This is a genomic window from Rhodanobacter sp. MP1X3, assembly GCF_014207165.1.
Lineage (GTDB): Bacteria > Pseudomonadota > Gammaproteobacteria > Xanthomonadales > Rhodanobacteraceae > Rhodanobacter.
On record NZ_JACHCO010000010.1, the window covers coordinates 56209 to 113879 of the forward strand.

Sequence of the window (57671 nt, forward strand, 5' to 3'; positions counted from 1 at the left end):
GATAGCGCCAGACCGCCGAGCCGGGCGACCTGCGCAAGTCGGGCCGAACGCCCGCGCACTGCGATGCGCGCGCGCGAGGGCGAAGGGAGTACGAGCGGTTTCATGAGGAAATTCCCTTGCTGGCGCTGACCGGCGCATGGTTGCGCTGATCGCTGAGAATGCGGCCATCTTCCATCGCGAGCACGCGATCGGCGTGGACGACGAGACGGGGATCGTGACTGACGCACAGCACGGTAGTGCCGTGCGTGCGGGCGATGCGGTGCAGGATATCGATGATCATCTGGCCGTTGGCGGCATCGAGCGCGCTGGTCGGCTCATCGGCGAACAGCAGCTCCGGTTCCTTGGCCAGCGCGCGGGCAATCGCCACACGCTGCTTTTCACCGCCAGAGAGTTCCGATGGCCGCAGCTTCATCCGGTGCGAGAGGCCGACTTCTTCCAGCGAGCTGCGCGCTCGCTCACGTGCCTCCTGACGCGATAGGCCCATATGATTCAGCGGTAGTTCGACCTGCTCGAAAGCGCTGAGCGCGGGAAACAGGTTGAAGCCCTGGAACACGAAACCGGTATGTTGCAGGCGGAAGCGCTCCAGCGCGTGCAGATCCAGCTGGCCCAGCTCGCTGCCCAGTGCCAGCACGCGGCCGCCGTCGATTTTTTGCAAGCCACTGAGTACCGCAAGCAAGGTACTTTTGCCGCAGCCGGAGGGGCCGGAAATCAAGGTCAGCTCGCCGCTGTCGATATGCAGCGAAAGACCGTCCAGCACCTGCGTGCGCTGCTTGCCGGAGACGAAAGCCTTGCTGATGTTTTCGGCCTGCAGGGCAATCATGGGTGCTGCAGCGGTCGACGGAGTAACGAGGTTGGCGGGATGCATCGCGGCTACCTCAACAATGTGGCTGGGTCGGCAGCGCGCAGACTGCGCATCGCGGCCAGGCCGGAAACCGCCGCCAGCCCCATCACCAGCACGATGCAGCCCAGGGCGGCCGGCAAGGTTAGTACCACGGGTACATTCTGGCTGCGTGCCAGCAATAGCAGCACGACGCCCAGCACGCTGGCGCCGAGCAGGCCAAGTGCGCCGACCCAGAAGGCCTGCTCCAGCACCACACGCCGTAACGCACCGACGCCCACGCCCAACGCGTTCAGCGTCGCGTACTCGCGCACCGAGCCGTTGACCGCAGCGATCAGGGTCTGACTGGTGATCACCGCACCGACCAGGAATACGATGCCGGCCAGAAACAGCACGCCAGCGCCGGCACCGGTATCGAACATCCAGTAACGCACCGAGAGGCGGGCGAAATGGTGGGCACTCCATGTGGTGTATGGACCGAATGCCGTATCACCACGCAGGCGTATGGCGACGGCGTCAGCCTGGGTCGGGTCGCGCAGTTTGGCAACCAGATAGGTGGGACCAATGTCTTCCGCATCGCTATCCAGACGGCGCGCGGTATCCAGCGAGCACAGCACATTGACGCCGCCCAGCGCCCGCAGCCCGCTGCTGATGCCGACCACGCGTACTTCATGACCGTTGATGGTGGCGGTTTGGCCGATACCAACGCCTAGCTGATCGAGATCGGAACGATCCACGACCACGGCATCGGGCTGGGCCAGGCGCGCGCGCAGGTCAGGCGGCAGCGCTTTCGAAAACATCAGGCCGTCAGCACGTGGATCGATGCCGGAAACGAATACCGAAACACCGCCGGTTTCGGTGGTGCCACGCCAGTCGCCATCGACCCAGATGTAGGGCTCGACGCGTTGCACGGCGGGGTCCATCAGGATGCGGGATTCCACATCGCCATCGATCGATCGACCCTGGCCCACGCTCTGCGTACCGGGATAGCCAATCCAGACGTCAGCAGACGAGCCGGTGATATAGAGGCTGGTGCTGCCGAAGATGCCCAGCACCAACGCGAGCTGCAGCAATTGCAGCAGCCCGGCAAAACCCACGGCCAGGATCGCCGGCAGGAAGCGTCGCCATTCGTAGACCAGTGTCTTGCGAGCCAGCGCCACCATTAGCGGAGCGCCCCGTCAGTGGTAGCGGGTGTGGCTGGGTTTTTCGGCGCAGCTGAGCCCAGTACGGCGGCCGACGGCAGTGGCGCGCCACCAAGCGCCTTGAATAGCGCGACATAGGCAAGACTGTGTTCGGCGCGGGCATCGACCAATTGTGCGTCGGCCTGGTCGGCAGCGATCTGACTTTCTATCTGATCGAGTGGACTGTTCAGATGCAGCTGGACGCGACTTTGCACGGCATGATCGGCGCGTTGTAACGCCTGCCAGGCGATCGTGCTTCGCTGTTCACGGAGCTGCTGTTGCTGCAGCGTGCCGAGTGCGGTTTCCACTTCGGTAATGCCTTGCAGGACCGCCTGCCGATAGGCCAATACGCTGGCCTGCAGTTCGTGTCCCTTGGCGTGTGTCGCCGCGATGCGAATGCCCCAGTCGAACAGGGGGATGTTCAACAACGGGCCGAGCGAAAAGATGCCGCCGGGCGTTTTCGAACGAGGCGAGGTGTCGTTGATGGTAGCCGCCCACACCAGCGAGGTACCCAGGCCAATGCTGGGATACATGTCGGCATGGGTGAGCGCCAGTTCACCGGCCGTGCGCAGAACATCGGCTTGCGCGCGAGCAATTTCGGGCCGCGTGCGTAGCAGATCGACGGGCGCAGCATTGAGCTGGAATTCCCCCAAATCAGGTTGAGTGCCCGGCTCGAGCCAAGCCGAATCAGGCTGGTTTTGTCCTAGCAACATGGCCAACTGCTGCGCGCTGGCATTGATCGCCTGGCGTGGCTCGGCTAGTGCGGCCTCGGATTGTGCGGACAGGGCCTGCGCCTGGTCCACTTCCGCTGGCGCCACCAGTTGCAGGCGCTGACGCACTTTCAGCAGTTGCCAGTGGTGCAGGTGTGCCTGGTTGATCTGCAGCAGCAGCCGCTCCTGCTGCTGCGCAGTGCGCAGCTCGATCCAGTCGCGCACCACCTCGGCGACCAGCGATACCTGTGCGATGCGCAAATCCGCCACACTGGCGTCGAGTGCGCCCTGCGCCTCGCGACGCGTACCTTCGCTACGGCCAAATAATCCGAACTCCCAGTTGGCGTCGAAACCCGCAACGAAATATGAAGCATGGGCATCCGGATCGATCGCATCGTCAGTGCGTCCCACCAGCGATGGCAGATACTTGGCACCGGCTCGACGGTGGATGGCTCGTGTGGCGAGCATACGTTCGACCGCTTGCGCCACATCGAGGTTGTTGGCCAGCGCCCGATCGACCAGTGCGTTGAGCTGTGGATCGTTGAAGGCATGCCACCAACCCTGCAGATCGCTGGGTTTGGTTGGATCAGCCGCCATCGCATGCTGCCATTGGGCGGGCAGCGGCGTTGCCACCTTGGGTACCGGCGCGGCGCAGCCGAGCAGCCCACTGAGCAGACAGCCGCACACAAGATTGCGCAGGGCAGCGCGATTCAGCATGCGGAACGGCATGATGCGTTGTGTCGCGTGGCAGTGGCCCGACGATGGTGCATGGAAGTATCCGGGGTAGTCATTGCCGCGATTGTCGCGGCAGCATCGGCGTATTGTGACGGCAAGGCGGCTTGCGCGATACCTGAATGGGCAGGGCGTACAGGTCGCATGCAGCCACCACTATGATGCTGAACGCTTTAATCTCGCTTAACGGCCGGCGGGAAACGCACCTCGACGGTAAGGCCACGTTTTTCGCCGAGCTGATACACCACTTCGGCGTGATGTCGTTCCGCAATGCGCTGAACAATCGCCAATCCCAGCCCGCTGCCCTCCTCGTTGCTGCCGGGCGCCCGGAAAAAACGCTCGCTCAGGCGCGGCAGCAGCTCCGGTGGAACGCCGGGACCGTCGTCTTCCACGCTTAATCTGGCGCCACCGTCCGGCGAGGGTTGCAGATTGACGGTGACGGTACTGCCGCGGCCGGCGTAGCGAATACTGTTGTCGATCAGATTGTCGAGCAGATCCTGCAAGCTGGCGACATCGCCGAGAATATACAGTGGCTGTCGTGAACCAGGCCCCTGATAACCCAGATCGACTCCAGCGCCGAGCGCCTCGTGCACTCGCAGCGACACGGCTTCGGGAATCAGTCGGGTCAGATCGAGCAGGGCGCGATCGACGGTGTCCACTGGCGATGCCTGCGCGCGGGTCAGTGCCAGCAATTGTGACGATGTGCGCGCAGCGCGCTGAGTCAGGCGACGGATGTGCGAAAGCGCATCGGCCATCGTCTCGGGCCGTGAATCGGCCAGCGCGCGATCGACGTGCAGGCTTAGTCCAGCCAGCGGCGTGCGCAACTGATGCGCGGCATCGGCGATAAAGCGATCGTGCAAGGCCAGCATGCTGCGCAGGCGTGCGAACAGCGCGTCGATCGTGCGGGTCAGCGGCAGAATTTCCTGCGGCACGTCGGCACCACCGATCGGCGTCAGCTCATGCGAGCGTCGGGCCAGACGTTCGGTCAGCGGGTTGAGCACACGCAGCCCGTGGTTGACACCGAACCAGACCAGCGACAGCAGGCTGAGGATCAGCAGCGTCTGCATCACGGTGGCCAACACCAGAATTTCGCGCGCCTGTTGATGGCGATCACGAAAAGTCTCGGCAACCGTGATGGTCAGCGTGTCACTGGGATCGTTTTGCGATGTCCTCTGGACCGTTGCCGCGCGTACGTCGTGGTTGTCCAGTCGTGTGTTGTACAGCATCGGGCTGGCATCCGGTGCCATGGTCTGGTCGGGCGGTTCCAGTCGTCCGCTACCGGCAAGCATGCCGCGCTTCGCGCTGCGGACGCTGAAATAATCACGGTTCTCAGGGTCGTATTCGAGCAGAAATTTCGCCTGCGGCGAAAGCTCGCTGCCAAGCGCATCGTTGCTGAGCATCGTTGCCAGGGTCAGCGCATCATCGCTGAGATCACGGTCGTGTACGCGATTGGCATACGACAACGCTACGCCGTAAGTCAGCATCGCATCGAGCAGCAACAGCGCCGCCATCGGGATCAGCAGAAAGATCAGCAGTCGACGGCGCAGGCTGGGCCGCAGCCGAACAATGCGCGGTGGGCTCATTCGGGATCGCCGTTGAATTCTTCAGCCTCTTCCAGCAGATAACCCAGCCCGCGGATCGTGCGCACGCCGGTGCCGCTGCCCTGCAGTTTGCGACGCAGGCGATGGATCGCGATGTCCAGGCCGTTATCGGTCAGCTCCTGATCCCAGTCGCAGAGCGCTTCGATCAGCTGTGCGCGGCTGGTGACTCGATCGGGGCGCAGTGCCAGCGCTTCGAGCAGGCCGAATTCACGAGCGGTAAGTTCCAATGCGGTGTCGTCGATCCATGCGCGATGTCCGGGCAGGTCCAGTCGCAAGCGGCCCAGCTGTAGCTCGGGTACGCCACGGCTGCTGGCCCGTCGCAGCAGGGCGCGAACGCGCGCTTCGAACTCGGACAGTGCGAAGGGCTTCACTAGATAATCGTCAGCGCCCAGATCGAGTACGCGAATGCGCTCTGGTAAACCATCGCGTGCGGTGACCACCAATACCGGCATGCCAGCGCCGCGACTACGCAGGCGCTTCAGCACCTCGGTGCCATCCAGCGCGGGCAGCCCAAGATCCAGCACCAGCAGGTCGTACTCGTGATCGCGCAGCGCGACATCGGCGAGACTGCCGCTGGCAACGTGATCTACCGCATGGCCGCCATGCCGCAGCGAGCCGCAGATGCCTTCGGCGATGGACGGATCATCCTCGGCGAGCAGGATGCGCATGATGAGTCCTTACGTTCGACAAGATGTGCAGAGCGGTTTCTTCACATCGAAGGCCGTTCGAGCATCCTGACTTTTCCATGGAGGGAAGAACAACGAATTCCCATTTTATCCCCCGTGAGATGAAGCGTATATGCGGCGGTCCGGCGTGCGATTTCGGGAGTCAGCTAAGGTGCGGTTTGATCCGTCACGCATCAGAGCATTGTTGATGCCGGGGTCGTTGCTGCCTTTCTGACCGTATTTGGTGTGATTTTCTTCGGATCACAACTTGCGGAGCTGACACAACGCCGCTGGCTGGAGGCTTGTCGTTCAACGGATTCAGCAACTCGTAACGCTCAGGCGGAAGCGCGGCTCAATGCAGCGCGCGGCGGGTAGTACGCGAAGACGTGGTTGTGACTGCCGTAGAAATCCATGTCGTCGATGTGTTCGCCGCCAAGACGTTCGGCGACACGATCGGATGCTTCGTTGCCGATACGAACCAGACTGATGACGCGCGGCACATGCAGTTGGCGCCAGGCGAAATCGAGTACGGCGTTGCCGGCTTCCGTGGCGTATCCGTGGTGGCGATGTCCGGGCTTCAGCATCCAGCCCAACTCCAGATCGGGCCAGCCTTCGGGATACATCAAGCCGGCGCGGCCGATGAATTCACCTGTAGCTTTGAGTTCCAGCGCCCACATGCCGCAGTCGCGCAGCTGCCAATGGCCGAGCAGCATGGCCAGCGAGCGCCAGGCATTGGTGCGGTCCAGTGGTTGACCGTCGCCGATCCAGCGCGTGCTTTCGGCATCGCCCAGCATCGTGGCGTAATCGTTGAAGTGCTGTTCCGTCAGCGCTGTCAGGCGCAGACGCGCCGTTTCTAGGATGGGGATATCAGACATCACGATCGGCGTTGGTGGTATCCAGCAATTCGGCCAACGCTCGCGTACTGCTGGCGAGGCTATCGGACCAGGACAAGCCGGTGATTATCTCACCTGTCAGCGAATCTGCAAAATCCTCGCTTTCGCCAGGTGGCAGCAAGTGCCGGTAGTCCACCGTTATTTCGGTGCCGGGCGGCAGATCGGCCAGCGCAAATACAAAGCCCAGATGCCACAACCCGTTGGGTGCGAAGCTGTGGTTGATATAGCACTCGTCCGGCCAGTCAGGCGAGAGGGTATAGCGGTCCTCAAACCACCGGGCGCTGGCGTGAAACTGGGCCTTGAGCTCCGGCGAAGTACTGATTTCGGCGTGCCGGAAGGTGCGGTCGATACCATCCGGCGCCGTGATGATGCGGCCCGCAGCCACGGTTTCATCGAGAAACAGCCCTTTGCCGGCGCCTTTGATGGCGGAGTCGGCAATGTGATAACGGGGAAGGATCATGGCGACGTGGCGGGACGAGTATGGCGGCGCGCGAGTGTACCTCAGGCGGGCGCGACCATAAGGTTGATGACAAGGTCGATCGCGCCCGCCTGGCCCCCACAGCATTGCTACGGAAGAAGGCTTCCGGATAATTATTCTTCGACGGCAGCCGCGGCCGCTTTTTTGCTCGCACGCCTGACTTTTTTGGCGGGTGCATCGGTCCTGGCGACGGCGGCGGCAGCTGTTCCGGGAGCCGCGTCGGTAAGCAGGATGGATGCGCGATTGCGTTCCAACGTGGCCTTGCCGATGCCTTTGACCTGGGCCAGATCGTCGGCGCTCTTGAACGGCCCGTTGGCATCACGCCAAGCCACGATGGCGTCCGCCTTCGATTGACCGATGCCATCGAGTGACTTGGCGATGGTGGAGGCGTCTGCCTTGTTGATATTGACCGGGCTGGCAGCGAAGGACAGCGCGGGAACGGCCAGAGCCAGCGCAAGGGCGATCCGTGCAGCGAGTTTGTGGAACATGGGTTTTCCTCCTGATCTTGATTTGAATGAGATGGCGGCGTCTGCAGGCCGCAATGAAAATGTGTCATGTGGCCATCGGCCGCGCAGTCGGTGTTGTCGCGGAGCCAGTGTGCGCAACGCGCGCCGATACGCGTGGGTACCGGCTGATGGCATGTCAGCGCAGGCGGTAGTAGGGGGTAAACGGCGCGTTACAATGTAAGAACCGATTTTCGCCGGAAGCTTGAAGATGGACATTGCACGCAAGATGGACACCGAACGCCTTTTCGATTTTGTCAGCGGTCTCTGGGACGCCGAAATCGTGCCGCAGCTGGTCGAGTACATTCGTATTCCCAACAAGTCGCCGATGTTCGACGCGAAATGGGCGGAGCACGGCTACATGGATGCGGCGGTCAAGCTGATGGAAGACTGGGCACGTTCCAAACTGAGCCAGTTGCCCGGTGCTACGCTCGAAGTGATCCGGCTTGAGGGCCGCACGCCGCTTATCTATATCGAAGTGCCGGGTGCCAGCGATGACACCGTCATGCTTTACGGCCACCTGGACAAGCAGCCGGAGATGACCGGTTGGGCCGACGATCTCGGCCCATGGAAGCCGGTGATCAAGGGCGACAAGCTTTACGGCCGCGGCGGTGCCGACGACGGTTACGCGATTTTCGGTTCACTGGCCGCATTGCTGGCGCTGCACGAGCAGGGCGTGCCGCACGCGCGCTGCGTCGTGATGATCGAGGCCTGTGAGGAATCAGGCAGCTACGATCTGCCTTACTACGTCGATCATCTGGCTCCGCGTATTGGTAACCCCTCACTCGTGGTCTGTCTCGACTCGGGTTGCGCCAACTACGACCAGCTATGGCTGACCACCTCGCTACGCGGCATGACCGGCGGCAACCTCACCGTGCAGGTGCTGGAAGAGGGCGTGCATTCGGGCGATGCCTCCGGCGTGGTGCCATCGAGTTTCCGGATTCTGCGCGAGCTGCTGTCGCGGCTGGAAGATCCGGTAACCGGCCAGATCAAGCCGAAGGAGCTTTACGTCGAGATTCCAGCGCAGCGGGTGGAGCAGGCCCGCGTATCGGCCGAGGTACTTGGCACGGATATCTACGATAAGTTCCCGTGGGTCGACGGCATGCAGCCGGTCACCAAGGATCTGGCCGAACTGGTACTCAACCGCACCTGGCGTCCGCAGCTTTCAGTGACTGGTGTGGGCGGCATGCCGCCGCTGGACAGCGCTGGCAACGTGCTGCGGCCGGAGACATCGGTAAAGCTGAGCGTGCGCGTGCCACCCACACTCAGCGGCGCCAAAGCCGGTGAGTTCATCAAGCAGCTGCTGGAGGCGGATCCACCCTACGGTGCCAAGGTCACTTTCAAGCTGGAGAAGGACGGCAGTGGCTGGAACGCACCGCAGCTGTCGCCGTGGTTGGAACAGGCGGTTGCCGACGCCTCACAGCATTATTTCGGTATGCCGGCGGCCTATATGGGCGAGGGCGGCAGCATCCCGTTCATGGGCATGCTGGGCGAGAAGTTCCCCAAGGCGCAGTTCCTGATTACGGGCGTGCTGGGTCCGCATTCCAACGCGCACGGCCCGAACGAGTTTTTGCATATTCCCACCGGCAAGAAGGTCACGATGGTGGTGGCCGAGGTCGTGGCCAGGCACTTCCAGGAAGGCAGCAAGGCGTGAGCTTCAGATTCCCGGCATGAGCATCGACACCGCTTATCTGGCCGCCAATTGGTTGCAAGTCCGTAGTCGTGTCGATCAGGCCTGCAGGGAAGCCGGGCGCGATCCCGCATCGGTAAATATTCTGCCGGTCAGCAAGACCTTCAGCCCCGAGCTGATCCGCGCAGCGGTGGGGCTGGGCTTGCACCGCTTTGGCGAAAACAAGGCGCAGGAAGTGCGTGAAAAATCTCCAGCCCTGGCCGACTGCGGCATCGACTGGGTGATGATCGGCCATTTGCAGACCAACAAGGCCAAGGATGTCGCCCGGCTGGCCAGCGAAGTGCAATCGCTGGACCGGCTCGAACTGGCCGAGGCGCTGCATCGGCGGCTTCAGCACGAAGGTCGGATCATCGACGTGCTGGTGCAGGTCAAGACCTCCGATGAGCCCAGCAAATACGGTCTGGCGCCCGACCAGCTGCCAGCGTTCCTCGAGACCCTGCGCGGCCTCGATACGCTGCGTGTGCGCGGTCTGATGACGCTGGCTGTGCAGTCCGACCAGGTGGATGAGGTGCGTCGCTGTTTCCGGGCGCTGCGCGAGCTGCGCGACCAGGCCACGGCACGGGGGCACGATTTGCCGAGGCTGTCGATGGGCATGAGCGGTGATTTCGCACTGGCTATTGCCGAAGGAGCGACCGAGGTACGAATCGGCTCGGCAATCTTTGGCGTGAGGCCCTATCCGGCGACCGTTTGACGTAATTAATGCGTAAAAGCTTTTCACCGGCGCCGGATCAGATGGCGTGTTCTTTCTTTTAAATAAGATAAAAATCAGTAATTTATCGAATATTTTGCCGTTTTTGTGCATTTCTGGAACGACAGAGTTTAGTTAACCCCAATCGAACATATGGCCGGCCGCTTCTTGCTAACTTCACACATCGATCACGTCGCCGACTACGAAAGCGATGGATTTTGTGTATCAAAGGGGGATAACCCGAATGCCGACCAAACGATTGACCCTAGCTGCTGCGCTCGTTTCCGTACTGCTCATGTCCGGTCCACTGCAAGCCAGCCCCAGCGCAGCCAACGACACTTCGGTCATCGCTTCAGTCACTCCCCAGCTCCTCAATCAGATGTCGGCTTTCAGCCCCGCCGCCATGCTCGCCCAGTCGGCAGCTCCGTCCTACGCCGACATCGCTGGTAGCAACGATAAGTCCGCTGCCGTCATTGCCAAGAACAGCGGCGCAGCTGACGAAGGCAACTCGGGTAAACAGAATTCGGCTATTGCCAATCTCCAGAATATTTCCGACGTGCGCAAGGCGCTGATCGGTCTGGCGATGAATCTGCGTGATATCCGCTACGTTCGCGGCGGCCGTGATCCTTCAACCGGTTTCGATTGCAGTGGTTTTGTGCGTTACGTGTTCGCCCATGCGATCGGCATGCAGTTGCCGACCAATTCCGCCTCGCAGTTTCTGTCCGGCCTCAAAGTAGCTCGTGCGGACATGAAGCCAGGTGACCTGGTGTTTTTCCGCACGCACGGCAAGCGCAATATCTCGCACGTCGGTATCTATATCTCGAACGGCCAGTTCATCCATTCGCCGACTACCGGTCAGAGCGTGCAGGTTTCCAGTCTCGATGAGGCTTACTGGGCCAAGCACTTCGCCGGTGCCAAGCGTCCGGAAGCGATTGCGATGGTGGATCGCCACGGCTGAGGCGGTTGCGCGCATCCAGCCATACAGAGAGCCGCCGCAAGGCGGCTTTTATATGGGCAACCCAGGCTTGGCGCCAGCGCTGGATGAACGAAAAAGCCTAGTAGTAGTCTGATCGCTGCCCTTGTTTCAGCGACAGTTGAGTACAACTACTGACAACGAGAACGCAGCGTCATGGCTGGGTTCGCCACATTCTTCGGAACACCTGCATGCCTACCGATGTACCTGTCGTCACGCGCAACCTGCTGATCGCCAATATTGTCGTGTTTGCATTGCAGTACCTGCTGCACGATTCGACCACCTTTGCGCTCACCGAGCACTTTGCGCTCTGGCCATGGGGGCCGGACGTCAGCGGGGCGCTGGGTGATGGTCAGAGCGTGACAGTGGGGTTCCAGCTCTGGCAGGTGGTGACCTACGCTTTCATGCATGGCGGATTCCAGCACATCTTTTTCAACATGTTTGCGCTGTACATGTTTGGCGGCACGATCGAACGTACGTTTGGCACGCGCAATTTCATCATTTACTACTTTGTGTGTGCGATCGTCGCTGCGCTGGCGCAGTTGATCGTGGTGCAGTGGTTCACCCATGGCTTCTATCCTACGGTAGGCGCCTCCGGTGCGATCTTTGGAGTCCTGCTTGCCTTCGGCATGTTGTATCCGCACGAAAAAATGATGCTGATGTTTTTGCCTATACCCATGCCGGCCTGGTTGTTCGTCACCGGCTATGCGGTGATCGAGCTGGTCATGGGCGTGACTGGCACGCAGGCAGGCGTCGCCCACTTCGCGCATCTGGGCGGCATGGTGGGCGGTTACGCACTGATCCAGTACTGGCGCGGCAAATTGCCGATCAAGCCGAAGCGTTTGCTGCTGCGCTAATCTTTAGAGCCTGTTCACGATCTCAACGTGGCCCGCGTTGTGCTGTAGCGCCCGTTCGGTGGTGGTGCGTGGCGCAGCGCCTGACTGGCTGTCAGGTCAAGCCGCGCGCCGCTGCCGGGCGGGCGCTACAGCTCAACCCTTCGGGCCGGGTCGGTTTGCCCCCATGCCAGCGTCATCACTCGGTCGTGTACCGACGTACACTCCCTCCCTCTTCCTTGGCCTGCGCGCGAACCGCTCCCGGCGCGGGCTACGTTGAGATCGTGAACAGGCTCTTAGCGCAACACCAGAAAGTCCGCGCTGACGACAAAGCGCACGGCATCCAGCCGCAACCGTGACAACGGTAGCGCGGCAAGCAGGGCGGTGCGCTCGTCGGCGACGGCGCTGATCTCCGCTTCGCTGATCGACGGATTCACCGCATGCAGGGCGAGCAGACGGGAGAGTTCGGCGTCCAGTGTGCTCGTAGCGAGCGCCAGCGCCTCGCCGATGCTGGTTTGCCCATAGGCTGCGGCCAGCGTCTCGGCGCGGCTCAGCATCGGTGGCACCAGCTTGTTGAGAAATTTGCGGTAGCGGGCTACTTCGATCGTGCGTGATGCTGCCCGCCGCAACGAGGCTTCGCTGGGCTGGAAATCGACCCGCTCGGCCAGCTTGGTATCCACCGTCACCACAATCGGCAGCGTGGGCAGGAAGCGCTCGGCATCCAGCTTGCGGTCCGCCACGCATTCGAGCACGTAGACCGCTTGCAGCAGCGCTGAGCGGGGCGACAGTTCGTCGTCGACCATGAAAGCCGCGTTGCCCTGTTCGCCGGACAACGCCAGATCCATCGCGCCGGCCACCAGCGGGTGGTCGAGCCGCAGCAACGGCAGGTCCTCGCGCGCCAGTGCGACTTCGCGCGCGAAGGTCACCGACTGCGGGCCTTCGGCAAAGCCGGGCAGGGCATCAGTGGACAGATATTGCGGATCGAGCAGCAGCACTTGGCTGCTCAGTTCCTCGGCGTGGATGCCAAAGGCCTCCAGCAGGCGTTGGATAAAACCGTCACGGCCCGGGTCGCGATCCTCGCGGGAAAACGCCTGCTGTAATTCGTCGGCGTGCAGGTCGCGGCTCGCGGCCAGTTCCAGCAGGTGATCGCGACCGGCGCGGATCAGTTCGGCCATTTGCTCGTGGCTGCTGCGCGTTTCGGCGAGCAGCACGTCAAGCTCCTGGTCGCGGTTGTCGTCGCCACGGGCATGTTCGTCCGCTAGCTGGGCTAGCGGCTCGCCATAGCGGCGAAGCAGCTCGCGGCCGTCGGCTGGGCTGATCCGGAACGCATCCACGCCTTCGTCGTACCAGCGCGCCAGCACATGCTGGGCGCTGTCGGCGACCACCAGAATATGGATCTGAATATCGTGTTGCTGGCCAATGCGGTCGAGTCGGCCGATGCGCTGTTCGAGCAGGTCGGGATCGAGCGGCAGATCCCACAAGATCAGATGATGCGCGAACTGGAAGTTTCGCCCTTCCGAACCGATTTCCGAACAAAGCAGCAATCGCGCGCCGTCGGGCTGCGCAAAGTACGCCGCATTGCGGTCGCGCTGGATGATGCCCAGGCCTTCGTGGAAACGGGCGACGCCGACGCCACTTTTGGTGCGTAGTGCTTCTTCCAGCGCCAGCACCTTCGCCTGGGTGCGACAGATCAGCAGGAACTTGTCCTGCGGATGTTTTTCCAGCAACGTGATCAGCGCATCAATGCGCGGATCGTTCGCGTAGTTCACCTCGATCAACACCGGCGGCTGCTGGATGTCCGCATGGAACTCGGCCAGCAGCGATTGGCGCGTGCTTTCCTCGACTGTGTCGGCATCGAGTACATGCCACTCGGGTACGCGGTTGGGGAAACCGCCGATGCCGGCGCGGCGATTGCGAAACATCGCGCGACCGGTGCCATGACGGTCGATCAGTGCGGCGAGCAGCTCGCGCGCGTGGGTCGGTTTGGTGGAGTCGTCCAGATAGGCAGTGAGCGTCTCGTCGCCGTGAAAGGCCTTGATCAAGGTATCGCGTTGCGCATCGTCCAATGCTTCAGCATCCAGCAATCGATCGGCAATGGCCGACAGCGCCTGATAGTCGTCCGCTTCCGCCAGATAGCCGTCCAGATCGTGATAGCGCTGCGGATCGAGCAGACGCAAGCGGGCGAAGTGACCGCTGCGGCCAAGCTGCTCCGGCGTCGCCGTGAGCAGAATCACGCCGGGAATGGCCGCAGCCAGTTTCTCGACCATCGCATAGCGAGGACTGGTTGCTTCCGGCGACCACGCCAGATGATGCGCCTCGTCGACCACCAGCAAATCCCATGGCGCGGCCAGCAACTGCGCCGCGTATTTCGGCGAATTTTCCAGAAAGCCAAAATCGGCGATGACCAGCTGCTCGTCTTCGAACGGATTGCCTTCGTCGCCGGCAGCATCCTCAGCGGAGGATTGCAGCGCTTCGCAGCGCTCCTCGTCGTAGATCGCAAAGCTGAGATTGAAGCGGCGCAGCAGTTCGACAAACCACTGGTACACCAGCGTGTCGGGTAACAGCAGCAACACGCGAGAGGCGCGACCGGTCGCAAGCTGGCGGGCGATGATCATGCCCGCTTCGATCGTCTTGCCCAGCCCCACTTCATCGGCCAGCAGCACGCGCGGTGGCCGGCGCGCGGCGGCGATACCAGCAACGCGAAGCTGATGCGGTACCAGCCCGATACGCGCTGCGCCCAGACCCCACGCCGGCGATCGTCGCGCTTCGGCTCGGCGCTGCAAACCTTCCAGCCTCAACTCGAACTGGGCAACGGAATCCGTGCGTCCACCGATCAGCCGATCATCGGCCTGGCTGACGCTCTGCTCGTCGTCGAGCTGGCCTTCTTCCAGCTCGCGACCTTCGCCGCGATAGATCAGCAGCTCGTCACGAATCTCGACGCGCTCCACCAGAAACGCGATGCCCTTGCCGGCAACGCGCTGGCCCGCACGGAATTCCGCGCGCAGCAGCGGTGCGGAATCGATCGCGTAGGGACGGAGGATGCCGGCCTTGGCAAACAGTACCTGCACACCGCGTCCTTCGACGCGTAAAACAGTGCCGAGCCCAAGCTCAGGTTCGGCAGAAGAGATCCAGCGTTGACCAGGTACGAACATTGCACAGCCGCTTAGCATCGAGGGTTGTCGATTATCCGCTCAACGCTTGTTGCTGCCTAGGCAAGGTGGGCCAACGTGATGATTTCGCCCAGGGCGTGGCACGTGGTGCCGTGGGTGGAAAGATCACTAGTTACCGCTCAGTTGAGTATCTCGCGCCAGTTAACACGCTGGAGTTGGGGCGTGGTGGTGGTTTGTTGCATCTTCGCCGTCTGGGGCAGGCCGCCGGTCTGGCCGTACAAGATTGTAAACGTGCCGCCAGGAAGCTGGACCACCGATGATCCGGTCGGTGCCGTCGTGGTAGTGATGTATGGCGTGAGAGTATTGGCAGGGTCCAGCAGTACTGACTGGCCGGCAAAGGTCGTGGCATAGATGCTGCCCAACAGGTCGCAGGGATTAGAGGAAGGGGTCAGTGTCGTCCAGGTGATGACGAAGACACCGGCGGCAGCATTGGGACTGATGACGATCCGTTCGGTACCGCCGTTCGTTCCGGCGGTGCCCGTCAGGTCGTAATACCAACCAAGGGAGCTGTCTGTAAGGTTCAGGCCTGTCAACAGGTTGGTGTTCGCAGTCAGCACGCTTCGCGTCAAAGGCAGTCCCGTCGTTGATGGCGTCACGCCCGTGCCATCCCGCAATGCATACATGGTCTGCTGCTGGGTGTTGCTGAGATCACTGGTATCGAGAAACTGGCCGGTGCCAACAAAAACCCACCGGAGCGTACCGAGCCCACTGGAATCGGTACTTAATTCGATGCGTGGCGCCGTGGTGATCGGTTGCGGGTTGCCGGCACTGTCTTTAAGTGTGGCCAACAGGGTCGGTGCCAGATAGGCGGGGGTCACATTTCCGGTCGCATCCTTTGCCGGCTCTGACAGATCGAAGCGCCATACATTGCCCAGCAGATCGCCTGCATAGACCTGCTCGATGGTGCCGTCGCTAACGTCCTGGGTGTAGCCGGTGGCCTGGGTGAGGCCGGCGGGACTGGTGGGTGTCCCTACGCCAGTGCTGATGGTCTGTATCAGTGCGCCGGTCGTCGCATTCAGTACATAGAGCTTGCCAAGGCCATCCTGGCCTGAGCCGGTGTTGTCGTAGCCTGTGGTCATCAACACGACCCAGCCGTACTTGCGGGTCTTCACGATCAACGGGGCGCCATAGCTGTAGCCCATGTCGGGATCGGTGAATTCCCAAAGTACCTTCTTAGCCTGGGATGCCTCGACAGTGGCACTGCTGGTGCTATCGACCGCTGCCGGAACCGTCGTGATATCGAGCGCATAGATGCCCATGCCACCGTGGCCAAGGCCGCCCACCAGGATCGTGTGCCATTTGGATGAACTGGCCGTAGTGGCAGGTGTGGTGGTGCCGTCGCCCGTCAGGGTGAAGTCGACATCGGCAACCTGCGGCGTCTGATCCACATAGAAGTGATGGTTGTAGTTGTTTGTGGAAACACCGTTGAGATTGGCGAGTGCGGGCAGTCCATTGATCAGTGGCGTGCTGGTCGGACCCGCGTAAACCAGGCTTGGCACATAGGCAAACAGTTCGCTACCACCGCCCGTCAACGGATTGCTCGTCGAAGTTTGGAAGTCGGCTTCAAACGCATGCAGCATGCCGTCGTTGGCGCCGACATACACCACCGGTTGGCGGTTCAGTACGCTCTTGGTGAATGCGGTATAGCCGGGGTTCGCACTTTCCGTGTAGGACGGTGACAAGGCGTTCTGTACCAGCACTGCCTGGGAATTCACGATATCGTCAAGGATGTGGCTGCGTGTGCGGTAGTAGGTTCCCTCATTGCTCTTGTCGCCGCGCAGGTAGTTGACGAGAGTGGTACCAGTGCCGCCAGTAGTTACGCTGTTCAGGGCCGTCTGTTCGGCAGTCGACAAACTGGTGCCGTAACGGAAGGGTGTGCCGGCTCCGGTTGGTACGCCGGCTACGGTTGTTCCATTCCACGTGATGATGCGGCGACCGGTGTTCCAGCCCACGATCGTTGCGGGTGTGCCGGAGGTGGTCTGTGTCAGGGTATCCAGCTGGATCTGCGCATCCCAGGTGCCACTGCCGCTGACTTGCGTGACGCTCCCACCTGCGACGGCCGAAGCCACATAGCCGTAGACATCGCCATTCCATGTCACCGGGGTGTACTGGGTGGTATAGATCGGAAAGCCGGCAGCTGGTGAATAGAACGGTGCCGTGGTGGCGCTGGCTGGAACATCGGTGAGTGCGCGTGTCGCTGTCACGGCTGGTGCCGAGGCGCTTTGGGACGTCGCGGAGACATTGCTGAAGATCTGCTGCAGTCCGGACTGGATCAGGGCGGGCTGGTTGCCGGGAAAATAATTGTCCGGTCGCAGATTCAAGGCTGCCGCCGTCGAAGTATTGGTATGCCAGGTGAGGATGTTCGCCGGGGTACCCTTGTTGCCGATGTCGTTAAAGCCGCCGTACTTGGCCGCCAGCCAGTACATGCTGGGGCCTGCGCCTCCCATCTTGGTTGGATTGTAGATCTCGTTGCCGGAGGTGCCGTCGTAGCTGCCTGGCTCCAGCACATCGACGACGTAGGTCGTTACCTTTGCATAGGGTGTGTTGTTCCCTTGGCTATCGGGCAGGCTATTCCGTAGATAGTTGGTATGGGCGTAGTAGGCCAAGCCTGCCATGTTGTAGGTAGCTGTCCCTGTATCGCTTACCTCGAATGTTGTACCCAACGCGGTAACACCCAGATATTGAGCCATGTTCTTCGATGCTGCCGTGGCGCCGTTTTTTTCGATCAGCGGCAGGTTGCCCAGTTGGGTGGTATAGCCGCCGGCATCCACCGTGGTAAGCCCTGGTACGGCGAGAGCCGTCAAAGCAGCGTGGCCGGAGGAGGCGGTGGGGCCACCGTTGGTTGGTACGCTTGTGTCGAAGTGGGTATGTACGTCGCCGATCGTGAGGATCGCATTGCTCTGGCAGCGATACTGAATCGGATCATTGACGGTCGGGGTTGCTGAGACACTAGCGGGGGTGCCGCTGAAGACCGGAAATGCGGTGTCCGTGCTGTTGCCTGAGCTGCCTGCGGTAAGGCCTGTGGTGTAGGTGAGGCTAAGCTGCTGCTGCATGTAGTAGGCCAACGTGGCCCAGTACAGTTCACTCACCGTATCGTTGGTTTCATACCCATTGGCATAACCGAACTGGTTCAGATAGTTGATGACGCCGCTATTGGTGAAAGCTGCGCCGCCGGGTGCTGTTCCGTAGATGGAATCGGATTGATCCGGGTTATTAGTGAAAATACCGGTGCTCGCACTCCACTCCGAGTAGGTGTTTACTGGACTGACCGTTGGTGTAAGCGTGCGTGCGCCATAACCGTTGTAAAGGGTGGGGCCATTGTCGCGAAGCAGGGCGCGTACTACACCATTGGGTTGAGACTGCCCGTTCAAGAATGCGTACGCGGTGGCTCCCACGCGAATCTTGGTGTAGTTCTGCTGGATCAGTCCTTCGGGTTTGGCGTAGACCCCAGCGCCGACATAATCGGTAGTGTTGTGGGCCGAATTGCAATTGCTTTCCAACCCGTACGGAGAAGTCGTAAACACGGTCTTGTTCACTACGCAAACCTGGACCGCCGCGTTGTAAGTGGCCGCTATATTATTAACTTTGGAATTGCCGCTTCCCGTTGATCCAGTACTGCTGAATGAGCTGTTGTTTGAAATGACGAAGGTCGTGCCCTGCGCGGCTGATTTCAAATACACACTGCCGAGCGACGAATAGTTGGCATCACCGATAACCGTTGACGCTGCGACATTTGATGTACTGCCAATGGTCTTGTTCGGGAAATTGCCCGTCGAGCTTTGCGAGTTGAGGTTTGAACGCAAAAGCACGGTGTTGGACGTGGTATCCACGATGCGATTGCCACCAGTAAGGGCCTGACGAAACTCATCGAGTGCCGTCATGGTGGCCCAATTCAGCATGTTGCCACTCCAGTGGGAGGTGGTTGTCGTGCCGGATGTTGTGGTGCAACTCCCGTTCTTGTTCACTGCCCCGACGGGTACAAAATATCCGGTGGTTGTGGTTCCGGTGTAGTCGTAGCATTTCGCAGGGTCGAAATACCCCAGAAAGGCGGTGGCGGCTGTGTAAGCGGTGTAGCCGGTGGCATTTGTATAAGCACCGACCGTACCCGTCGGATACTCCACCGACAGCGCCAGCATCAGATTCGCCGGTACGTTGGATGTGCTGTATACGGGGGTGTCGGCCAGTGTGGTTTGTGCCTGTACGTTGCCGCCGCCCATCAGCGTCAGCATGCACACCAGCAGCGCGCAGCCCAGGCCGGAGTAGCGAAGTGGACGAAAAGACTTGGACATGGCCGTTCCCGAAATACGAGTGATTAAGCTGTGGATGCGAACGTCCTGTTCGTGTCCATGGTTGGCAAGCTGGTTCTGATGCCAATACATGGATCACCCATGTAATGTCACCACCCCAATGGTTCCGTGCGCCTGTGACGGGATCGTGCAACCCGCCGCAAGCCTTATTCAGCGCAATATGGTCTGTACGTAACCGGTGGTGCCCTTGCTGCCGGTCACCTTTACGGTCAACCGAAATGCTGCATAGGCACCTGAAACGAACGGCGGTCCGTTGTCCTTGGACTGGTTGGAGACCGATCCACCCAGGATCGACGCGCCCGGCACGACGCATGTGGTGGGGCTGGCGGCACCGCCGGCTGGGCAAAGCCGTTCGACCACGTAGGTCACCGTGTTGTCGTTGTTACCCAGCGACGGCACCGTACCGATGTTGCCGGTGGTGCCGTTCACCAGTACGTTGGGTATATCACCATCCGGACGGGCTGTTGCCGTTTGAGGTTCAGCGTAATACCCGCTGGTGGCCAGGTCGCTATCGCTGGTCGGCTCGCCGAAGTTGATATTCTGAATGGCATCCACGTAAGCGCGCTCGGCCTCTTGCACAACGCCTTGCCTGAAGGTAAGACTGCCGGCAATGGTGTTGCTGGTGTCCACCGAACGCATCAGCGCCACCGCGGCCAATAATGTGACCACCAGTACGACGATCGCGATCAGGGTGGAGATCATGCCCCTCTGCTGGTGCGGTCCACCCCGGTATCCCATGCATGTGTTCTTCAGGCTCATGTTGACTTGACTCAGTACGTTTGGGTGACAAGCGCGTTGTGGATCGGGATGGTGGTGTCGTAGACCTTGTAGCGGAATTGCGTTTGCGTGGTGATGCTGTATTGCAATGTCGACGCGAGATCCGGGAAGAGTGTCAAGGTGGTTTTGCCAACATAATCGGTCGATCGCTCCGGCAACCGGCTTTGTGCCACAACGGCCACGCGGATCGCCTTGATCTGGGCTATGGCTGCTTGTGCCGCTGCAGTATTGGCAGTGAGTGCAGCGATACCCCACGTGGTACCGACGGGTTGCACCCAGTTGTCGACGACGAAGGCAGGCTCGCCAGAGGGTCCAGTCCCATCGTGGATGCCATACAGCGTCTTGAGCTGCACGATGCCATCGGCAATCGGAATCGTGCCCGCGCCACCATTCGTCGCCCGCTGCAGGAGATCAAACGACACCAGCGAGTTGGTGGCGGGATCGACACCGAACAGGGTGAATATGGGTGAGCGGCCCAGGTCAAATAGGTTGACCGCGTTTGTCAGTCCGGTGGACGGGCTGGTGGCGGTGTTCAGAGTGAGGGTGGTGGTCGTAGTGGGAATGGGATTAGGGGTGGCGGCGAGCTGGCCAATTGTGCAGCTGCCGTTTGGCATGGTGCCCAGCACGTAATCGCTCGCTAGAAAACCGAAGGAATTACCCACAACCACGGTGGTAGCGGTGGTGCTGGTGACGCCCACCTTGAATACCTGCTGCGCGGGGTTGCCGCTGATCACGCCGATCACGTCTGGAGTGGTGGCGCCGCCACCGGCGATCAGCACGGGGAACGCAAGCGTGGTAAGTGGCCAACCGGAGGTGGCGAACGGGGCAGGCAGGGAGGTTGCCGGTAGCAACGCTGTTGCCCCCGAGGCGGCATTGATCGCGCAGCCCAGGACACTATAGCGTGAGCCCTGCACCAACCCGGAGCCGGCGCTGCGAATTTGACGCTCCAGCGCATACAGTGAATAGCTGCCGTTCTGCTGCGCATCATCGCCGCTACTGGTGGTGCGTTTATGACCTTCATACACCGCGAAAGCCGCCATGATCGCCAGCGTGCAGATGATGCTGACCACGATGCCCACCATCAGCTCGATCAGCGAAAAACCCCGGCTGCGCGTGCGCACATCAAGGGCGCGCGGGCGCCCGTTGACGCTGCCGGTCTCAGTTGCCGATATCTGAAATGGATACATAACTATGGGGACCGGTGTCGTTAGGGGCTTGCCAGCTGACGGTGACCGTAACCTGGGATTCCGTGCCTCCCGAAGTCGCCGTCGGGATAGCCATGGGCACGATCACGATGGTGGGTGGGTTGGCTGTCACGCCGGGCAGGCAATTTGTCGAGGCGGCGGCGTTGGTGCAGTCGACGGTATTGGCCCACGTCGTATAACTTGCGCCAGCGGGGGTACTGGAGTAGACGGCCAGTTTGGTCGGGTCAGATGCCCACATCTGCGCGATGACCTGGTCGGCCAGCATGGCGGCATTGGTGCGGTATTTCGCATCGCCGGCGAGTTTGATGGCCGCTGACTGCAACGAGACCATGCCGATGATGCCGATCGAGAAGATCAGCACGGCGATCATGGCGTCGAGCAGGATGAAACCTTGCTGCGTTGATCGCCACGGAAAAGGACCACAGTTTTTGATGTGTGCGCTTTTCACGGGCACCCCTGCGGGCTATTGGCGCTGAAGGTGATTTGCGGGTCGCACATGTTCACCATGCCGCCGGCAGAGATTGTGGTGACGAGGGACCGGCTGTTAGCCTGTGCGCTCGCTTGCGCGGCGGTAACGTCGATGCGGATGATCGAGGTGTTGCCGTAGTCCGTTGGACGACCCAGTGCATTGAAGGTAATGCCACCGGGTACGCCGCCGGTCATGATGGATGAATAGTTGCCGGTGATGTCGGCTACGGCGGTCGCGGCACCTACCTGCAGATTGGTTGTGTCGCCAGTGTTGACGAAACTTTGCAGGGTGCTGCTGCTGCCAGCGGGGGGCAGCGGGCAGGTCGTCACGGTAGCCGCGCTGGCTGCGGAAGTCGGTAACAGGCAGACGGTCCACTCTGCCGCACCGGCGGTGTTGGCAAACAGATAAAACCTGACGTTGGTACCGCGCTGCGATGCCTCGTTGCGCGCGAGCCGAAGACCGTTCTGGATGGACTCGGTCGCGGTGCGGATACGCGTATTGAGCGTCCACTGCTGATAGGTGGGAATGCCGATCACGAGCAGTATTCCGAAAACCGTCAGGGTGACCATCAGCTCAATCAGGCTGAAGCCTCGTTGGTCCGCCGGCTTCATTGGCAGCTTCCGCCCGGACGGTCGACCCAACAAGTGGTCGCTGCGCCCCATCCGGCCGGTACGGTGGTGGTGGCCTGGGTGTTATTGTTGTCGATCGTGAAAGTGAAGCCTGCGGTCAGACCGCCAGTATTTCCGGTAGCCGTTGCCAAGTACGCTTGATACCCGGCAGTGGCACCAGTGCCACTGGCACTGCCGGTACAAGTGATTGCGAAGTATTTGAGGGTGCTGCTCGCCGGCGCGGGTGCGCCGCATGCAGTCGTACCGTAATTGCGGTTGTCCTGGTAATACTGCTCCATGCTTACCCGGTAAGCCGCGAGGTTGTTGTATGCCTCCGAGAGCTTGCTGCGGGTGATGTAGTTCTTGTAGACGGGAAGAGCGATGGCGGCGAGGATCGCAATGATTGCGACAACGATCATCAATTCGATCAGCGTGAATCCGGCTGCCGGCTCGCGATGTGTGTGCATCGAGTTCATGGATCGCCCCCGTCTGGTGTTGATGCTGACTGATTTTTCACCGGATGTTGTCCGATGAACCCCTGGTGCCCCGGTCGACCCACATGTGTAGTGGATCGCCGCCTCATTTTCACTTGCAGGCAAGACGATTTGAACTACCGTTTATCGGGGAAAAGTAGCCATTCGTCGCAGAAATCTTGATGACCTTCACAGATCAACATGCTTCGCATGTTTTTACGACCAGCGTCTGGCGAGATGTGCACAGGCATTTTTCAGCACAGCGGCAGTCACGAGTCTCTGCTCCGCATTATTCCGGTTGAACAGCAACGAGCGTCTGGCAGCACCGCTTTGTTCACTGTCGAGGCCGCGGGTGCAACCGGAAACAGGATGCGGTAGTTGCGGATCTCCGCGTCGCAATTGAACGGGTGCATCGAATTGTCGACGAGGTTAATGGATCGCGTGCCACGGCGGTTTGCTCCTGGCGATGCCGGAAAATACGGCATACTTCCCACATGCGTGACTCTCGCCCTGTCAGCGGCCCGCGCCGCTCTGCCGAACACGGTTCTTTGCCGGATTTCTGCAATTTGCCCATGATGTTCGCGCTGCTGGTGATCGCAACGCTTACCGCGACTACGATGTGGTTGGCATCGGACAGTCGACGAGATTGGAACAGTTACAGCATCGGCATTCTGTTCGCGACATGGCTGGCTCTGGTAATCGGGCTGGTGCTGTGCGCGTTGCGTTCGCTGCTGCAGCGACTGCCCGGAAAGATGCCTTATGTAGGAACGTGGCTGGTGATCATGCCGATCGTGGCCGGCGCCAGCATGGTGGCACACGAATTCAATGACGCTCTGCAGTTGCAATTGGTGCAGAGCAACTTGGGTATCTTTGTGCGCGACAACGTGGCGGTCGCGGCCTTGCTTGGCGCGGGGATGCTGCGCTACTTCTATGTGCTGGCGCAGTGGCAGGCACGGCTGGCGGCCGTCACGCAGGCGCAGGTCGAGGCGTTGCAAGCGCGCATCCGCCCGCACTTCCTGTTCAACAGCATGAACACGGTAGCTGCGTTGATCCGGATCGACCCGGCTGCGGCCGAGCGCACGGTGGAGGACCTGTCCGAGCTTTTCCGCGCCGCGCTCGGTCAGCACGACACCGGCGATGGCACGCTCGGTGACGAGTTGGCGCTGGTCGAGCGCTACCTCGCTATCGAACAGTTGCGTCTGGGGGCTCGTCTACACGTGAGGCGTGAACTGGATGACCTGCCTGCCGACTTTCCATTGCCACGCCTGCTGCTACAGCCGTTGGTGGAGAACGCGGTGCGCCATGGTGTTCAGCCGCTGCGCGAAGGCGGCGACGTGACCTTGCGTGGACAACGCGATGGAAAGGGAGTGCGTATCGAGATCTGCAATCCGCTGCCAGTGACACCGCCGGAGGCTGGCAACGGTCATGGTCTGGACAGCGTGCGGCAACGCGTTGCTTACCGATACGGGCCGCTGGCGAAAGTACAGGCCGGACCGCAGGGTGATCGCTTCGTGGTGCTGATGCAATTACCAGGGCCATCTTCGTGATGCACATGGGGATTGTCGTCAGCGACTAGTCAATATCGCGTGCATCTGGGTAGATGGTTGTGACGACCGACGCAGAGTTCGTCATGCGCGCCGCGTCGGACGTTTGAGTCTGGGGACGCAGAGACGGGTGGCACAGGTCTCGACCCATTGCCGCAGCAGGTTGTGGGTCGGCACGGGTCAGTTGCAGCCGCGCATCGGCATCGGTGCCGGACTGGGTTACGGTCTGGATTGAGCTATCGAGTTCGAACAGTAGGCGGTGGTGTCGCCGCGGATCAAGCTCTGCACCCAGAAGAACGAGGCGAAACGTGCGCCTCGCGTGCCGACGCATTGATCTCGAGGCCATGCACGCGTTGCTCGCCGATCGGGTCGTACTGGGTGGGGTTGGTAGGATCCTGCGCCAGCGGCTTGGTAACCGTGATGCGGTATAGCGCGCTGGTCAGAATCAAACGCTCGTCGAGCAGGCTCCACTTTGTGCCGATCTCGGCCGCGTGCGCCTTCTGAGGTTCGAGATCGGGATTGTCCCGGCTGTTGGCCGAGCTGCTGAAGGTGGGCGCATTGCCGCCCGGTGGCTCCCGCGACATGGCGAAATTGACGTAGATGCTCCCGTTGGCAGTCGGTTTGTACAACACCTCGAGCTTGTAGTTAGGCAGCTTGCCCGAGACGCGGGTGTCGGTGCTCGGCACGATGCTGCCGGCCTGCAACGTACCGCACGCGGTCGTGGTCTTATTGCCACACAGACCACCATGCTGGTGAAATCGGTGCTGTAGTGATCCAGCTGTGCGTCGGCATTGATCTACTAGTTCTGGCTGAACTTCAATGGTGTCGAGCAGATGGGCTGCTTCGGTATTGGTCTGGCTGCTGTCGAGGCACATGCAACGGGGTGCCGCTGGACAACCGGTTTATTGAAATCGGAAGAACGCTGTCCGGGTGGCAAGCTAAGGCTGGTCATACGTATACAAAGGTGGCGATGCCACCTCATATGTCAGTCCACATTCGCAGCAGGTTGTGATAACTGCCGGTGAGGCTGATGCGGGCGGCTTCATCGGCGCCGGTCGCGGTCAATCGCTGGATCGCGTTGTCCAGATCGAACAGTAGCGTGCGCTGGCCATCGTCGCGGACCATGCTTTGCACCCAGAAGAAACACGCCAGGCGCACACCCCGGCTAACCGGCGCGACACGGTGCAGGCTGCTGGCTGGGTAAAGCACCATGTCGCCAGCCACCAGCTTGATCGCCTGTGAGCCGTAGGTGTCCTCGATCAGTAGCTCACCACCGTCATAGCTGTCCGGCGGTGCGAGAAACAGCGTGGCGGAAAGATCGGTGCGGATTTTCGCGCCACTGCCGGGCATCAACCTGATCGATCCATCCACGTGATTGCCGAAGTGCATGCCGTTTTCGTAGCGGTTGAACATCGGCGGATAGACGCGGTTCGGCAATGCCGCGCTGATGAAGAGCGGCAGCCGTTCCAGCACACTAAGTACCATGCCGCCCAGTTCCGCTGACAGGGCTGACACTTCCGCAATCTGCAGATTCTGTTTGACGTGCACACCCTGATGGCCGGCCGTTACTCGGCCGTCCATCCACGGCGCGTCCGCAGCCGCCAGTTTTTTACGGAAATAGCTCAGCTGCTCGCTGTCGAGCACCGCCGGTACGTGCACCAGCATGGTCCGAGTGCTCCTTAGAACTTGTAAGTGTAGGTCACCATCGTGGTGCGTCCGATTGCCGGTACCGAACGTCCTCCATCGGATGCAATCAATGCATCGAAGTATTTCTTGTTGGTGAGGTTGAGTACGTTCAGGCGAATATCATAGCTGGGCTGATGATAGGCCAGCGTGCCATCCCAGCGCGTGTAGCCACCCACGCTCACAACGTTGGTGTTGGCCGCATAGCGTTGTGACATGTAAGACGGACCGCCACCGGCTTCCCAGTGACCGGCAAAGGCGTAGGTGGACCACAGCGTTGCCGTGTTGCGTGGGGTGTTGGCGGGGACATTGCCCTGCGTTCCATCCGCCGCCTTGAGGACCTTGGCGTTCATGTAGGTATAACCGGCGAACACCAGCCAGTGTTCGTTGATGTGGCCACTGGCACCCACTTCTCCACCACGGATGCGGATGTTGCCGTCGAGCACGTACTCGCCGGTGGAGGTCTGGGTGCGCGCGTTGGTCTGCTCGACATCGAACAGGGCGGAGGTGAGCTGTAGCGTGTCCTGAACAAGATTCCACTTGCCGCCGATCTCATACGAGCGGTTTTTTTCCGGCGCCAGATCCTGGGTGCCGTTGGTGACGGTGAGGGTTTCCAGTGAAGGATCGAACGACGTGCCATACGACGCGTAGTACGACTGGGTCTCGCTGGGCTGGAAGATCAGTCCGGTACGCACACTGGTGAAGTACACCGTCTGGGTCGCGTACGAAGGCAGCGATATCGAGTTGGTGATGTCTGCCTTGAAGCGATCGCGGCGCAAGCCGGCGACGAGGGTCCACTGATCGCTCAGCTTGGCCGTGTCGTTGACGTATACAGCAGCGGTGTCGGCGGTGGAGTCGGCGCGGTTGCCAATCGTCGTGGTGACATTCGAAGGGGTCGCTTCTTCCACAGGATTCACCAGTGACAGCAGCGGCAGCCCATTGCGCGTGGTGGCCTGATTGTCATAAGTCTCGTGAGCCAGTTCCACACCACTGACCAGGGTGTTCTGGACGCTGCCGATATTGAACTTGGTGACCAAGTCGGTCTGGCTGTCGAGGATCCTGTCGTGAATGACGCGGTCGTGGCTGGCCAGTTGCACGTACAGATCCTGCAGTGGGAGCGTGGTTGGATTGCCAGCCGTCTTGTTCAACGTCACTCCATTGGCTGTCACTACGCTGTTAGCCGCGGTCTCGCGCGCATTGGTCGTGTACTCGCTGTAATTCAGCTGACTGCGCAAGCTGACATCGGATGAAAAGCTGTGCTTCAGGCGCGCATTGAAACTGTTGACGTCCTGGTTGGTGCGGTCGTCGGTCAGGCCGTAGAAATTGTCGTGGCTTACATTCGCCGGCCGGCCGTTGATTGGCGGAAAACCATAGTCGGGCATGTCATGGTTACGTTGCAGCAAGGCCGACAGGGTGATTTCAGTGGGTGTGCCGATGCCGAAACGAAATGACGGCGCAAAGCCGTAGTCCTGATTGGACAACACGTCGCGGGTGGAGTGGATATCCTGGCCAAAAACGTTCAGCCGCATGGCGGACGTGTCGGAAAGTGGCTGGTTGAAATCGGCGCTCGTCCGGTAGTGGTCGTCTGTTCCGACGGTGGCGGACACCTGCCCGAAGGCCTTGAGCTCAGGCTCCTTGCTTACCTGATTGATCACGCCGCCCGTCGATCCTCGACCAAACAGCATCGAGGAGGGACCTTTGAGTACTTCAATGGCGGACAGATCGAAGGTGTCACGGTAGTACTGGCCTGAGTCGCGAAAGCCGTCCAGATAGATATCGGTGCGCGCCGAGAAGCCATGCAGGTTGATGTTGTTGCCGATCTGGCCGCCTTCGGCACCACCGATTGTGATGCCGGGTACGTTGCGTAACGCGTCCTGGAACGACGTTGCACCTTGCGCATCCATCAGATCCCGGTTGACCACCACTACCGACTGCGGGATATCCCTCAGCGCCATCGGAATCTTGGCACCAACGCTTGAGCTGTCGGCATCGTAATCACTGCCGATGACGCTGCCTGTAACCTTGACCGTACTCAACGTTTTTGTGGATGTTGACTCTTTTTGCGACGGGTTATTCGCAGTGTCCTGTGGCGAGGCACTGGGATTTGCCTGCGCAAATGCAGTGACGGGAAGGGCAAGAACCAACGTGAGTGCGGCATGCAACGGGGAAGTGCGTAGGTGTAAGGGCATTCGTCTGCAACCTTGTCGTAAAGGGTGTTGTGTCACGGCTAGTTGATGGGTGAGGCTGCAAAGCGGGTTGTTGCAGTCCGCTATTGAACACTAATATAAATGCGAATCATTCCTATTGTTACATGGATAAACGCTTGGTGAATAGCCATCGCGCCACGGTTCACGTCACAGGAACCTGCCGCTGATTGAAATGCCCGCACACGACAGGCCGTTGAATGGAGCGCCTTGCGATTTCCTGCCGCGAGCTTTGGACTCTTGCCGCCATCCGGACAAATGCGCCGCTGGCGCAGTTAGGGGTTACAGGGCATTCCATTCAAGACCCAGCAAAAAGGCCCCGCATTTCCGTGCGGGGCCTTCGATTTCACGCTGCTTACCTCAAGCGACCATTGATTCAGGTATTACCAGATCTTTACCTGAGTCTCTGGCGGACGCACCATCGTGTCGCCGGCCTTGCACTCGAACGCCGCAGCGAATGCCGGCATGTTTGACGGTGCACCCATCGCGCGCAGCCCCATCGGTGCATGCGGGTCGGTGTTGATGCGCAGGATCGAGGTTTTCTCGCGCATGTTGCCGCGCCAGACGCGGGCCCAGTTGAGGAAGAAGCGCTGGTCTTCGGTATAGCCGTCGATCTTCTGGCTTGCCTCGGTCGGGTTGGCTTTCAACACCGTCTGCAAGGCGTCATAGGCGACGTTGAGGCCGCCCAGATCGGCGATGTTCTCACCCAAAGTCAGCTTGCCGTTGACGTGCAGGTCCGGCTTGTCCTTGAGCGGCGCATAGTCATCGAACTGCTTGACCAGTTTGTCGGTGCGTGCCTCGAACTTGGCCTTGTCATCCTTGGTCCACCAGTCTTTCTGATTGCCATCGCCATCGAACTGAGCACCCTGGTCGTCAAAACCGTGGCTGGATTCGTGACCGATCACGGCACCGATGCCGCCGTAGTTGATCGCATCGTCGGCCTTGGCATCGAAGAACGGCGGCTGCAGGATCGCGGCCGGGAAGTTGATCGTGTTGTCGCTCGGGTTGTAATACGCGTTGACCGTCTGCGGGGTCATGCCCCATTCCTTGCGGTCGGTCGGCTTGCCGATGTGGCCGATATCGTAGTCGTAGTTGAACTTGCCGGCGGCCAGAATATTGGCGTAGTAGTTGTCCGGCTTGATATCCAGGCCAGACCAGTCACGCCACTTGTCGGGGTAGCCAATCTTTGGCAGGAACTTGTTCCATTTGTCGATCGCCTTGGCCTTGGTGTCGGCGCTCATCCAGTCGAGGTTCTCGATGCGTGCCTTCAGTGCGTTGCGTATGTTGGTCACCAGCTCCTCGGCGCGCTGCTTGGCTTCCGGGGTGAACTCCTTGGCGACATACAGCTGGCCCAGGGCTTCGCCCATGCTGGCGTTGACGGCGCCCAGCACGCGCTTCCACTGCGGCTTTTGCTGCGGCTGACCGGCCAGGGTGGTGCCGTAGAAGGCAAACTTGTTGTCCTGGAAATTCTTGCTCAGGTACGGCGAGGCATCGTCGATCGCGTGGAAGCGCAGATAGGCCTGCCACTGATCGATCGGCGTGCTGGCCAGCATCTTGTCGAACTGGGCGAAGAACTTCGGCTGCGATAGCGAGAAGCCGTTGTCGATCTTCAGGCCCTGGGCGTCGAAGAATTTTGCCCAGCTGAAGTGTGGCGTGACCTTGTCGGCTTCCTTGACGCTGACGAAGTGGTACTCGTTCTTGATGTCGCGCTCTTCCACCGGCGACAGCGAGGCCGCGGCCAGCGCGGTTTCGAACTTCAGCACGTCATCCGCCTGCTTCTTGGCGTCGGCTTCGGACACGCCGGTCAGCTCAAGCGTCTTGGCGATATAGGCGACGTAGGCGTCGCGGATGTCCTTGTATTCCGGCTTGGTGTAATAGTCCTTGGTCGGCAGGCCCAGGCCGGCTTCGTTGGCGAAGCCGATCTGCATGTCGGCGTGCTTGAAGTCGCCGCCGGAACCGAACTGGAACACCTGCATATCGCCATCGGCGTAGCTCTTGGTGATGAAGTCCGCCACATCGGTACCATTCTTGAGGGCGGCAATGGCATCGAGCTTCGGCTTGACCGGATCGAAGCCGTTCTTCTCGATGGTCGCCTCGTCCATGCCGGAGTGGTACAGCCAGCCGATCTTCTGTTCGATCGAGCCGGCCTTGGCAGAATCGGCGTTCTTGCTGGCGTCATCGACGATGTCGTGCTGGGTTTTCAGGCTCTTCTCATTGAGCATATTGAACGCGCCCCAGCTGCTCTGGTCGGCAGGAATCGGGTTGGCCGCGATCCATTTGGCGTTGACGAAGCCGTTGAAGTCCGCGCAGGCCTTGAGGCTTGGATCGAGCTCACTGACGTCGAAGATGCTGGCGACTGCCGTGGTTGCGGCCGCAGCCGGCGCGGCGCTGGCACTCGGTGCTGGTGCGGTAGCCGCCGGAGCAGGGGCGGGCGCGGCGGCCTGTTCGTCGCTCTTGCCGCAGGCGCTGAGTGACAGGGCGAGGCTTACGGCCAGAGCCAGGGGCTTCAAGTACTGCTTCGTCATGGATTTCCCTCTGTAGTGATGTCGCCCGTTGGGCGAATAGCGTGGTGATTCACTGGCGGCGGGTTGCCTGATGCCTCGCAAAACGCAGCCGTACCTGCCGACGCTAGGCTAAACGTCATGGACGAGACAGTGTCAAAGGTCAGGGGTGGTCCCCTACCTATCAAAAGCGGCACACATTGGTGCTTTTTACGCTTCGGCCACCCGGCTGTTAGCCCCTGTCATTTTTGGGGTCTTTAATACCTGGTGTTGCCATTCGCATGCTCGGAGTCAGTGCGGGCTGGCAGCGAGTTTTGCCCTCTGACCTGGATCAAGCCGTATTACCGGATACGCGCCGACGTACTGCACGGCGTACCATGGTGAGCGTTCGAAGAAGAATTCCAGACGCGCCGCGGAGTCGGCTGCAAAGGCTGGATCGTCGTGCAGCTTTTTCTCGAACTCGGTCTTCAGCGCCGGATCTTTTGCAAGCATCTCGCGCGCCAGTTTTTCGACCACTCGCGACTCGCCATATTCCTTGGTTTCGAAGATCGCGTTGAGAAATCCCCAATGCAGCAGCGAATCCGGTGCCTGCGGTTCGAGCAGGTTGATCGCCACGTTGGCAGCGCGCTGGTCCAGCGGCACGATGACTGAGCCAACTGGCAGCGTCACGTCGCGGGCTACGGTGCGCAGAGAGAAATCGCGCAGCATCAAATGCCCTTCGAACGGCTTGTCCGCCCACTTCGGATGATCAAGCTGATAGCTCTCGGCGTGGATCGTCAGCGCATGATCGAGGCGCTGATAGCGGATGCCGTGCGCGTCGAGCTTGTCGATGATCGCGGTCCACTGTGCGGGTATCGCATAGGCGGCCGGCGGCGTAATCGAAAGATCGGGTAACAGGCTGTTCCAGTTCTCGATGGCATACGTTTTTGGCTGGGTCGGGTCGTACTGGATCCAGTTGCTGTTAGAGATGTCGCTATGCATGATGCTGAACGCGTAACCCTTCAGCTCGAACGGCGTGGGCTGCGGGTCAGGCTTGAAAGTCAGCGGCACGCTGGCTTGCGCCTCGTGCGCACGCACCACGACATTCGCATCCGCTTTTGCCGTCGCGGCCAAGAGCGCGGAGGGGTGCTGGTTGATCTGCTCCAGCATCAGTTCGACCAGGTCAATGGTTGCCTGCACGCGGTTGCCGTAAGGCTTGAGCATGTGGGTTTCGATCAGTAGCGCAGGGCGGTTCTGCAGCGCTGCGTAGCCGGTTGAAAAGCGCGGACCCGAACCGAAGTTGGTGATGCCCTTGCGCGGATCGCGGCCGTCCTTGAACTCCAGATAGATCGAGGCGAGGTGACCGCGCTTCTCGTACGCAGGCATGGCGTGATCGACAATGGCATCGTGCTGCCACGCGCTCACCGCGGGGTCGAGCTTGTGAGGATCTTCGGTGTACCAGGTCAGGTCGTACTGATAATCGGCACCGTCGGTAGTGTGCACATCGATCAGGAAATCAGGCAGCCATGTCTGCCACAGTTTCAGCCAAGCCAGCATTTCCGGTGCGTCGGCCTTGACGTAATCGCGGTTGAGGTTGAGATACTGCGACTGGCCTCGAAAGCCCATGCTCGCCGGGCCGTTCTGGTTGATGCGGTTATACGGCGTCGAATTCTCATGGCCGTCCACGCTGAATACCGGGATATAGACGAGCACCAGATGATCGAGCAGGTGCGGGTACTTGTGCGCGATCGCGATATCGCGCAGCAGCATCAGGCCCGCATCCTTGCCCTCGATCTCGCCGGGATGGATGCCAGCCTGCAGCAGTACCACCGGCTTGTCGGCCTTGCGCGCGGCAGCGGGATCAAACGTGCCGTCGCCGCTGGCGATCACCACCGTCATCGGTCGACCTTCCGGCGTGGTGCCAAAGGTCTGTAGACGGATCACGCCTGGCGCTGCCTGCTGCAGGCGCTGCAGGTAGGCTAGCGTGTCGGCGTAGCTCGGCGTCGTGTGGAACTTGGCGGCTTCGGCCGGCGTGGTCCAGTCGCCCGCATTTGTACCCGTGGCGTGCGTGGTCATGGTGACGATTCCCAACAGAATGGATAGCAGCATCAGACGTGCAGGCAAGCGCGACATCATGGGTACTCACGTGCATCGTCATGCGGCAACGTGGCTGGTGACGCAGGCAGGGTCTCCGGGGCTACGGCACCGCCGGAAATGATGAAAGCCATCGCCTGATCCATCGTCCAGTCGGTCGGCGTCAGCTCGTCCAATGGCACCACCACCAGATAGCCGCCGGTGGGGTTGGGCGTGGTCGGGATAAAGACCGAGGCCATTTCACGACCGCTGCCGTCCTCGGCCATCACCCGGGTAACGAAGCCGACCACCTTCATGCCGCGGCGGGGAAACTCCACCAGTACCACGCGCTGCACGCCGGAAGGTTTGTTCTGCAGTACCGCCATCAGTTTCTTGGTGCCGCCGTAAATCGTCTGCACGACCGGGATTCGTGCCAGCAGTCCGTCGAAGGCGTTGATGAAGCGCTGGCCAATCACCCGGTTGGCCACAAAGCCCAGCAGGTAAAGCGCGCCCAGCGTGATCAGCAACGCGACGATGAACACCAGCCACTCGGCGTTGAGCGCGGTCGCGGCTTTCGGCGCCACCAGCGCCAGCGCGCCGAGCAAGGCGCTGACCATCGGTGCGCCGATGCCGGCCAAAAGGCTCAACACAAACTTGAACACCAGCCAGGTCACCCATAGCGGGATAAAGGTAAGCAGGCCGGTCAGCAGGTAACGTTTGACGCGCAGAGGGGGCATCGAAGGATTCGGTTAGAGGACGAGACTGGCATTGTAAGGGAGGTACGCGTCCGGCACCGGCCACGTGTTTTCGATTCAATCAACGTCATGAATAGCGCCGCGGGTCGCAGGTCGCGTCAGAATTCCTGCCGTGCGCTGTGATTTTTTTTGCGCTCTCGCGAATCATGGATGGAACCTTGGGGAATATCCGCGTCGATGACCGCCAGACACCACCAGCAACGCTTTGAATCCCTGCTGCAACAGCATCGCGGCATCGTATTCAAGGTGGCAGCGCTTTACAGCCGCAGCGTGGCCGATCGCGATGATCTGATGCAGGAGATCAGTACGCAGCTGTGGCGCTCTTTCGGTAGCTACGACGAAGCGCGGGCGAAGTTCTCCACCTGGATGTATCGCATCGCGTTGAATGTGGCCATTTCGCAGGCGCGGCGCGAGCGTTGGTCCGAAGGCGAACGTTTCGAACCGCTGGAGGCGCGCCATCTGGAAACGGTCGGCGGTGGTGAATCGATCGCGGAACCGGACGAACGCTTGACCGCGCTGTATGCCTTTATCGGCCAGCTCGATGAACTCAACCGTGCGCTGATCTTGCTGTATCTCGAAGACCGCAGCTACGACGAGATCGCCGACGTACTCGGCATCAGCGAAACCAACGTGGCGACCAAGATCAATCGCATCAAACACAAGTTGCGCGGACAGATGGCCGGCGCGGCAATCACTGGAGCATGACCATGGAACTCGACGAGATGAAATCGACTTGGCAGGCGCTTGATCGCAGGCTTGGACAGCAGCATGCGCTTAACCTTCAACTGTTTCGCGAGAGCATGCTGGACAAGACTCGGCGAGGGCTACGGCCGCTGATCCTCGGTCAGATGATGCAAATCGCGGTAGGTGTCTGGGTGATGATACTTTTTGCGTCTTTCTGGGTTGCCCATCGTGACAGCGGGCACCTGATGTTTTGCGGTTTGCTGGTGCATGCCTACGGATTACTGCTGGTGGTTTTTGCGGCACGCAATCTCCACCTCATCAATCGCATCGACTATGACGCGCCGGTGGTAGAAATTCAGCGACGTTTGGGCGAATTGCGAGCGTGGAGGATGTCCATCGAGGCCCCGGTTTTTGCTGTCAGTGGCTGCTTTATATGGATACCCGCCGTACTAGTGCTATTTCGAATGGCGGGTGCCGATGTGTGGATGAACGCGCCATCGGTCGTCTGGATTTTTATCGCCAGCGGGTTCGTTTGTCTGGCAGCCGTTTACGGCGTGGTGCACTGGTCTCGCCGGCCCGGTCGCGAGCGCATCAGGAAGGCGCTGGACAATGGCAATGTCGGTAGCAGCATCCGCCGCGCGCAGGCCGCAGCGGAGAACATTGCACGCTTCGAACAGGAATAGTTGCAACAGGGTTTCTGTTGACCGCCTCGCGATACGTACTTGCATCCCTCAATCACCGCGCGATCTGGCGTACGGCCGGTGAATCCTGCTGTCCGGATTTCGCTTCGAGACCACCATGACTTACTACTCTGCAACCGTCGCGGTTGCGCAACCCGCTGCGCAACGGAACATATCGCTGGGCTACCTGAGAGCCTTCCTTATAGGCGTGATCTGGATGCAATACGCTTTGCTTCAGACGCATCTCCCTACGATTGCGAAGATTGTGCTTGTCTGGGCCGGGGCGGTTGGATTGAGTTGGGGCATTGCTGCGATGTTGCGCCGTGTGCCTGCGGTTTCACGGATACTGTAGGACCGGTCAACGCGCCTTCGGCTTCAGCCGCACGTACACCTGCTTGCGTACACGAGCGATCACCTCGCCTGACGCGGTAACGACATCGGTCTCGAACCAGTGCAGCACCTTGCTGCCGTCGGCGGCTTCGGCGCGCAGCTGGTCGACCACAGCCGGATCGAGCTTGAAGTGCGCATACACATCTTCACGACCCGGTGCGACGAAGTCGATCGCGCCAGCCTTATCCCAGACGAAGTAGTCGTTGCCGAGCTGGTGCATCACCAGCAGCATCCAGAACGGGTCGGTCATGGCAAACAAATTGCCGCCGAACTGGCTGCGCACGTAGTTGCGGTTCCACGGGCGTAGCCGCAGCACGACCTTAGCCTCGCTGTAGTCAGCGCTGATGCTCTGCACGCGGATGCTGTTGAAGAGGAACGGCGGCCACAGGTTGAGCACGCGGCGGAAGGTGGATGCTTTCATCGGGCCGTTCCAGGCAGATCATCGTGGACCGCCATCAAAACAGCATCGAGGCCATCTTGCGACGATAGCGGCTGACCAGCTCGGCATCGTCGAGTATGGTGAATGCGGCGATCAGACGTTTCTTGGTCTGATGGTCGTTCCACTCGCGTGCCCCCTTGAGGACGATCAGAAATTCGTCGAGCCCTGCTTCCGGATCATCTTCCAGCAGCAGACGAACGCCGAGCAGATCGTGCGCGGCCCAGTCGCTGGCATCGGTGGCGATGCGCTGGCGCAGTTCCGCCATCGTTGGCGCTCCTTCCAGTGCGCGTGCCAGATCGAGCTGACTGCGCAGGCGTTGTGCACGTGGGTCGATGGCCAGGTTGGCCGGCAGGGCGGTGAGCTCGGTTTCGGCGGCGTCGGCCTGGCCAGCGCGCATCAGCACCAGCGCCAGTTCGAGCTTCAACTCGGCTTTGTCGGGCTCGGCAGCGATGGACTGCTGCAGTCGGATAAGAGCCTGCTCGGGCGTTTCCTGTTCGGCGTCATCGACGCCCTCCGGTTCCGGCGCGGCCTCAAGCGGCTGCACGTGGCGTGAGAGGAATTCGCGCAGCTGACCTTCGGGCAGCGCGCCGGCAAAGCCGTCCAGCACCTGACCGTCCTTCACCAACATCACGGTGGGGATGCTGCGGATGCCGAACATCCCGGCCAACTCCTGTTGCGTGTCCACGTCGACCTTGCCCAGCCGGAACGCACCGTTGTATTCCACGGCGAGCTTTTCCAGCATTGGGCCGAGCGTCTTGCAAGGCTCGCACCAGGTGGCCCAGAAATCCACCAGCACCGGCGTGGTCATGGAGGCCTGGAGCACCTCGGCTTCGAAGCGTTGCTGATCCACATCGAAAACATGGGAAGAGGCAGCAGTTTCAGTCACGGGAATTTCCATCTCGGCGGATACAGTTCAGTCGGTAGTAGTGTCAGATCGGGGCAGCGCCAAGCATATCAAGCCCGTTGGGCGGTGCTTGCGGTTCAGCGCGAGTGCGCCAGATTTGCGAGAATCAGTCAGTCCACCAAGTCCAAGTCATGGCAAGAGCATCGAGTGCATGAGCACGACGTCACCTGAAGCACTGCAAATCTGCGAGGAGTGCGATACGGTTCACCGCCGTCGCGCGATGACGCATGGCGAAGTGGGCAAGTGCGCATGCTGCGGGGCGACGCTGGAGCATTATCACAGCCTCGATCCGAACGCGATGCTGGCGTTGGTGCTGACCGCTTTTGTCGTATTCATTCAGGCCAACCTATGGCCGATCGTCACGCTCGGCCTCAACGGTCGTCAAAGCAGTACCACGCTGTGGGGCGCGATTATTGCGATGTGGCAGGAGCAGGCACAGGTCATCGCGGTGATAGCAGCGGCCACGCTGTTCTTTTTTCCACTGGTGAAGATGCTGTCGATCGGCTGGCTGCTGTGGTTCGCACGTCAGCATCGCTGCGCACCGGGTTTTGTGCCGATCATGGTGACCTTGCATTACATCGGACCCTGGACCATGAGCGAGGTGTTCGTTCTTGGAGCGCTGGTGGCGATCGTCAAGGCCAAGGTCTATTTCGACGTGATGGCGGACCCGGGCATCTATGCTTACGCCGTGCTGACGGTGTTGATCACCATCTTTGCCCGGGTCGATATGCGTGAGCTGTGGAATATGCGCATGAAGGAATCGGTATGAGCGCAACCGAAAAGGCGCAAGCGCTGCCACGTGCGGCGGATCTGGGATTGGTCGGCTGCCACGTCTGCCGGCTGGTTTGTCGTGAGGCGCCAGACGATGACGGCGGTATGGAATGCCCGCGCTGCGGCTCTGCGCTGCATCGGCGCAAGCCGGCCAGTTATACGCGCACCTGGGCGCTGCTGCTGGCGGCTTTCATGATGTATGTGCCAGCCAACCTGCTGCCGATCATGCGTACGGCCAGCCTCAATGACGTGGACGACAACACCATCCTCAGCGGCGTAAAGGAGCTGTGGGTCAACGGTTCGGGGGATCTTGCGGTTATCGTCTTTGTCGCCAGCATCATGGTGCCCATGCTGAAATTCCTGGTGCTTGGCACGCTGCTGATCAGCAGCCAGCGCCGCACCGACTGGGCGCAGCTGCAGCGGGCCAAGTTGTACCGGCTGGTGGAATTCATCGGCTACTGGTCGATGCTGGACGTTTTTGTGGTGGCGCTACTGTCGGCGCTGGTGCGTTTCAACGTGTTGAGCCGGGTCGAGCCTTTGCCTGGCGTGATTTTTTTCGGCCTGACCGTGGTATTGACCATGCTGGCTTCGATGAGCTTCGACCCCCGGCTGATATGGGATAGCAGAGATAGCGATGACTGACGAAAGCAGCAACGAACTGGGCAAACCCGAACGCGATGAGCTGCCGCGTCCGGTGGTCAAGCGCCGCCGGCGCTTCAGCGCATCGCTGATCTGGCTGGTGCCGGCGCTGGCGGCGGTGATCGGTATTTCATTGATCATCAACAGCCTGCTGCAGGCCGGTCCGGAGATCACCATCACCTTCCTGACGGCCGAAGGCCTGGACGCCGGCAAGACGCCAGTGAAATACAAGAATGTGGTGATCGGCAAGGTCGACAAGATCAGCCTCAGCGAGGACCGTTCCCATGTGAAGGTTCGCGTGGCACTGGAGAAAAGTGCCAAGAGCTTTGCCACCGATGGCACGCGTTTCTGGGTTGTGCGGCCGCGTATCGGCATCGGCGGCGTGTCCGGCATTGATACCTTGTTGTCGGGTGCTTTCATCGGTGCCGACGTCGGCGATTCGCAGACGTCGCAGGAAGACTTCCAGGGCCTGGAGACACCGCCAGCGGTAAACCACTCCGCGCCTGGTCGCAGCTTCGTGCTGCACAGCGATGATCTGGGCTCGCTGGATATCGGTTCGCCGGTTTATTACCGGCGGATCCAGGTCGGTCGCGTCGTGTCGTATCGGCTGGATGGGGATGGCAAAGGCGTCTCGATGCAGATATTTATCGATGGGCCTAACGACAAGTTTGTGACGACTTCCACGCGCTTCTGGAATGCCAGCGGTGTGGACGTTTCGCTCGGTGCTGATGGGTTGAAACTCAATACCGAGTCGCTGGCAACCGTGATCGCCGGTGGCATGGCGTTTCAAGACCCCGCAGGCCCGCACGACAGCACGCCTGCGGGCCAGGATGCCCAGTTCCAGCTGTTTGCCGACCAGGGCACCGCCATGGCACCGCCCGATGGCACGCCGCACTACATCCGCATGCGCTTCGAGAAATCCATGCGCGGGCTCGATGTCAATGCGCCAGTGGAATTCCTCGGCGTGAAGATCGGCAACGTGGTGTCGGTCCGCCTCGATTACGACGAGAAGACGCAGAGCTTCCCGCTGATCGTTGGCGCAGTGGTTTATCCGCAGCGCCTGGGCAGCGCGTACGACAAGCTGCAGGCGCTGGCAAAGGCACAGGGAGACAACCCGGACATGACGCAGATGATGAGTCGACTGGTCGATCACGGCCTGCGGGCGCAGGCGCGCACCGGTAACCTGCTCACCGGCCAACTCTATATCTCGATGGACTTCATAAAGAACACGCCCAAGGTGGCTTTCGACATGAATGCCCGGCCGTTGATGATCCCGACCGCAGCCGGCAGCTTCGACAAGCTGCAGGAGCAGGCAGCCGAGATTGTCGACAAGATCGACAAGATCCCGTTTGAGGCGATCGGCAACAACCTCAACCAGACCCTGGCCGGGCTCAGCGCGACACTGAAACAGGTCAACGGCAAGACGCTGCCCGAGCTCGACACCACCATGAAGGGTGTGCAGAAAACCGTTAACACAGCAGGTGACGCACTCTCCGGCGATTCGCCGTTGCAGCAGAATTTGGGCAACACGCTGGAAGAAGTGCAGCGGACGGCACGTTCATTGCGTGTGCTGGTCGATTATCTGGGCGATCATCCCGAGGCGCTGATCCGCGGGCGTCGCCCCGATGCGAAGCCAGCCCCGTCGACCACTCCATCGCCCACGCCTACCAATCCACCGCAGCAAGGGAGCAAGCCATGATTCGTCCGGGTCTTATTCGTACCGGCCAGCGTCTGCTTGGCTTTGCCGTTGTGCTGACGCTGGCGGCCTGTGCTTCGGCGCCGCTGCATTACTACACCCTCGTCACACCGGCGACTGATCCGGCCGACGCTGCGTCGAATCCGGCGACGGCTTCGTTGCCGTTCGAGCTGCTGCCGGTCAGCGTGCCGGCGCAGGTCGATCAACCGCAGCTGGTGGTGCGCGAGGGTAGTCAGGGCGTCGCGCTGCTCAACGGCGAACGCTGGATCGCGCCGCTTGGCGACGAGCTCCGCAGTGCGCTGTCGGCCGACCTTGCGCGCCAGCTGCATAGCCAGGATGTCAGCGGATTGCCGAGCAACGACAAACCGCTGCTGCGGATCAAGCTGGACGTGCGCCGCTTCGATTCGCAGCCCGGCAGCTATGCGCTGATCGATGGTGCCTGGAGCGTGCGGTTGATGCGCGGCGCCAATGCAAAGGGTGGCACACTGTCGTGTACCAGCCGCGTTAGCGAGACGGTCGGCGCCGGTTACGATGCCCTGGTCCAGGGCCATCAGCGCGCGATCAGTCAGCTGGCCGCGCAGATCGCGGCGGCGGCGCAGTCGCTGGGCAACGGCCAAACACCGGTGTGTCCCAGCTCTTGAAATAGGGAACCTCTAAAAACCTACTGCGCTCGATAATTTGCGCGCCGGCGGTGCTCGGAATCCTCACATACTCCCATGTATGCTCCGGTTCCTGCGCTCCGGCGACGCGCAAATTCTCTTCGCTCGTTACGGTTTTTAGAGATCCCTATACGTCCATGAACTCGTCAAGGCTTGGCGCCGGGGCCGCGCTGGGCTAGTCTGATCCGTTAACCGCAGCCGGCTCCCGCCGGCTTGCGCTCACCGCACCACGGCGCCGGAATCATGCAGGACATTCAAGACCCCAACTCCCTGTCACAGGGAGCTGCCGAGTCGGGCCAGTTGCCGGAGCAGGGCTACGCCGCTGCGGCCGTAGAAAGCGCCGCGCAGCAGTACTGGGGCGAGCAGCACGCTTACGAGGTGAAGGAGGATTCCTCCAAGCCGAAGTTCTATTGCCTGTCGATGTTGCCGTATCCGTCCGGTGCGTTGCATATGGGCCACGTGCGCAATTACACCATCGGCGACGTGATCAGCCGCTTTCAGCGCATGCAGGGCAAGAACGTGCTGCAGCCGATGGGCTGGGACGCATTTGGCCTGCCTGCCGAAAACGCCGCGATCAAGAACAAGACCGCACCAGCCAAGTGGACCTACGCCAACATCGAGCACATGCGCAGCCAGCTGCAGTCGATGGGCTACGCGATCGACTGGACCCGCGAGTTCGCCACCTGTCGCCCCGACTATTACGTGCACGAACAGCGGATGTTCGTGCGGCTGATGAAAAAGGGCCTGGCTTACCGTAAGAATTCGGTGGTGAACTGGGACCCGGTCGACCAGACCGTGCTGGCCAACGAGCAAGTGATCGACGGCCGCGGCTGGCGCACCGGCGCGCTAGTCGAGAAGCGCGAGATTCCGCAGTGGTTCCTCAAGATCACGGATTACGCGCAGGAACTGCTGCAGGGTCTGGACACGCTGCCGGGCTGGCCCGACGCGGTCAAGACGATGCAGCGCAACTGGATCGGCCGCAGCGAAGGTCTGGAGATCCGCTTCGGGGTGAAGGACGTGGATGGCCAGACGGTTGAGCCGCTGGATCAGCTCTCATTGGATGTGTTCACCACGCGCCCCGACACGCTGATGGGCGTCACCTTCGTATCCATCGCGGCCGAACACGCGCTGGCCGTGCATGCGGCGCAGAACAATTCGCAGCTGGCGGCGTTCATCGCCGAACTGCGCCAGGGTGGCGTGTCCGAAGCCGAGCTGGAGACACAGGAAAAGCGCGGCATGGACACCGGCCTGCGCGCGATCCACCCGATCAGCGGCGAAGAGCTGCCAGTCTACGTGGCCAATTTCGTGTTGATGGGTTACGGCACCGGCGCGGTGATGGCTGTGCCGGGGCACGATCAGCGCGACTGGGAATTCGCCAAGAAATACAGTTTGCCGATCCGCATGGTTATCGTCGATGCGTCGGTGATCGATGCGCTGGGCGAAATTCAGCACGATCTGTCGTTGGGCGTTGGTGTCGATCCGATGCAGGCCGCATTGAGCGGCCGCGATCTGAACGCGCAGGACATCTCTGCGCCGCTGCGCGTGGTCGAGGAATTCGAGCGTCGCATTCTTGAGGAAGCCGCCTGGGGCCCGCGCGGCATCCTGGTCAATTCCGGCGAATACGACGGCATGGATTTCAGCCAGGCGCTGAATGCACTGGCCACGCGCTTCGAGCGTGACGGTACCGGTTCACGTCGGGTCAATTACCGCCTGCGCGACTGGGGCGTCAGTCGCCAGCGTTACTGGGGCTGTCCGATTCCGGTGATCCGTTGCGAACATTGCGGCGACGTGCCGGTGCCCGAAGATCAGCTACCGGTGATCCTGCCGGAAGACGTGGCGGACGCGTATTCGAAAGTCGGTACTGTGCAGTCGCCGATCAAGGCCGATCCGGAGTGGCGCAAGACCATTTGCCCGCAGTGCGGCGGCGCGGCCGAGCGCGAAACGGATACCTTCGACACCTTCATGGAGTCGAGCTGGTACTACGCGCGTTACACCAGTCCCGGCGCCAGCACGCAGGTCGATCAGCGCGCCAATTACTGGTTGCCGGTCGACCAGTACATCGGCGGTATCGAGCACGCGATCCTGCACCTGCTGTACTTCCGCTTCTATCACAAGCTGATGCGCGACGAGGGGCTGGTGCTGAGCGATGAGCCGGCGACCAATCTGCTGTGCCAGGGCATGGTGATTGCCGAAACCTATTATCGCGACAACGCCGATGGCTCGAAGGACTGGATCAATCCGGCCGACGTCGAGATCGAGCGCGACGAGCGCGCACGGGTGATAGGTGCCCGATTGAAAACGGACGGTCAGCCGGTGCAGATCGGTGGCATCGAAAAGATGTCCAAGTCCAAGAACAACGGCATCGATCCGCAGACCATGGTCGGCAAGTACGGCGCCGACACCGTGCGCCTGTTCTCGATGTTTGCTGCGCCGCCGGAGCAGTCGCTGGAGTGGAGCGAGGCCGGTGTCGAAGGCATGTCACGCTTTCTCAAGCGTGTATGGCGCGAAGTGACGTCGCACGTGGCCAATCCCGATCATCCGGTGGTCGATCCGGGCGCGCTGGATGCGGGGCAGAAAGCCATGCGTCGGCAGGTGCACGAAACCATCCAGAAGGTCAGCGACGATTTCGGTCGACGCCACGCGTTCAACACCGCCATCGCCGCGCTGATGGAGCTGCTGAACGCCCTGAACAAGTTCAGCGATCAGAGCGATCAGGGCCGTGCCGTGCGGCATGAGGCGCTGGAAGCGATGGTGCTGCTGCTCAATCCGGTGGTGCCGCATATCAGCCACGCGCTGTGGCAGGTGCTGGGCCATCCGCAGACCGTGCTGGAAGATCTGCGCTGGCCGCAGGCCGACTCCGCGGCGCTGGTTCGCGATACGCTCACGCTCGCCGTTCAGATCAATGGCAAATTGCGCGCTACCATCGAGCTGCCGACCAGCGCCTCGAAGGAAGAAGCCGAGGCGATGGCGCGGGCGCAGCCGCAGGTGATGCATTTTCTCGAAGGTCTGAACGTGCGCAAGGTCATCGTGGTACCGGGCAAGATCGTCAACATCGTCGCAGGATGAAATCCATGAGCTTCATGAAAATCGGCCGTCCGTTCCAGATTTCACTCGTTCAGGTTTCGCTGCTTCTGGTTTCCGCCGTTGCGCTGGCGGCCTGCGGTTTTCATCTGCGCGAAAACGTGAAGCTGCCGGCGTCGATCCAGAAGGTACACATCGCCGCCGGTACCGGCGATTTTCAGCGCATGCTGGCACGGGCGCTAGAGGTTGCCGGTGTTGACGTCAAGGATGAGAGTGGCCCGGGCATCGCCGAGCTGAACGTGCCGGTGGCCACATTTTCGACCGATACGTTGACGGCCGGCGGCTATGCGCGCATCACCGAGTACGCGGTGCGTTACAACGTGCAGTTCAGCGTGATCGATGAGGTTGGCGACGTGGTCATACCGCCGCAGACCATCGGCATGCAGCGCGAATACAGTTATGACGCGACCAATACCATTGGTAATGCTTCGGAGGTGACGGAAATCCAGCGCAGCCTCAACGAAGACATGGTGCAGGCGATCCTGTTCCGCCTGCAGGCGGTCACCAAGCATCAGATGGCAGCGCAGGCTGCTGCCGCGAGTGCGACAAACGCTGCAGCACCTGCGGCAGCCTCCAGCACGCACTGATGCCGCTCAGCTCCGGCCAGTGGCAGAAGGCGTTGGCGGCCGAGAGTCTGGCTTCCGTCTATCTGCTGGCGGGTGAAGAATTGCTGGTGCTGGAAGCGGCCGATGCGCTGCGCGCACGGGCAAAAAAACTCGGTTACCCCGAACGCGAAGTACTTGAGGTCGGCCAGCATTTCGACTGGGACGATCTGGCTCGTGCCGCCGCCGGCATGTCGCTGTTTTCCACACGGCTGTTCATCGATCTGCGGCTGCCTACCGGCCGGCCCGGCATAGAAGGCGCCAAAGCGATCAATGCCTTTTGCGCCGATCCACCGCCCGATGTGACCTTGCTGATTACCGCGATGGAGTGGAGCAGCAAGCACGACGGTGCGTGGAGCAAGAAGCTCGATGCCAGCGGCAACATGGTGGTATTCAACGCGCCGCGCGCGAACGAGTGGGGTGCCTGGATTAGCGCGCGGCTCGCTACACGCGGACTGTCCGCCACGCCTGACGCGGCCGCGCTGCTGGCCGAACGCGTCGAAGGCAACCTGCTGGCCGCCGCGCAGGAAATCGACAAACTTGCCGTATTGCACGGACAGGGCCGCATCGATGCCAGGGAGATGGAGAGTCTGGTCGCTGACAGCGCCCGCTACGACGCTTTCAAACTCACCGACGCGGCGTTTGCCGGTGAGGGCGCGCGTGCGCTGCGTATTCTTGCTGGCTTGCGCGCCGAGGGCGATGAGCTGATTGCCCTGATGGGCTGGCTGGTCAACCAGCTGCAGCTTGCGCTGCGTCTGGCCAACGCCAACGATTTTGCGGCCCAGGCCAAGACCGAGCGGCTGTGGCAGGCGCGCGAACAGCTCTTTCGCAAAGCCCTGCGCCGCGCGCCGCGCGAGCACTGGCTGCAATGTCTCGCTCGCGCCGCGCGCATCGACCGCATGGCCAAGGGGCGCGAAGCCGGCAATCCGTGGCAGGAAGCCGAGCGGCTGATCGCCGCCATCGCCGAACCACGCGCTGCTGCGGCGCTGGCGCAGAGTCTGGCCTGATGGCAGCGCGGCCGCTCGCGATTTTTGGCGGTACCTTCGATCCCGTGCATATCGGTCACCTCAGCGTGGCCTGGGAAGCATCTGAGTTGCTCGACGCCGACGTGCATCTGATGCCGGCCAGCGTGCCGCCGCACCGCCCGCCACCGACAGCAAGCGCCGATCAACGCGTCGCGATGCTGAGTGCCGCACTACAGGGCCAGTCACGGTTGACACTCGATAGCCGAGAGCTGCAGCGCAGCGGACCGTCCTACACCATCGATACGCTGATCGAACTGCGCGCGGAACAGGGTGATCGCCCGCTGGTGCTTCTGATTGGCGCCGATGCTTTCGCCGGACTGCCCAGCTGGGATCGATGGCTGGAGATCTTTGATGTCGCTCACATCGGTGTACTGAGTCGGCCGGGTATCGATGCCACGTTGTCCGATGCTCTGCTTCAATTCATCAACGACCGGCGTGTGGAATCCACCGGTGAATGGCGTGGCACGCCGGCGGGCAAAGTCATCGAGCTGACCGTCACCCCGTTGGAAATTTCCGCTACCCGTATCCGCGAACTGCTCGCTGCGGGGCGCGATCCGCGTTATCTCTTACCCGCGGGTTTGTTTGATGACGCGCAGCTGCTGGCGCCGTATCGTTCGTGAGATCGGCCGGCATTTTGCGTTGAACGGTTGAACGTAGGTTGGTCGTGAGCGCAAGCGACTGTGGGGGCAGGGTGCCGGAACGAACATTCGCCAAGCGAATGGCCCGAAGGGCGAGCCGCACTGGCGGCTTATAAATCCAACGTGGCGAGCGACTGCTGTTGGGGTCCGCTTGCGCTCACCCCAACCTACGCAAAAGGCATGATCAAGCTTCGGTGGAAGCGGGCTGACCTTCGGGAGCTCCGCGTTCAAGCACATCCGGTAGTGCGTGGCCGTTCTCGGTAAAGCTCAGCGAGATGGAGTTGAGGCAGTGGCGGTCGCCGGTAGGTTTGGGGCCATCGGGGAAGACGTGGCCGAGATGGCTGCCGCAGCGGGTGCACACTTCCTCGGTACGGATCATTCCGTAGCTGGTATCGCGGATCAGCGTGATGTGCGCATCGTCATACGGCTGGAAGAAGCTGGGCCAGCCGGTGCCGGAATCGAACTTGGCGCTGGAGCGGAACAGCGGCAGGCCGCAGAAACGGCAGGTGTAGACGCCATCTTTCTTGTTGTCGAGAAAAACCCCGCAGAACGCCGCCTCGGTGCCGTGCTCCAGCAGCACGCGCTTCTCGTCGCGATCGAGTCCGGCGGTGATTTGCTTGCGCTGTGCGTCGGTAGGCGGCGTAAGGTCAAAGGTGGTCATGGCAGCTCCCAGGCGTAGGATGACGAAGGCGTAAGTCGCCTCTTTCCATGTTGGGATGCGTTGCGCTCGATCCAACCCATGTGCTTACAAAGCCGGCCATGCATAGCTGCACGATACCCAGCCTGTGCTTCGATGTCTCCGTTTCCCGCTAGGGCAACCCGGATAGTTCTCCGTTCCCCAAATACCTGACTACATCGAACTCAACTGTCCACGGACGTCATTGATCGAGGCCCGAATCCGGGCGCTGAAAACCGAGTCCTCGTGATGGATCAGCAGCAGCCGCTCGGTAGCGCGGGTCATGGCGACATAGAGCAGGCGTGCTTCGTGAGATTCGTCTTCGCCGGGTGCGGGCATCTGGCCGAGGCCGGGAATGATCACGACGGGAAATTCCAGGCCCTTGCTGGATTTCATGCTGACGATGCGAACGGCATCCTTGACCAGGAACAGCAAGGCCTTGCCCTTGTCATCGGCCAGCCGGCAGCTGATGCCGGCATGGTCCAGTGCATCACGCCACTGCTCGCCCTGCTTGTTATGGCGAAACAGTAGGGCGATATCGTCGAGGCGACGGCCATGCGCCTGTTCGTCGAGGATCTGGCTGATCAGGGTGGTGATCTCTTCGCTGGCGCTATTGACGCGGATCAGTTCGGGTACGGCGCCGCGGCGGCCCGCGCTTTCCGGTGCGATCAACGGCACGCCGTCGTCATCGCCGGCGTGTGCATCGAGCAGTTCGCTGGCGAAGCCGCGTGCGACGGCGAGAATTTCCAGCGTATTGCGATAGTTGAGCTTGAGGATGGTGGTGCGGCCCTGCGCCTGCACGCCGAGGCTTTTCCAGGTGAATTTGCGGCGGTCGGCGCGGCCATTGATGTTCTGCGCATCGTCGTACAGCACCAGCAGCGAGTTGGTATTCGGGTCGATCATCTGCACGATCAGCTTGTACCAGTCCGGCTCGAAATCATGGCCCTCGTCGATCAGCACAGCACCGTACTGGAAGCGTGGAATCTGGCCTTTCTCGACGCCGTCGATCACCTTCTGCACCATCTGTGCAAAGAAATCCTTGCTGCCTTGGGCCGGCAGGTCCACGTGGTAGGCCGTGAGCATCTTGTGGCACCACTTGTGGAAGTTGTAGACCTGTACTTTTTCGCTGAGACCGCGCTCGCCAATCAGCTGGTCGAGCCGCGCGGCCAGCGTCTTGTTGTAGCAGAGCACCAGGATGGGCTTGGCCAGCTCGCGTGCCAGTTGCATTGCGCGAAAGCCCAGGATCATCGTTTTGCCTGATCCGGCGACGCCATGGATAACCCGGTGTTCGTCGCCTAGCGAGCGCGCCAGTTGCTCCTGCTGCGCATCCATCACCTTGACCAGGTCGGGAATCTCCAGCGGTCGCGTGATTGTGCCGGTGTTGTCGAACAGGCCGAATTGCCCCTCGCCCGGCGCTACCCGAATTTCCGGAAACAGGTGCCAGCGCACGCGATCAATCTGCGGTAGCGTGAGGGCGGTGGGAAACACCTGCGGAAACATCGCCCACAGCCGTTCCTGAAAGGCCTCGGAGTCGACTGTGTCGTAGATCTCGTCGCGGCAGATCGTCAGGTGGGCGGGGATCACCGCATCCAGACCGCCGTCAATGAACTGCTTGCGGCCGATATTGGCCAGCACCACGCCGTAGGCCCACGGCATGACCAGCTTGCCGGCATGGCGGCTGCTCGGCGGATGGCGCAATGCGGGGTCGCGCTCCAGCACCACGCCGATTTCCAGCGCATAGGCACGCGCCTGCAACAGCGGGTTGGCCTCCTTCACCAGGCCGCGATCGGTAATCAGGGTGAACTGGGTGCTGTCGGCGTGCTGGATGGTTTCGGCTTTCCAGTCCTTGACCTCCAGCACCAGCATGCCGCGACGTGGATGGAATACCACGAAATCCGGGCGCCGCTGCTTCAGGCCGATCGGTACGTCGTACCACAGCAGGTAATCGTCTTCGAGCTTGCTTTCGAGTCGTTCGGAGAAGCGCTTTTCGCCGCCGGTCATTCGGGGCAGACAGCCATTGCGGGTCGGAGTAAGCGTGGCCATCCTGCGTCCAGAAAGTGTCTGTCGTCGAAAGTAGCGAAAAGCGCCGGCGTGTCAACGCTCACCTTTACGTGTCGCCGATCCCGTATCTTAGTACCCGCCAGGTTTGGGGGGCGGTAGTAGTGGTACAAGGGGCGGCGCTTGAACATCGTGCGGTGATTTGGCCAAGGAATGATTGATGCCGTTTCAGATTGAAACGCTCTCACTGATAAGCGCTCTGCAGACGGCGTTTATGGCGCTGATGCTTTGGGCCGGGACTTACGGAGAGCCTGGTCGTGTCCGCCGCAGCCTGCGCATCCGGTCGGCGGCGCTGGCGGTGGAGGCGTTGGGCTGGGGGACTCTGGCAGCGCACGCTTATCTGCTGCCCACGATGCTGCTGTTGGGCGGCAATGCGTTTAATCTGCTTGCGCAAGGCATGAGTGTGATTGCCCTGCGCATGCTGCTTGGCGAAAGCCTGCGCGGTCGGCTGGTGCTTGCAGTGGGTGTGTTCGGCTGGCTTGGCGTGGCTTGGTTTGGCCTGATCGAGCCAAACTATCAGGCACGGGTGCTTTGGGGCTCGCTGGCCATTGCGATAAATATTCTGCTCAGCGTCGAAGCGCTGGTGGGTATTACGGTGCGCCGCGGTTCGCGCGCGCGCTTCGTGCTGCTGAGCGTGTTTGCGATGGCGGCCGCGTTGTTGGTATGGCGCAACGTCCAGCTGTGGCTGAACGACTATCCGTTGCACGGCATCACCGCGCCGAACAACACCAATTTCCTCTACGTGCTGCTTTCCGGCCTGCAACCGCTGTTTGCCGGTATCGGTTTTCTGCTGCTTTATAACGAAATCCTGCAGCAGGAACTGCATCTGCTGGCGCGTCTGGACCCGTTGACTGGCGTGAGCAACCGGCTGGCGATCAACGAAGCAACGACGCTGATGCTGGCCCACTCGTCCCGGTACCGCCAACCACTGGGTGTGCTGATGCTCGACGCCGACCACTTCAAGAGCGTCAACGATCGCTTCGGCCACAATGGCGGAGACAAGGTCTTGCGTTCGCTGGTATTGAGTATCCGTACCACCCTGCGTGAGTCTGACTTGATAGGCCGTGTGGGTGGCGAGGAGTTTGTGGTGTTGTCGCCTGGGGCGGATCTTGCGGGAACCCTGATGCTCGCCGAACGCGTCCGTGCCACGGTCGAAAAGACGCCGTTGACGATTGATGGCCAGTCGGTGATGCTGACTGTGTCAGTGGGCGTAGCCAATGCGGCGTCAAGTGATCGCGACGGCAACACACTGCTGCAACGGGCCGACGCCGCACTGTATGCCGCCAAGCGGGCGGGCCGTAATCGGGTGGAAGCGGCGATGGCGGAAAAAAGCGCCGAGCCATTGAGCTGACTGCAATTTCAGGAGGCGACGCGCGCTTCGCCGGGCCAGTGGGTCAGCGTGCTCGCAGATATGCCCACGCGTCGGCATGAGCGGCTGGCGATACCGTCTTTCAATGCAGCGCGGAACACCGGTGCGATCGACCACAAGGCATGCGCGGCCAGCTTCGCCTGCCGTTGCTGCCAGGGCGTGTGGCACAGGATATGGTTGGCCCAGTCCGGCAACAAGGCGGCGCTGGCCAGCAGGAACAGATCGCGCGACAGTCCGGCTGCAGGTACCGGCAACTTCACCTGCGAAAGCAGCTGCAGCACTTCGCGCGACCGATCAGTAAAAGCCAGTTCCGGCTGGATACGTTTGAAGTAATCGGTGACGTCTTGCTCCGATGCGGGTACGTCACGAGCCCCCAGTGCTTCGGCAATGCGGCGCACTTCGTTGTAGTAGCGGTCGGCGGCACCAACGGGCAGCGTGACGTGGCTATAGCGGCGATAGCCCTGCAAAAAACTGTAGGCCTCGGTGACGTGAACCCACGTCAGCAAATGTGGATCATCCGCGGCGTATGGACGTCCATCTTCGCCATGGCCTTTGACGTAGGCATGAATGCGGCGGACATGCGCGATCAGTGCGTCGGTGGCTGCCAGCGGCGCGTACGTCGTGGCACCTACAAACAGGGTGGTGCGCCGGAGTCGGCCAATCAGATCCTCGCGAAAATTGGAGTGATCCCATACGCCGGCGAGCGCCAGCGGATGCAGCGTCTGCAAGGTCAGTGCGGCGAGGCCACCGGACAACATGCCGGGGAAATCCGAATGCACGCGCCATGTCACGCTGTCCGGCCCGAACAGGCCAGGATCGCCGAGCGGCTGGTCGTAATCGATACGGCTGCTGCCTTCGCTGGGCGGAAATGCACTGAGCACCCAGTGCCGGATCGCTGCGCGAACCGGGCTGAGCGATCCGCCAGCGGCGCGGGCGAGCAGATGAAGGGAAGGTGGCATGTTTGAATCTTAGAGCCTGTTGGCAAGCTGCGCGTGGCTGGCATGGTCCATCGGTAGCGTGTCGTTTACATCCGTAACGCGTTGGCTGCCGTTCTTCTCCAGGTCATTCCGGCGCAAGCTGGAATTCGGCTTGCAGTCGGCTCAAGTAAGTCAGTGTCGTCGGATATTTGTTTGGCGCAGGTGGCCGGAGCAGCATCGGATCCGGCGTTGTCACGGGCACACAGGGTTTGATTTGGCCGCCTGATGTGCTATTCCTATACGCCCATGACATTTCCTTCCGCCCGCCTCTATTTCTGGTTTTATGGCTATCCGATGCCGCAGGCGGAGCCAAGGGTGCGATCGTAAGTTACCGATTAAGCGAATCCCGAAAGCCGCCAGCTCACCACTGGCGGCTTTTTTCATGGCCGCCAGTGAATCTCGATCAACCAAATCTGGATCACCAAGGAATCACCGCATGAACGCTGCCATCACGAACAACCACAACGACGATCTTCGCATTCGCGAACTCAAGCGTCTGAGCACGCCCGCTGAGGTTATCGGTGACTGCGGCGGCAGCGATAGCGCCAGTGCCACCGTGGCGCAGACGCGGAGCAGGCTGCACGCCATTCTCGAGGGAAGGGACGACCGGCTTGCGGTAGTCATTGGCCCGTGTTCCATTCATGACACCGCTGCTGCGCTGGAATATGCCGAACGATTGCGGCAGCAGCGCGAGCTGCATGCCGACACGCTGGAAATCGTGATGCGCGTCTACTTCGAGAAACCACGCACCACGGTGGGCTGGAAAGGCTTGATCAACGATCCCGGTCTCGACGGCAGCTTCCGGATCGATCGCGGCCTGCGCCTGGCGCGCGGTCTGCTGATCGGCATCAACGCGATCGGTGTGCCGGCTGGCTGCGAATTCCTCGACATGATCACGCCGCAATACATCGCCGATCTGGTCAGCTGGGGCGCGATCGGCGCACGCACCACCGAGAGCCAGGTGCATCGCGAGCTGGCGTCGGGCTTGTCGTGTCCGGTCGGCTTCAAGAACGGCACGGACGGCAACGTGAGGATCGCCGCCGATGCGGTGCAGGCGGCGTCGCAGCCGCATCATTTCCTGGCCGTAACCAAGGATGGCCGCACCGCGATTGCCGCCACCGCCGGCAACGAGGACTGCCACGCGATTCTGCGCGGCGGCAGCTCACCCAACTACGACGCCGACAGCGTCGAAGCGGCCTGTGCGGTGCTCGTCAAGGCGGGCTTGTCGCCGCGGTTGATGATCGATGCCAGTCACGCCAACAGCAGCAAGAAGCCGGAAAATCAGCCAGCAGTGATTGACGATATCGCCGGCCAGGTCGCGGCGGGTGAATCACGCATCATGGGCGTGATGGTGGAGAGTCACCTGGTCGGCGGCAGGCAGGATATCGAATCAGGCCAGCCGCTGGTTTACGGTCAAAGTATCACCGATGGATGTATCGACTGGGACAGCTCGGTGACGGTACTGGAGCGTCTTGCCGACGCGGTAAGACAGCGTCGCCGTCTCCACGCGAGGCACGCTGCTTGATTCAAGTGCTTGATGCCAAGATGAAGGTGGCGCCGGTGCGGGCGCCACTTCTATTTCGTCGGAAAGCTCAGCTCTCCAGCGTCGCATCCAGTGTGATCGTCGCCTTGAGTACTTTGGAAACCGGGCAACCCTCCTTTGTCGCCTGTGCAATCTTGGCAAAGGCTGCAGCATCCGCACCTGGCACCCTGGCTTTGCAGGTCAAATGCACGGCGGTGATCGAAAAGCCTTCGCCGTCTTTGTCCAGCGTCACCACGGCCTTGGTGTCGATGCTGTCAGCGGTCAGCTTGGCTTTGCCCAGCTCAAGCGACAGCGCCATTGAGTAGCAGCCGGCATGGGCCGCACCGATCAATTCTTCGGGATTGGTACCGGGACCGTCCTCGAAACGGGATTTGAAGCCATACGGCGCCTCGCGCAATACGCCAGTCTCGGTCGAAATGCTGCCCTGGCCGTCCTTGATACCGCCGGACCAGTGGGCGGATGCGGATTTCTTCATGGTGCTCTCCTGTCGGGTTGAATGCTTTGAGGAGGCAGCGTGTCAGACCATTCATGCAGATGGCGCGAACGGATTGATGGTCAGGCTTAACAAGCTGTTTCGGCTTTCAGGCCGTATGCTCGGGCATCAGGTGCAACACCGAGGTTCTTATGCTGTTCGATATTCATCACGATCACGCTGCGCGACGCTTCGAAACAACGGTAGATGGTGTGCATTGTCTGCTGGACTACACCCTGGCCGATGGAGTCGCTACATGCGTAATGACGATTACCCATACCGACGTACCGGCCGAAGTCGGTGGTCGCGGTATTGCATCGGCCTTGGTAAAGGGGGCAATGGATGCGGCCCGCACCCGGGGGTGGAAGGTGATACCGGCCTGTTCCTATGCGGAGAACTGGATGAAGCGCCACGCCGATTATCACAACCTGCGCGCATGACGATCCAGCGGATCACGGTGTCCGGCTATCATCGGGCCGTCCGCGGCAATGACGTCGCGCGTGCTGGAGCTATCCTTTGTCTGCATTCCCTGATGATTTCCACGGCTGGATTGCCAGCAGTTCACCTATCGCTATGTTGAAGCTGGCACGAGAATGAGCACGATGTCATCGAAATCCGCAAAAAGAACTTCGGCCAAAGCATCGTCGCCATTGCCCCCCGATGACACATCATCGCCGTCGAAGTCGTTCGAGCAGACGAGGCATCCGGTGAAACACCGATGGCGACCACTGCATTTCATCAGGGCACGGCCGCGAATGCTTATTGCGCTGGCGATTTTCGTTATCACCAGCGGCGTGCTGGTAGAAACCGGAGCGCGCATCTCCAATGCGGTTCTGTTGGGTTTTGACCTTGGTGCCGTGGTGTTTCTGAGCATTTTGGCGCGTCTGTTCAACCAGTCCTCGCCGACACGCATGCGTCGACAGGCACGCGCACAGGACACCGGGCGCTGGGGCATTCTGTGGAGTGGCATCGTGCTGTCATCGGTCGTGCTGGTGGCATTGAGCAATGAGTTGCACGCAGCGAAGAGCGGCGGCTTGCCGTCGCTGGTGGTTGGTGTGCTGAGCGTGGTGCTGACCTGGTTGTTCCTCAACGTCATGTTTGCGATGCATTACGCGCACGGGTTCTACGGCGACTACGGCGAGAAACATACCGGGCTCGATTTCCCCGATACACCAGAGCCGGACTACTGGGATTTTGCGTATTTCGCGATTGTGATCGGCATGACATTCCAGGTCTCCGATGTGCAGATCACCAGCCGCTATCTGCGGCGGGTAGCGCTGCTGCACAGCATCATCGCGTTTTTCTTCAACGTGTTCATCATCGCGATCACGGTGAATATCGTGGCGGGGCAAAGCTAGGACCGTGCGCCAGGCTTCATCTAAGAAGCTGTTTAAAAACCTACTGCGCTCGGTATTTCGGGCGCGTACGGTGCTCGGAATCCTCATGTACCTCTACGTACACTCCGGTTCCTGCGCTCCGTGCGCACCCGAAATCCCTTCGCTCGCTACGGTTTTTAAACAGCTTCTAAGAAACTTCCGGCGGCGATGTAACTGTCGGCAAGCCATCGGCGAATAAGGTTATGGAGACATGACAAAACGTCTCCATCCCTCTTATTCAAGGACTTTGCCATGAACGTACGTCTCGCAACACTTCTTGTCGCCGGCATGACCTGTGGTTTTGCCGCCACCTCCGCGTTTGCGCAGGATGCGATGGCTCACAGCTCCAGCTCGGCGATGTCGCATGACTCAATGAAAGGTGATGCCATGAAAGGCGATTCCATGAAGCACGATTCAATGAAGAGTGATTCGATGAAGAATGGCGCCATGAAAGGTGATTCGATGAAGCATGACTCGATGAAGAGTGACTCCATGAAGGCTCCAGCCAGCGGCAGCAGCTCAGGCCACTAATCGCCGAGTGGGCTTGTTTTCGAGGGGTGTTGCGATGAGGACGCTCCTTCGCTGTGATGTACGGTATGCGTTGTTACGTGCTCAACAACCGATGATCAACCGCGCATAATGGCTCGATATCCTGTTGCAGGCCGTCAGCTGTGAACGACTCGTTTGTCCGTGATCTTGGCATTCAACATCCACTGATCCAGGCACCCATGGCGGGTTCGACGCCGCCGGATCTGGTCGCAGCTGTATCCGGTGCCGGTGGCCTGGGTTCGCTCGGCGCGGGTTACCTGGAGCCGCAGGCGATTCTGGATCAGGCTGCGCAGATTCGACGGCTCACCGATCGTCCGTATGCGATCGGTTTGTTCGTTCTGCCAGACGAATTCGTCGTCGATATGGCCGCGGTGATCAAGGCGCGCGAGCAACTCGATGCGTTGATGGAACGAGAAGGTCTCGCGGTACGTACCAGTTTGCCGACGCGCTGGGCTCCGCGATTTTCCGATCAGTTGGCGGCTCTGTATGAGGCGCGGCCCGCGGTGGCGTTTTTTGCTTTCGGACTGATCGATGCCACGCAAATACGCAAATTGAAACAACGCAACATCATCGTGATTGGCACGGCGACCACGGTGGCTGAGGCGCGTGCCTGGGCAGAATGCGGCGCCGATGCAGTAAGCCTTCAGGGTGCAGAAGCCGGCGGCCATCGCGGCACGTTTCTGCATGATGCCGACGCTGCGATGATCGGCCTGTTTGCACTATTGCCCATGGCGGTGCGTGCGATAAACATTCCCGTGATTGCTGCGGGTGGGATCATGGATGGGCGCGGCATGCTGGCTGCGGAAATTCTCGGCGCATCGGCCAGCCAGCTGGGAACCGCTTTTCTGGGCTGTTCGGAGAGTTCGGCCGCCGAGTCATGGAAACATGATCTCCTGCAGGCTGAAGATCATCGCGTCACCACCATCCGCAGCTTCTCCGGTCGTGCCGCGCGTGGCTTGCGCAACCGTTACGTGGAGGCGATGGAGCCGACTGTGGCCAACCTGCCGGCCTATCCCGTTCTGAACGCACTCACCGCACCGCTGCGCCGCGCGGCGGCCGAGGCGGGTCGTGGCGATCTGCTGTCTGAATGGTGCGGACAGGCCGCAACGCTGGTGCGGCCGATGCCAGCGGCGGAGCTGGTGGGTGTCCTGATGGACGAATATGGCGCGGCCCGGCGTTCTTTGGGTGTTTGACGTGCCGGCGGGGCAGGCCGGTTATACTGCGCCCGCGCCATTCCGCGCTGTTATCTGTATCGAGGCTCCCCCTCTTGAGTACTGCCCGTACCAACAAGGCCGTCACCACGGCCACTCTGCGCAAGTCAGTGATCGACGCGCTGGAAGAATTGAAGGCCAAGGACGTTCGCGAAATCGATGTTCGCGGCAAGACCTCCATCGCTGATCTGCTGGTGATCGCTTCCGGTACCTCGGCCCGCCACGTCAAGTCCATTGCCAACGAAGTCACCAAGTTCGCCAAGCAGGCGGGCGTCGCGCCGCTCGGCGTGGAAGGCGAAGTCGAAGGTGAATGGGTGCTGGTGGATCTGGGCGACGTCATCGTCCACGTGATGTTGCCGCGTATCCGCGAGTTCTATGGCCTCGAGCGCCTGTGGACCGTGGGCGATCACGGCCACGACTTCGACGCCGCGCAAGCCGGCTGAGCAAGCGCTGGCATGCGCGCACGCCTGATTGCCGTGGGCGAACGCATGCCCGGCTGGGTGGCGGAAGGCTTTGCCGAATACCGCAAGCGGCTCTCGCATGACCTGCCGCTGGAACTGATTGAACTCAAGCCCGGCATCCGCGGCAAAGGCCGTGATGATGTTCGTGCCATGCAGGATGAAGGCGCCGCGATACTGGCTGCTCTGCCACGTGACATCCACGTCGTGGCACTCGATGGCCGCGGCAAAACCTGGTCCAGCGAAGAACTCGCCGAACAGCTGGCGCGCTGGCGCATGAGCGGGCGTGATCTGGCCTTTCTCATCGGCGGCCCCGATGGCCACGCAGCTGAGGTGCTCGCGCGCGCTGAACAGAGCTGGTCGCTCGGGCCATTGACGCTGCCGCATATGCTGGTGCGATTAGTGGTGGCTGAGCAACTGTACCGCGCGACCACCCTGCTGGCAGGCCACCCTTACCATCGGGCCTAGGAGCCTGGGCGGTAGAAACCAAGCGGCTGCGGCTGCGCTCTTTTGGCCAGCTTTTCCGCTCCTTTTCGTTGAATAGCTACGGCTATTCGCCTCAAATGATCGAAAAATCTCACTCAAAAGTGCTTTGCCTCGCTCACTTGGTTTCTATCGCCCAGGCTCCTAGCTGCTTTGGTGTGGATTCGACGCTGCCTCCGGTGACGGGCGCCTGTATGCTCGCGGCCTGATCAACCATCCGGAATTCTGATGCTGCATCTTGCCTCACAGTCGCCACGCCGTCGCCAGTTGCTGGAACAGTTAGGTGTGGATTTCGCCGTGCTCGATGTCGATGTTCCGGAGCAGCGTGCGACAGCCGAATCGCCGCAGGAATACGTCAGTCGTGTGGCGCGAGCCAAGGCACACGCGGGTCTATCTGCTCTTGGCCATGCGGAGGAAGCATGGGTGCTCGGCGCCGATACCGAAGTGGTACTCGACGATGAAGTGTTCGGTAAACCGCGCGATGCGGACGATGCCGCCGCGATGCTGCGCCGCCTCTCGGGGCACACGCACGCGGTGATTTCAGTAGTGTGGTTAGTTGGTAAAAATCACGAGCAATCGGAAACAAGCGTCTCGCAGGTGCGTTTCGATACGTTGGATGAGGCAACCATTGCTACCTACGTTGCGACCGGCGAGCCGTTCGGCAAGGCGGGTGCGTACGCGATCCAGGGCCGTGGTGCGACCTTGATCGCCCGTTTGGAGGGTAGTTATTCCGGCGTGATGGGTCTACCGGTATTCGA

Annotated in this window: 52 protein-coding genes (2 of these 52 only partly in view); 24 read left to right on the forward strand and 28 right to left on the reverse strand. The window is 61.0% G+C overall.

All coding sequences use genetic code 11. From position 1 onward, the window contains the following. The 9 genes from HDE79_RS20670 to HDE79_RS20710 all read right to left on the reverse strand — a co-directional run. A protein-coding gene (locus HDE79_RS20670; RefSeq protein ID WP_184604951.1) for an HlyD family efflux transporter periplasmic adaptor subunit crosses the window boundary here: on the reverse strand, window positions 1-104 show its 5' end (the start). The gene continues 904 nt to the left of window position 1, outside the view; 104 of the gene's 1008 nt are visible here — the first part of the coding sequence; it begins with the start codon at window positions 102-104; its stop codon lies beyond the left edge, outside the window. Further along, the gene (locus HDE79_RS20675) at window positions 101-820 is read right to left on the reverse strand and encodes an ABC transporter ATP-binding protein (RefSeq protein ID WP_255488532.1); all 720 of its coding nucleotides are present in this window, start codon (window positions 818-820) and stop codon (window positions 101-103) included. The genes HDE79_RS20670 and HDE79_RS20675 overlap by 4 nt, the downstream gene beginning before the upstream one ends. 50 nt (window positions 821-870) lie before the next feature. Then, entirely contained in the window at window positions 871-2001 is a 1131-nt protein-coding gene (locus tag HDE79_RS20680; protein ID WP_184604955.1) for an ABC transporter permease, read from the reverse strand. Continuing rightward, window positions 2001-3446, reverse strand: coding sequence for a TolC family protein (locus HDE79_RS20685; protein WP_255488533.1), 1446 nt, complete (start codon window positions 3444-3446; stop codon window positions 2001-2003). Before HDE79_RS20685 ends, HDE79_RS20680 begins: the two co-directional genes overlap by 1 nt. Before the next feature lie 188 nt (window positions 3447-3634). Beyond that, complete coding sequence (locus HDE79_RS20690; protein ID WP_184604958.1) at window positions 3635-5044, reverse strand: sensor histidine kinase; 1410 nt, start codon at window positions 5042-5044, stop codon at window positions 3635-3637. Continuing rightward, window positions 5041-5730, reverse strand: a complete 690-nt coding sequence (locus HDE79_RS20695) for a response regulator (protein WP_184604960.1) — start codon at window positions 5728-5730, stop codon at window positions 5041-5043. The genes HDE79_RS20690 and HDE79_RS20695 overlap by 4 nt, the downstream gene beginning before the upstream one ends. Window positions 5731-6062: 332 nt before the next feature. Beyond that, window positions 6063-6602, reverse strand: a complete 540-nt coding sequence (locus HDE79_RS20700) for a GNAT family N-acetyltransferase (RefSeq protein WP_184604962.1) — start codon at window positions 6600-6602, stop codon at window positions 6063-6065. Continuing rightward, window positions 6595-7080 (reverse strand): SET domain-containing protein, encoded by a 486-nt coding sequence (locus HDE79_RS20705; RefSeq protein ID WP_184604964.1) that lies wholly within the window; start codon window positions 7078-7080, stop codon window positions 6595-6597. Before HDE79_RS20705 ends, HDE79_RS20700 begins: the two co-directional genes overlap by 8 nt. Window positions 7081-7211: 131 nt before the next feature. Continuing rightward, the gene (locus tag HDE79_RS20710; RefSeq protein WP_184604969.1) at window positions 7212-7586 is read right to left on the reverse strand and encodes a helix-hairpin-helix domain-containing protein; all 375 of its coding nucleotides are present in this window, start codon (window positions 7584-7586) and stop codon (window positions 7212-7214) included. 244 nt (window positions 7587-7830) lie between these two features. On the opposite strand from HDE79_RS20710, the gene HDE79_RS20715 reads away from it, so the two are divergent. From HDE79_RS20715 to HDE79_RS20730, 4 genes are all read left to right on the forward strand, one after another. Beyond that, complete coding sequence (locus HDE79_RS20715; protein WP_184605074.1) at window positions 7831-9255, forward strand: M20 family metallopeptidase; 1425 nt, start codon at window positions 7831-7833, stop codon at window positions 9253-9255. Between the two features lie 16 nt (window positions 9256-9271). Further along, window positions 9272-9982: a YggS family pyridoxal phosphate-dependent enzyme gene (locus HDE79_RS20720; protein ID WP_184604971.1), complete on the forward strand. Its 711-nt coding sequence runs from the start codon at window positions 9272-9274 to the stop codon at window positions 9980-9982. A 241-nt stretch (window positions 9983-10223) separates the two neighbouring features. Further along, complete coding sequence (locus HDE79_RS20725) at window positions 10224-10937, forward strand: C40 family peptidase (RefSeq protein WP_184604972.1); 714 nt, start codon at window positions 10224-10226, stop codon at window positions 10935-10937. A 206-nt stretch (window positions 10938-11143) separates the two neighbouring features. Beyond that, on the forward strand, window positions 11144-11809 hold the full coding sequence (locus HDE79_RS20730; protein WP_184604974.1) for a rhomboid family intramembrane serine protease: 666 nt from the start codon (window positions 11144-11146) through the stop codon (window positions 11807-11809). Between the two features lie 272 nt (window positions 11810-12081). Here HDE79_RS20730 and rapA read toward each other — a convergent pair whose 3' ends face one another. The 7 genes from rapA to HDE79_RS20765 form a co-directional block, all read right to left on the reverse strand. Next, window positions 12082-14937 carry an RNA polymerase-associated protein RapA gene (gene rapA / locus HDE79_RS20735; RefSeq protein ID WP_184604976.1) on the reverse strand — a complete coding sequence of 952 codons (2856 nt, stop codon included), beginning with the start codon at window positions 14935-14937 and terminating at the stop codon, window positions 12082-12084. A gap of 137 nt (window positions 14938-15074) precedes the next feature. Continuing rightward, the gene (locus tag HDE79_RS20740; protein WP_184604978.1) at window positions 15075-19244 is read right to left on the reverse strand and encodes a PilC/PilY family type IV pilus protein; all 4170 of its coding nucleotides are present in this window, start codon (window positions 19242-19244) and stop codon (window positions 15075-15077) included. 168 nt (window positions 19245-19412) lie between these two features. Next, window positions 19413-19964: a hypothetical protein gene (locus HDE79_RS20745; RefSeq protein ID WP_184604980.1), complete on the reverse strand. Its 552-nt coding sequence runs from the start codon at window positions 19962-19964 to the stop codon at window positions 19413-19415. Window positions 19965-20032: 68 nt separating this feature from the next. Continuing rightward, window positions 20033-21160 (reverse strand): PilW family protein, encoded by a 1128-nt coding sequence (locus tag HDE79_RS22285; RefSeq protein ID WP_184604982.1) that lies wholly within the window; start codon window positions 21158-21160, stop codon window positions 20033-20035. A 37-nt stretch (window positions 21161-21197) separates the two neighbouring features. Continuing rightward, complete coding sequence (locus HDE79_RS20755; RefSeq protein ID WP_184604984.1) at window positions 21198-21614, reverse strand: hypothetical protein; 417 nt, start codon at window positions 21612-21614, stop codon at window positions 21198-21200. 74 nt (window positions 21615-21688) lie between these two features. Then, the gene (locus HDE79_RS20760) at window positions 21689-22324 is read right to left on the reverse strand and encodes a prepilin-type N-terminal cleavage/methylation domain-containing protein (RefSeq protein WP_184604986.1); all 636 of its coding nucleotides are present in this window, start codon (window positions 22322-22324) and stop codon (window positions 21689-21691) included. Beyond that, window positions 22321-22788, reverse strand: coding sequence for a prepilin-type N-terminal cleavage/methylation domain-containing protein (locus HDE79_RS20765; protein WP_184605075.1), 468 nt, complete (start codon window positions 22786-22788; stop codon window positions 22321-22323). Before HDE79_RS20765 ends, HDE79_RS20760 begins: the two co-directional genes overlap by 4 nt. A gap of 500 nt (window positions 22789-23288) precedes the next feature. Here HDE79_RS20765 and HDE79_RS20770 point away from each other — a divergent pair, with 500 nt between their 5' ends. Further along, entirely contained in the window at window positions 23289-24341 is a 1053-nt protein-coding gene (locus HDE79_RS20770; protein ID WP_184604988.1) for a histidine kinase, read from the forward strand. A gap of 272 nt (window positions 24342-24613) precedes the next feature. On the opposite strand, the gene HDE79_RS20780 is transcribed toward HDE79_RS20770, so the two are convergent. The 6 genes from HDE79_RS20780 to HDE79_RS20805 all read right to left on the reverse strand — a co-directional run bounded on the left by HDE79_RS20780 (window position 24614) and on the right by HDE79_RS20805 (window position 33515). Continuing rightward, window positions 24614-25213, reverse strand: coding sequence for a TonB-dependent receptor (locus tag HDE79_RS20780; RefSeq protein ID WP_184604992.1), 600 nt, complete (start codon window positions 25211-25213; stop codon window positions 24614-24616). Window positions 25214-25316: 103 nt separating this feature from the next. Continuing rightward, window positions 25317-26003 (reverse strand): Fe2+-dependent dioxygenase, encoded by a 687-nt coding sequence (locus tag HDE79_RS20785; RefSeq protein WP_184604993.1) that lies wholly within the window; start codon window positions 26001-26003, stop codon window positions 25317-25319. Window positions 26004-26017: 14 nt separating this feature from the next. After that, window positions 26018-28057 (reverse strand): TonB-dependent siderophore receptor, encoded by a 2040-nt coding sequence (locus HDE79_RS20790; RefSeq protein ID WP_221440302.1) that lies wholly within the window; start codon window positions 28055-28057, stop codon window positions 26018-26020. A gap of 551 nt (window positions 28058-28608) precedes the next feature. After that, window positions 28609-30750, reverse strand: coding sequence for a M13 family metallopeptidase (locus HDE79_RS20795; RefSeq protein WP_184604997.1), 2142 nt, complete (start codon window positions 30748-30750; stop codon window positions 28609-28611). Between the two features lie 267 nt (window positions 30751-31017). Continuing rightward, window positions 31018-32781 (reverse strand): M14 family metallopeptidase, encoded by a 1764-nt coding sequence (locus tag HDE79_RS20800; protein ID WP_255488534.1) that lies wholly within the window; start codon window positions 32779-32781, stop codon window positions 31018-31020. A 56-nt stretch (window positions 32782-32837) separates the two neighbouring features. Then, complete coding sequence (locus tag HDE79_RS20805) at window positions 32838-33515, reverse strand: DUF502 domain-containing protein (RefSeq protein WP_184604999.1); 678 nt, start codon at window positions 33513-33515, stop codon at window positions 32838-32840. 195 nt (window positions 33516-33710) lie between these two features. On the opposite strand from HDE79_RS20805, the gene HDE79_RS20810 reads away from it, so the two are divergent. After that, complete coding sequence (locus tag HDE79_RS20810; RefSeq protein ID WP_184605001.1) at window positions 33711-34238, forward strand: sigma-70 family RNA polymerase sigma factor; 528 nt, start codon at window positions 33711-33713, stop codon at window positions 34236-34238. A 2-nt stretch (window positions 34239-34240) separates the two neighbouring features. Continuing rightward, on the forward strand, window positions 34241-34900 hold the full coding sequence (locus HDE79_RS20815) for a hypothetical protein (protein ID WP_184605002.1): 660 nt from the start codon (window positions 34241-34243) through the stop codon (window positions 34898-34900). A 355-nt stretch (window positions 34901-35255) separates the two neighbouring features. On the opposite strand, the gene HDE79_RS20820 is transcribed toward HDE79_RS20815, so the two are convergent. Together HDE79_RS20820 and trxA are read right to left on the reverse strand one after the other, a co-directional pair. Next, entirely contained in the window at window positions 35256-35708 is a 453-nt protein-coding gene (locus HDE79_RS20820) for a DUF4442 domain-containing protein (RefSeq protein WP_184605004.1), read from the reverse strand. Between the two features lie 34 nt (window positions 35709-35742). Beyond that, complete coding sequence (trxA, locus tag HDE79_RS20825; protein WP_184605006.1) at window positions 35743-36612, reverse strand: thioredoxin; 870 nt, start codon at window positions 36610-36612, stop codon at window positions 35743-35745. Window positions 36613-36781: 169 nt separating this feature from the next. On the opposite strand from trxA, the gene HDE79_RS20830 reads away from it, so the two are divergent. From HDE79_RS20830 to nadD, 8 genes are all read left to right on the forward strand, one after another. Further along, entirely contained in the window at window positions 36782-37399 is a 618-nt protein-coding gene (locus tag HDE79_RS20830; protein WP_184605008.1) for a paraquat-inducible protein A, read from the forward strand. Continuing rightward, the gene (locus HDE79_RS20835; protein ID WP_184605009.1) at window positions 37396-38043 is read left to right on the forward strand and encodes a paraquat-inducible protein A; all 648 of its coding nucleotides are present in this window, start codon (window positions 37396-37398) and stop codon (window positions 38041-38043) included. The genes HDE79_RS20830 and HDE79_RS20835 overlap by 4 nt, the downstream gene beginning before the upstream one ends. Next, window positions 38036-39739: an MlaD family protein gene (locus tag HDE79_RS20840; protein ID WP_184605011.1), complete on the forward strand. Its 1704-nt coding sequence runs from the start codon at window positions 38036-38038 to the stop codon at window positions 39737-39739. Before HDE79_RS20835 ends, HDE79_RS20840 begins: the two co-directional genes overlap by 8 nt. After that, a complete protein-coding gene (locus HDE79_RS20845) occupies window positions 39736-40377 on the forward strand; it encodes a PqiC family protein (RefSeq protein WP_184605013.1) in 642 nt (213 codons plus the stop codon). The genes HDE79_RS20840 and HDE79_RS20845 overlap by 4 nt, the downstream gene beginning before the upstream one ends. A gap of 261 nt (window positions 40378-40638) precedes the next feature. Beyond that, window positions 40639-43461 carry a leucine--tRNA ligase gene (gene leuS / locus HDE79_RS20850; protein ID WP_184605014.1) on the forward strand — a complete coding sequence of 941 codons (2823 nt, stop codon included), beginning with the start codon at window positions 40639-40641 and terminating at the stop codon, window positions 43459-43461. 5 nt (window positions 43462-43466) lie between these two features. After that, window positions 43467-44063 carry an LPS assembly lipoprotein LptE gene (gene lptE / locus HDE79_RS20855; RefSeq protein ID WP_184605016.1) on the forward strand — a complete coding sequence of 199 codons (597 nt, stop codon included), beginning with the start codon at window positions 43467-43469 and terminating at the stop codon, window positions 44061-44063. Beyond that, entirely contained in the window at window positions 44063-45085 is a 1023-nt protein-coding gene (gene holA / locus HDE79_RS20860; RefSeq protein WP_184605018.1) for a DNA polymerase III subunit delta, read from the forward strand. The genes lptE and holA overlap by 1 nt, the downstream gene beginning before the upstream one ends. Then, a complete protein-coding gene (gene nadD / locus HDE79_RS20865) occupies window positions 45085-45723 on the forward strand; it encodes a nicotinate-nucleotide adenylyltransferase (RefSeq protein WP_184605020.1) in 639 nt (212 codons plus the stop codon). Before holA ends, nadD begins: the two co-directional genes overlap by 1 nt. A 202-nt stretch (window positions 45724-45925) precedes the next feature. Here nadD and msrB read toward each other — a convergent pair whose 3' ends face one another. Both msrB and HDE79_RS20875 read right to left on the reverse strand, forming a co-directional pair. Beyond that, complete coding sequence (msrB, locus tag HDE79_RS20870; protein ID WP_184605022.1) at window positions 45926-46402, reverse strand: peptide-methionine (R)-S-oxide reductase MsrB; 477 nt, start codon at window positions 46400-46402, stop codon at window positions 45926-45928. A gap of 189 nt (window positions 46403-46591) precedes the next feature. Continuing rightward, window positions 46592-48460: a 3'-5' exonuclease gene (locus tag HDE79_RS20875; protein WP_184605024.1), complete on the reverse strand. Its 1869-nt coding sequence runs from the start codon at window positions 48458-48460 to the stop codon at window positions 46592-46594. 175 nt (window positions 48461-48635) lie between these two features. Here HDE79_RS20875 and HDE79_RS20880 point away from each other — a divergent pair, with 175 nt between their 5' ends. Next, the gene (locus HDE79_RS20880) at window positions 48636-49826 is read left to right on the forward strand and encodes a GGDEF domain-containing protein (protein ID WP_184605026.1); all 1191 of its coding nucleotides are present in this window, start codon (window positions 48636-48638) and stop codon (window positions 49824-49826) included. An 8-nt stretch (window positions 49827-49834) separates the two neighbouring features. Here HDE79_RS20880 and HDE79_RS20885 read toward each other — a convergent pair whose 3' ends face one another. Then, window positions 49835-50803, reverse strand: coding sequence for an oxygenase MpaB family protein (locus tag HDE79_RS20885; protein WP_184605028.1), 969 nt, complete (start codon window positions 50801-50803; stop codon window positions 49835-49837). 454 nt (window positions 50804-51257) lie between these two features. Here HDE79_RS20885 and HDE79_RS20890 point away from each other — a divergent pair, with 454 nt between their 5' ends. Beyond that, window positions 51258-52346, forward strand: coding sequence for a 3-deoxy-7-phosphoheptulonate synthase (locus tag HDE79_RS20890; RefSeq protein WP_184605030.1), 1089 nt, complete (start codon window positions 51258-51260; stop codon window positions 52344-52346). Between the two features lie 67 nt (window positions 52347-52413). On the opposite strand, the gene HDE79_RS20895 is transcribed toward HDE79_RS20890, so the two are convergent. Then, a complete protein-coding gene (locus HDE79_RS20895; RefSeq protein ID WP_184605032.1) occupies window positions 52414-52839 on the reverse strand; it encodes an OsmC family protein in 426 nt (141 codons plus the stop codon). A 149-nt stretch (window positions 52840-52988) separates the two neighbouring features. Here HDE79_RS20895 and HDE79_RS20900 point away from each other — a divergent pair, with 149 nt between their 5' ends. The 7 genes from HDE79_RS20900 to HDE79_RS20930 all read left to right on the forward strand — a co-directional run. Then, window positions 52989-53276, forward strand: a complete 288-nt coding sequence (locus tag HDE79_RS20900) for a GNAT family N-acetyltransferase (RefSeq protein ID WP_184605034.1) — start codon at window positions 52989-52991, stop codon at window positions 53274-53276. A 315-nt stretch (window positions 53277-53591) separates the two neighbouring features. Beyond that, the gene (locus HDE79_RS20905) at window positions 53592-54194 is read left to right on the forward strand and encodes a DUF1345 domain-containing protein (protein WP_255488538.1); all 603 of its coding nucleotides are present in this window, start codon (window positions 53592-53594) and stop codon (window positions 54192-54194) included. A gap of 270 nt (window positions 54195-54464) precedes the next feature. Next, window positions 54465-54743, forward strand: coding sequence for a pentapeptide MXKDX repeat protein (locus HDE79_RS20910; protein WP_184605038.1), 279 nt, complete (start codon window positions 54465-54467; stop codon window positions 54741-54743). Window positions 54744-54883: 140 nt separating this feature from the next. After that, window positions 54884-55954, forward strand: coding sequence for a nitronate monooxygenase (locus HDE79_RS20915; protein WP_184605039.1), 1071 nt, complete (start codon window positions 54884-54886; stop codon window positions 55952-55954). 74 nt (window positions 55955-56028) lie between these two features. Further along, window positions 56029-56415 (forward strand): ribosome silencing factor, encoded by a 387-nt coding sequence (gene rsfS / locus HDE79_RS20920; RefSeq protein ID WP_179479612.1) that lies wholly within the window; start codon window positions 56029-56031, stop codon window positions 56413-56415. 12 nt (window positions 56416-56427) lie between these two features. After that, window positions 56428-56898 (forward strand): 23S rRNA (pseudouridine(1915)-N(3))-methyltransferase RlmH, encoded by a 471-nt coding sequence (gene rlmH / locus HDE79_RS20925; RefSeq protein ID WP_184605041.1) that lies wholly within the window; start codon window positions 56428-56430, stop codon window positions 56896-56898. A gap of 243 nt (window positions 56899-57141) precedes the next feature. Next, on the forward strand, window positions 57142-57671 hold the 5' portion of the coding sequence (locus HDE79_RS20930; protein WP_221440304.1) for a Maf family protein. The gene runs 40 nt beyond the window's last position; 530 of the gene's 570 nt are visible here — the first part of the coding sequence; it begins with the start codon at window positions 57142-57144; its stop codon lies beyond the right edge, outside the window.

Excerpts from the sequence above, each read along its gene's own strand:
- HDE79_RS20805 (WP_184604999.1), bottom strand. The coding sequence starts at position 33,515 with ATGCCCCCTCTGCGCGTCAAACGTTACCTGCTGACCGGCCTGCTTACC.
- HDE79_RS20785 (WP_184604993.1), bottom strand. The coding sequence starts at position 26,003 with ATGCTGGTGCACGTACCGGCGGTGCTCGACAGCGAGCAGCTGAGCTAT.
- HDE79_RS20770 (WP_184604988.1), top strand. The coding sequence starts at position 23,289 with ATGCGTGACTCTCGCCCTGTCAGCGGCCCGCGCCGCTCTGCCGAACAC.
- HDE79_RS20690 (WP_184604958.1), bottom strand. The coding sequence starts at position 5,044 with ATGAGCCCACCGCGCATTGTTCGGCTGCGGCCCAGCCTGCGCCGTCGA.
- HDE79_RS20720 (WP_184604971.1), top strand. The coding sequence starts at position 9,272 with ATGAGCATCGACACCGCTTATCTGGCCGCCAATTGGTTGCAAGTCCGT.
- lptE (WP_184605016.1), top strand. The coding sequence starts at position 43,467 with ATGAGCTTCATGAAAATCGGCCGTCCGTTCCAGATTTCACTCGTTCAG.
- HDE79_RS20810 (WP_184605001.1), top strand. The coding sequence starts at position 33,711 with ATGACCGCCAGACACCACCAGCAACGCTTTGAATCCCTGCTGCAACAG.
- leuS (WP_184605014.1), top strand. The coding sequence starts at position 40,639 with ATGCAGGACATTCAAGACCCCAACTCCCTGTCACAGGGAGCTGCCGAG.
- msrB (WP_184605022.1), bottom strand. The coding sequence starts at position 46,402 with ATGACCACCTTTGACCTTACGCCGCCTACCGACGCACAGCGCAAGCAA.
- rlmH (WP_184605041.1), top strand. The coding sequence starts at position 56,428 with ATGCGCGCACGCCTGATTGCCGTGGGCGAACGCATGCCCGGCTGGGTG.
- HDE79_RS20845 (WP_184605013.1), top strand. The coding sequence starts at position 39,736 with ATGATTCGTCCGGGTCTTATTCGTACCGGCCAGCGTCTGCTTGGCTTT.
- HDE79_RS20695 (WP_184604960.1), bottom strand. The coding sequence starts at position 5,730 with ATGCGCATCCTGCTCGCCGAGGATGATCCGTCCATCGCCGAAGGCATC.
- nadD (WP_184605020.1), top strand. The coding sequence starts at position 45,085 with ATGGCAGCGCGGCCGCTCGCGATTTTTGGCGGTACCTTCGATCCCGTG.
- HDE79_RS20795 (WP_184604997.1), bottom strand. The coding sequence starts at position 30,750 with ATGACGAAGCAGTACTTGAAGCCCCTGGCTCTGGCCGTAAGCCTCGCC.
- HDE79_RS20675 (WP_255488532.1), bottom strand. The coding sequence starts at position 820 with ATGATTGCCCTGCAGGCCGAAAACATCAGCAAGGCTTTCGTCTCCGGC.
- HDE79_RS20715 (WP_184605074.1), top strand. The coding sequence starts at position 7,831 with ATGGACACCGAACGCCTTTTCGATTTTGTCAGCGGTCTCTGGGACGCC.
- HDE79_RS20745 (WP_184604980.1), bottom strand. The coding sequence starts at position 19,964 with ATGATCTCCACCCTGATCGCGATCGTCGTACTGGTGGTCACATTATTG.
- HDE79_RS20765 (WP_184605075.1), bottom strand. The coding sequence starts at position 22,788 with ATGCACACACATCGCGAGCCGGCAGCCGGATTCACGCTGATCGAATTG.
- HDE79_RS20900 (WP_184605034.1), top strand. The coding sequence starts at position 52,989 with ATGCTGTTCGATATTCATCACGATCACGCTGCGCGACGCTTCGAAACA.
- HDE79_RS20815 (WP_184605002.1), top strand. The coding sequence starts at position 34,241 with ATGGAACTCGACGAGATGAAATCGACTTGGCAGGCGCTTGATCGCAGG.
- HDE79_RS20700 (WP_184604962.1), bottom strand. The coding sequence starts at position 6,602 with ATGTCTGATATCCCCATCCTAGAAACGGCGCGTCTGCGCCTGACAGCG.
- HDE79_RS20755 (WP_184604984.1), bottom strand. The coding sequence starts at position 21,614 with ATGATCGCCGTGCTGATCTTCTCGATCGGCATCATCGGCATGGTCTCG.
- HDE79_RS20705 (WP_184604964.1), bottom strand. The coding sequence starts at position 7,080 with ATGATCCTTCCCCGTTATCACATTGCCGACTCCGCCATCAAAGGCGCC.
- HDE79_RS20760 (WP_184604986.1), bottom strand. The coding sequence starts at position 22,324 with ATGAAGCCGGCGGACCAACGAGGCTTCAGCCTGATTGAGCTGATGGTC.
- HDE79_RS20680 (WP_184604955.1), bottom strand. The coding sequence starts at position 2,001 with ATGGTGGCGCTGGCTCGCAAGACACTGGTCTACGAATGGCGACGCTTC.
- HDE79_RS20880 (WP_184605026.1), top strand. The coding sequence starts at position 48,636 with ATGCCGTTTCAGATTGAAACGCTCTCACTGATAAGCGCTCTGCAGACG.
- holA (WP_184605018.1), top strand. The coding sequence starts at position 44,063 with ATGCCGCTCAGCTCCGGCCAGTGGCAGAAGGCGTTGGCGGCCGAGAGT.
- HDE79_RS20685 (WP_255488533.1), bottom strand. The coding sequence starts at position 3,446 with ATGCTGAATCGCGCTGCCCTGCGCAATCTTGTGTGCGGCTGTCTGCTC.
- HDE79_RS20890 (WP_184605030.1), top strand. The coding sequence starts at position 51,258 with ATGAACGCTGCCATCACGAACAACCACAACGACGATCTTCGCATTCGC.
- HDE79_RS20800 (WP_255488534.1), bottom strand. The coding sequence starts at position 32,781 with ATGACCACGCACGCCACGGGTACAAATGCGGGCGACTGGACCACGCCG.
- HDE79_RS20875 (WP_184605024.1), bottom strand. The coding sequence starts at position 48,460 with ATGGCCACGCTTACTCCGACCCGCAATGGCTGTCTGCCCCGAATGACC.
- HDE79_RS20710 (WP_184604969.1), bottom strand. The coding sequence starts at position 7,586 with ATGTTCCACAAACTCGCTGCACGGATCGCCCTTGCGCTGGCTCTGGCC.
- HDE79_RS20905 (WP_255488538.1), top strand. The coding sequence starts at position 53,592 with ATGCTTATTGCGCTGGCGATTTTCGTTATCACCAGCGGCGTGCTGGTA.
- HDE79_RS20840 (WP_184605011.1), top strand. The coding sequence starts at position 38,036 with ATGACTGACGAAAGCAGCAACGAACTGGGCAAACCCGAACGCGATGAG.
- HDE79_RS20780 (WP_184604992.1), bottom strand. The coding sequence starts at position 25,213 with ATGTGCCTCGACAGCAGCCAGACCAATACCGAAGCAGCCCATCTGCTC.
- HDE79_RS20830 (WP_184605008.1), top strand. The coding sequence starts at position 36,782 with ATGAGCACGACGTCACCTGAAGCACTGCAAATCTGCGAGGAGTGCGAT.
- HDE79_RS20835 (WP_184605009.1), top strand. The coding sequence starts at position 37,396 with ATGAGCGCAACCGAAAAGGCGCAAGCGCTGCCACGTGCGGCGGATCTG.
- HDE79_RS20740 (WP_184604978.1), bottom strand. The coding sequence starts at position 19,244 with ATGTCCAAGTCTTTTCGTCCACTTCGCTACTCCGGCCTGGGCTGCGCG.
- HDE79_RS20910 (WP_184605038.1), top strand. The coding sequence starts at position 54,465 with ATGAACGTACGTCTCGCAACACTTCTTGTCGCCGGCATGACCTGTGGT.
- rapA (WP_184604976.1), bottom strand. The coding sequence starts at position 14,937 with ATGTTCGTACCTGGTCAACGCTGGATCTCTTCTGCCGAACCTGAGCTT.
- HDE79_RS20725 (WP_184604972.1), top strand. The coding sequence starts at position 10,224 with ATGCCGACCAAACGATTGACCCTAGCTGCTGCGCTCGTTTCCGTACTG.
- HDE79_RS20820 (WP_184605004.1), bottom strand. The coding sequence starts at position 35,708 with ATGAAAGCATCCACCTTCCGCCGCGTGCTCAACCTGTGGCCGCCGTTC.
- HDE79_RS20895 (WP_184605032.1), bottom strand. The coding sequence starts at position 52,839 with ATGAAGAAATCCGCATCCGCCCACTGGTCCGGCGGTATCAAGGACGGC.
- HDE79_RS20730 (WP_184604974.1), top strand. The coding sequence starts at position 11,144 with ATGCCTACCGATGTACCTGTCGTCACGCGCAACCTGCTGATCGCCAAT.
- HDE79_RS20885 (WP_184605028.1), bottom strand. The coding sequence starts at position 50,803 with ATGCCACCTTCCCTTCATCTGCTCGCCCGCGCCGCTGGCGGATCGCTC.